Origin of the sequence: Pantoea sp. A4, assembly GCF_000295955.2 — a bacterium.
Taxonomy (GTDB): Bacteria; Pseudomonadota; Gammaproteobacteria; order Enterobacterales; family Enterobacteriaceae; genus Pantoea; species Pantoea multigeneris.
In genome coordinates this window covers 57,672-102,923 of sequence record NZ_ALXE01000053.1, presented here as the reverse complement: position 1 = coordinate 102,923, position 45,252 = coordinate 57,672, and the positions used below count along the sequence as shown (strand labels likewise).

The window sequence follows — 45,252 nt, the reverse complement described above, 5'->3', positions numbered from 1 at the left end:
AAAACCCGCCGAAGCGGGTTTTTCACATTAAAAAGTCGAAACTGACCGGTAAGCCGCTTTCCTGTCATGGAGAACGGAGTGGACAGTCATTCATCTTGCCGCTGTACGTCAGATAGCAAAAAACCCGCCGAAGCGGGTTTTTCACATTAAAAAGTCGAAACTGACCGATAAGCCGGGTTCTGTCGTGGACAGTCATTCATCTAGGCCAGCAATCGCTCACTGGCTCAAGCAGCCTACCCGGGTTCAGTACGGGCCGTACCTTGTGAACCCCTATTTGGCCTTGCTCCGGGTGGAGTTTACCGTGCCACGAACTGTTGCCAGCCGCGCGGTGCGCTCTTACCGCACCCTTTCACCCTTACCTGATCCCATTACTGGGCCATCGGCGGTTTGCTCTCTGTTGCACTGGTCGTAGGCTTGCGCCCCCCAGGCGTTACCTGGCACCCTGCCCTATGGAGCCCGGACTTTCCTCCCCTCTGCCTGTCTCCCCCGAAAGGGACGACGACAAAGCGGCGACTGTCTGGTCAGCTTCGGCGCGGGATAATAGGGCATTCAGCGCGATTTGTCACGCCTCTTGCTGCTCCAGAGCGAACTTATACAGCGCATTCTTCTTAACGCCATGAATCTCCGCAGTTAACGCAGCTGCTTTTTTCAGCGGCAGCTCCTTTTGCAGCAGCGCTAGCGTACGCAGTGCCTCCGCCGGGAGGGCTTCTTCATCGGCATGGAAGCCTTCAACAATCAGCACCATTTCGCCTTTGCGGCGGTTTTCATCTTCACGCACCCACGCCAGCAGTTCGCCAACCGGAGCACCGTGAATCGTCTCCCAGGTTTTGGTGATTTCGCGTGCCAGCACCACATAGCGCTCGGCCCCCAGCTCTTTCACCATATCTTCCAGGCTATCAAGCAGGCGGTGCGTAGATTCATAGAAAATCAGCGTGCGCGGCTCCTGCAATAACGCGCGTAGCGCATCGCAGCGACCTTTACTTTTCGCGGGCAGAAACCCTTCGTAACAGAAACGATCTGACGGTAATCCCGCTGCGCTTAATGCTGTGATCGCGGCGCAGGCTCCCGGCAACGGCACCACGCGCATCCCGGCTTCACGGCACAGGCGCACCAGATGGTAGCCAGGATCGTTGATTAACGGCGTGCCGGCATCGGAGACTAATGCGATACTCTGGCCTTCCTGGAGCTTCTTCAGCAACAGTTCTGCCTTCTGCTGTTCGTTGTGATCGTGAAGTGCGAACAGTCGCGCATTGATGGCGAAATGTTGTAGCAACAGTCCGGTATGACGTGTATCTTCCGCAGCGACCAGATCGACGCTCGCAAGCACCGTCAGCGCCCGCTGGGTGATATCACCCAAATTACCAATCGGGGTTGGAACGATGTAGAGCGTGCTGGCAGAAATGTCTGCCCGATCGAGTTGTTTCATTGTTTCATCCGAATTGCCGATTTAATATTGAGCATCTTGAAAAAAACATCACTGGATACAGTATGCTTCCTTCAAAAATGGTACGTCGTAAAGCTGGACGTCTTCTGCCCGCACTCCTTGCCGGGCTCATCTTAGCTGCCTGTAGCAGCCAGGGACCGCAAACCTCTAACGTCAACATTCAAGGCCCGGCCACCGCCCGCTCTGATTACTACCTGCAACAGGTGCAGCAAAGCGATGATAATAGCAAGACCGACTGGCAATTACTCGCAATCCGCGCCCTGTTGAATGAAGGAAAGTATCCACAAGCCGCACAGCAGATGAGTCAACTGCCTCAGCAGCTTTCGGACGTTCAGCAGCAGGAAAGCCTGCTGCTCAGCGCCCAGCTCCAGACCGGGCAGCAAAATACGGCTGGCGCACAGCAGGCATTGAGCCAGATTAAGCTGGAAAATCTGTCGCAAGATCAACAAGCCCGCTTCTATACGCTGCAAATTGCCGCCGCACAAGGAAAGCCTTCCCTGCCGCTGCTTCGCGCCTATATCGCGCAGGAGCCACTGCTACGCGGGGCAGATCACCAGAAGAATATTGATGCAACCTGGCAGACACTGACACAGATGTCACCGCAGGATGCTGGCAATATCGTGATCAATGCCAATGAAAATGTGCTGCAAGGCTGGCTGGATCTGCTTAACGTCTGGCGCGCTAACAACCAGGATGCCCAGATGCTGAAAGCGGCAGTCAAAGACTGGCAGACGCGCTATCCGTACAATCCTGGTGCGAAAACCCTGCCTTCTGCGCTGAACCAGGCGCAGAACATGACGAAAGCCTCGACCAGCACCATTGCTCTGCTGCTGCCACTGAATGGTCAGGCGCAACTGTTCGCCAATGCCATCCAGAAGGGCTTCAACGATGCGAAAAACGGCGCACTAATATCAGCTCCACAACCGCAGTCGGTAGCCGCCGCACAGCCTGCCGCAGCCCCTTCTGATGCGGGCACTGCTGCGCAGCCAATCAGTTACTCAGGCAACAGCGATAGCCCGGTTGTCAGCCCTTCTGCCGCACCGGTTGATGCTACCGCACCAGCAGCAGCGCCGGCATCTCAGCCGGTTGCCGCACAGTCTGCTGCTCCACAGGTGGCTCCGGCTGGCAACGCACAAATTAAAGTGTATGACACCAGCAGCCAGCCTATCGCACAGGTGATGCAACAGGCGCAGCAGGATGGCGCGACCATTGTGGTTGGCCCACTGCTGAAATCAGATGTCTCAACGGTGGTTAACAGCCAAACCCCGCTGAACATCCTGGCCCTTAACGAGCCGGAGCAGATCCAGAACCATCCGAATGTTTGCTACTTTGCCCTTTCTCCTGAAGACGAAGCGCGCGATGCCGCTCATCATATGTGGGATCAGGGTAAACGCTCACCGCTGCTGTTGGTGCCGCGTAGCAACTTTGGCGATCGCGTCGTCAACGCCTTCGCTCAGGAGTGGCAAAGCCTGGGCGGTGGCAGCGTGCTGCAACAGCGCTTTGGTTCCGCAGCCGAGCTGAAACAGGGCATTAACAGCGGTGCAGGTATTAGCTTAAGCGGCACGCCAGTTAACATCGCGCCTGCCCAACCGCAGGGGATCAGCATTGCGGGTATGAATATTCCGGCTCCGCAGGTTGAACCAGTAGCGGCAGCCGCCAGCAGCGGTAACGTAGATGGCGTCTATATCGTTTCGACTCAGGCCGAACTGGAGCTGATCAAACCGATGATCGCGATGCGCACCAGCAGCCGCAACAATATCGCGTTGTACGCGAGCTCACGTAGCTTCCAGGCAGGTGCGGGCCCCGATTTCCGTCTGGAAATGGACGGGTTGCAGTTCAGTGACATCCCACTGCTTTCGGGTGCTAATCCGGCACTGATGCAGCAGGCCGTGAAGTCATTTAATAATGATTATTCACTGGTCCGTCTCTATGCAATGGGCGTGGATGCCTGGACACTGGCGAACCACTTTAACCAGATGCGCCAGACGCCGGGTTACAGCCTTAACGGCAACACTGGCACGCTGACCGCAACATCGGATTGCGTGATCAACAGGAAGTTGTCATGGAACCAGTATCGTCAGGGCGAAATCGTTCCGGCCTCCTGAGTCCGCAGAGCAGCGGCGCGCACTATGAACAACTGGCGCGCCGTTATCTGGAACAGGCCGGATTACGCTGGGTAGCCAGCAACGTACGTTGCCGCGCCGGTGAAATTGACCTCATCATGCGCGCTGGGCGCTGTTGGGTGTTTGTTGAAGTGCGCTATCGGCGCAATGATGGCTTCGGCGGCGCGCTAGCCAGCATCACCCGACAGAAACAGCAAAAATTGCTGCGCGCCGCCGCCTTCTGGCTGGCGGGTCGCGGGTGCAGTTTTGACACAGTAGACTGCCGCTTTGACGTGGTAGCCATTACCGGTGATACACTGGAATGGCTACCAAACGCGTTTCAGACCGATAACTAAAACCAGGTGAATCAGTGCAGGAAAGAATAAAAGCGTGCTTTACCGAGAGCATCCAGACACAAATCGCCGCAGCCGAAGCGCTGCCCGATGCCATCTCCCGAGGGGCAATGACGCTGGTGCAGTCACTGCTTAACGGCAATAAAATTCTCAGCTGCGGTAACGGTGCTTCGGCAGCCAACGCGCAACACTTTGCCGCCAGCATGATCAACCGTTTCGAAACCGAACGTCCGAGTCTGCCTGCGCTGGCACTCAGCGCGGACAACGTGATGCTGACGGCCATCGGTAACGATCGTCAGCACGATGAGATCTACGCCAAACAGGTACGCGCGCTGGGTCAAACCGGTGATGTGTTACTGGCGATCTCAACCCGTGGTAATACCCGCGATATCGTTAAAGCAGTAGAAGCCGCTGTCACCCGTGATATGACAATTGTCGCATTGACTGGCTATGATGGCGGTGAACTGGCAGGCCTGCTTGGGCCAAATGATGTGGAAATTCGCATCCCTTCGCACCGCAGTGCACGTATCCAGGAGATGCATATGCTCACCCTGAACTGCCTGTGCGATCTTATCGACAACACCTTGTTTCCACACCAGGAATGACTGAAGGAGCTCCTATGAAAGCATTGAATGCTGTAGCCATCCTCCTCTGCGCCATGATGCTGCAAGGCTGTATTGCCGTTGTAGCGGGTGGTGCCGCTGTTGCCACGAAAACCGCCACCGATCCTCGCACCGTTGGCACCCAGGTCGATGACGGCACGCTGGAACTGCGCGTTTCCAATGCCCTCGGCAAAGATCAGCAACTGAAACAGCAGGCCAATATCAGCGTAACCGCCTATCAGGGTAAAGTGCTGTTAACCGGCCAGGCACCAGACAGCAGCCTCTCTGGCCGTGCGAAACAGATCGCAATGGGCGTAGATGGCGCGACTGAGGTGTATAACGAAGTGCGCATCGGGCCAAAAGCCAGCCTCGGCACCGCCTCTTCAGATACCTGGATCACCACCAAAGTCCGTTCCCAGCTACTGGGCAGCGATCAGGTGAAATCTTCCAATGTGAAGGTCACCACGCAAAATGGCGAAGTGTTCCTGATGGGCTTAGTCACCAATGAAGAAGCCCGTGCAGCAGCGGACATTGCCAGCCGTGTCAGTGGTGTTAAGCACGTCACCACCGCGTTCACCACACTGAAGTAAGCGCAGCCTCATCAGATACGATGCCAGTCAGCAATGACTGGCATTTTTTTATGCCCCAGCTCACACCGGGATATCAATCACCAGTGCCCGCAGCGGCGTTTTGGCCGTGATGCGAAGCTGATGTTCATCCTGTAGAAACGCCCCATCACCACACTGTAACTGCTCAGCAGCACCGCTCGCCGTCACCTCAATCTGCCCGTGTATGGATTGCAGGTAAGCGCGCGCCCCACGAATGGTTATCTGTTGAGATTCGCCCGCCGCCAGATGGAGTTGATGGATCCATACCTGCTGGCGAAGTTGCAGACTTTGTTGATCCCCATCGGGTGAAGCCAGCAACTGCGTCACTGCCTGCGGTGCAATAGCGATTTTTTGCTGCAACGGATTTTCACGCTCCGGGCAGGCCGTGAGCCAGAGCTGCATTCGGGTCAGCGGGACATCTTTACTCAGGTTATGCTCGCTGTAGCTGACACCAGGTTGCGTCGCTAACAACAGCGCTTCACCTGCACGCGCGACCCAGTGATTGCCTTCGCTGTCGCGGTATTCCGCCTCACCTTGCAGCACCAGGTTCAATACATCTACGTTGGGGTACGTGCGTGGCTGAAACGCAGCGCCCGGCGCTAACACTTCCTGGTTCAGGACGCGTAGCGAAGCGTAACCCATTAATTTAGGGTCAAAATAGTGGCCAAAAGAGAAGCTGTAGCGCGCCTGTAGCCAGCCGAAATCGGCCTGCCCGCAAGCGGACGCGCTGCGTGTCGTTATCATGATTTACCTCCAGGCGGTTGCCTGCATCAGCAACCTTCGACTTGCACCTCATTATGGTAAAAGGCTGGACGCCGTAATGTTAGCCAGTTAATCTGCCGGGAATGTTCAAATTTCCTGACAGAGAATCCGCATGGCCAGAGAGCGTGCCCTTACCCTTGAAGCATTACGTGTGATGGATGCGATTGATCGACGCGGCAGTTTTGCTGCCGCTGCCGATGAGCTAGGCCGCGTCCCTTCCGCCCTGAGCTACACCATGCAGAAGCTCGAAGAGGAGCTGGATGTGGTGCTGTTTGACCGCTCTGGTCATCGTACTAAGTTTACCAACGTCGGGCGTATGCTGCTGGAACGAGGCCGCGTATTGCTGGAAGCGGCTGATAAACTCACCACCGATGCCGAAGCGCTAGCGCGCGGCTGGGAAACCCATCTGACCATTGCCGTAGAAGCGCTGGTGCCCGCTGAACGCTTGTTCCCTCTGGTGGAGAAACTGGCGGAAAAAGCCAATACCCAAATTTCACTGATTACCGAAGTGCTGGCAGGCTCCTGGGAGCGACTGGAACAGGGTCGGGCCGATATTGTTATTGCTCCGGACATGCACTTCCGCGCCTCAACCGAGATTAATACCCGCAAGCTCTACACCATGATGAGCGTCTATGTTGCGGCGGCAGATCACCCCATTCACGCCGAGCCAGAGCCGCTGTCTGAAGTGACCCGCGTGAAATATCGTGGAATTGCGGTAGCAGATACGGCACGTGAGCGTCCGGTGTTGACGGTACAGCTGCTGGATAAACAGCAACGTCTTACGGTGAGCAGCATGGAAGATAAGCGCAGAGCATTGCTGGCAGGGTTAGGGGTTGCGACCATGCCGTACGCTATGGTGGAGCAGGATATCGCTGAAGGCCGCTTACGCGTGGTCAGCCCGGAATACACCCGCGACGTTGATATTATTATGGCGTGGCGTCGTGACAGCATGGGCGAAGCGAAAGCCTGGTGTCTGCGAGAAATTCCGCGTCTGTTGAAAAACAGCCATTAAAAAAAAGCGCATCGCGTTTAGCGATGCGCTGTATTTCATCTCTGCGGGCAGGATTAACGGAACTTCTTGTGTCCTTCGTTGCGAATCGTTTCCAGCTTCTTCGACTCTTCTTTCACACCCGCCAGATCGTTTGCTTTTGCTTTCGCATCCACCACATCAATCTGCGCAATCAGCTTGTCCAGTTCGGCATGGTAGTCTTTCACCTCTGCGCTATCTGCTGATTTTCCTTCCAGCGTCTCTGGGGTGGATTTTTTTGCATCTTCCGCTGCGGTACGCATCTCAGCCAACGCTTTCTGGATAGCCTGCGCATCACTGCTCTTTTGGACCACGCCAAGTCCGTCTTTCAGGGTGTGCATATCCGCTTTTAAATCAGCGGCATACAGATTAGCGCTGGAGAATAACAGGGTAATCGACAACATTGCTAACAAGGGCTTACGCATCTTACTTTCCTTTTTATTGTGGTAAAAAAAAGCAGCCTCTGTGGGCTGCTTTCTGGAAATTGATGGTTTTATTGTCCGGCTATCTTCATTTCAGGTAGCAGTACCGAGCCGCACTGAATATTGCTGCGGGTTTCGATGTCGTCGCCGACGGTGACAATATTGCTCCACATCTCTTTCAGATTGCCCGCGATGGTGATTTCGCTTACTGGGTACTGGATTTCGCCATTTTCTACCCAGAAACCAGCGGCACCACGTGAATAATCGCCGGTGGTTGCACTCACTGCCTGCCCCATCAGTTCAGTGACCACCAGGCCGGTGCCAAGCTGTTTCAGCAGGTCATTAAAGCTGTGGCCCTGACCGGCAATACGCCAGTTATGAATGCCACCCGCATGACCGGTGCTGATTAACCCCAGTTTACGTGCGGAATAGCCCGTCATCAACCAGGTTTGCAGCACACCACGGTCAACAATAAGACGGTTCTGGGTGCGAACCCCTTCGCTGTCAAACGGGGTGGAGGCCAGGCCCTTCAGCAGATGCGGCTTTTCTTCGATTGTCAGCCATTCAGGCAGAATCTGCTTACCGAGTGAATCCAACAGGAAGGTGGATTTACGATAGACGCTGCTGCCGCTGATCGCTCCCACCAGATGCCCAAACAGGCCCGTTGCCACTTCCGGAGCGAAAATCACTGGCGCTTTGCGCGTTGAGAGTTTGCGTGGAGAAAGGCGCGACAATGTACGTTGCGCAGCTTCAATTCCCACCCACTCCGGGCTTTTTAAATCGTCAATGGAACGGCCAATGGTGTAAGCGTAATCACGCTCCATATCACCATTCACTTCAGCGATAACGCAGCTTGAAAGGGAGTGACGGCTAGAGCAGTAGCTCTGCAACATGCCGTGGCTGTTACCGAAGACCTTGATACCGACGTGGCTGTTAAAACTGCCGCCTTCGGTATTGGTTATGCGCTTATCGGCTTGCAGGGAAGCTTGTTCTGCCTGCGCAGCCAGTTCAATCGCGCGATCGGCATCAATCTCCCACGGATGGTAAAGATCGAGATCCGGTGCTTCAAACGCCAGCAGCTCCGGGTCTGCAGGGCCAGCAAAAGGATCGGCGGAGGTGTAGCGTGCGATATCAATCGCGGCTTGCACGGTGCGTTTAATCGCTTCCGGGCTGAGATCGGTTGAGGAGGCACTGCCTTTGCGATTCTGATGATAAACCGTGATGCCCAGTGCGCCGTCGCTGTTGAATTCGACGTTCTCCACTTCACCATACCGGGTGCTGACGCCAATCCCGGTGGTTTTACTCACGGCGACTTCAGCGCCATCTGCATTGGCCTTCGCCAGCTCCAGGGCTTGTGCGACTGCCTGTTCCAACACTTTACGCTGTTCTGCAACCTGAGTAGATACGTTCATCGACCTGCCGTCTAATCTTAGGAGTGAATATGTTGAGTCTAACAGAGTCGGAGAACAATTTCGCAGTCGCCCGATAAACTGGTAGCATTAGCCTCTTTTTTTTAGGGAGCCCCAAAATGGCCAAACAACCTGAAGAGTGGCTCGACGATGTGCCCGATAATCACGAAGAAGAAGATGACGAGATTATCTGGGTCAGCAAGAGCGAAATTAAACGTGATGCAGAAGAGCTGAAGCGCCTGGGCGCTGAGCTGGTTGAACTGGGCAAAAACGCCCTCGACAAAATCCCACTGGATGAAGAGCTGCGCAATGCTATTGAGCTGGCACAGCGCATCAAGAAAGAGGGACGCCGTCGCCAGTTACAGCTGATTGGTAAAATGCTGCGCTCACGCGATGAAGATCCGATTCGTCAGGCGCTGGATAAGCTGAAAAACCGCCATAACCAGCAGGTAGCGCTGTTCCATAAACTGGAAGCCCTGCGCGATCGTCTGATTGAAAAAGGTGATGATGCACTGGCCGAAGTGATGGGTCTGTACCCGGATGCCGATCGCCAGCAGCTACGTAGCCTGGTGCGTAACGCACAGAAAGAGAAAGCGGCGAATAAGCCACCAAAGTCTTCCCGTCTGATTTTCCAGTACCTGCGCGAACTGGCAGAGGCGTAATCCTCTGCCCTTCAGGGGGAAGCGCGGATTAAAACGCAGGAACCCCACTGTGAAAACGCAGTTCGCTATCTGGCTCGCTGATCAAGCGTGCCTCTGCTGCGCCAATCGCTTGCACGCGTGGGGCGATATCTCGCGGTGAGATGTGCTCCGCCAACTCCAGGTAATCCTGATAGTGGCGCGCTTCGGAGCGCAGCAGTGAGACATAAAATTTTGCCAGCTCTGCATCCAGGTACGGGGCGATACTGGCAAAACGTTCACAAGAGCGCGCTTCAATGTAGGCGCTGCAAATCAGCTTATCCACCAACATGTCTGGCTCATGGTTGGTCACTTCACGCATCATCCCTTTGCCATAACGGCTGGCGGTGATTTTACGGTAAGGTAAACCGCGTGCCTGCATGATCTCCCACACCTGGTAAAAGTGGTGCAGTTCCTCTTTGATCAGCAGAACCATTTTCTCTAACAGTTCGTCGGCCCACGGCAGCTCATTGCGCACAATAATGCTTTTACTCAGGCTTCGGTGTGCGTTGATAAAGTCGCTGTCGTTACTTTCACGAAAGATAAAATCTTCGTAGGGCTTTAACCAGTTACGCATCAGATCGCCACTGGGTTTATCGGCAACATACTTACGAATAAACCAAATCGCGGTTTGCGCCGCTTTGAGTTCACACACCAGATGATCGGTCAGAAGCAGTGTCAGGTTTTCTGGCTTGCTGGCTTCATCGATCCACGCCTGTGGCGTAGGGCAATGCAGGAACTGGTTGATGGGTTCAAGCAGGGAAGCGTAATTTTCAGTCATATTCTTCACAAAACAGAGGGCGGTGCATACACACCGCCCTGGTTACTCAGTGGCGAACGCCGTTGTCTTCTTCGTCATCAATGAAGTCGCCGTCTTCGTCTTCATCTTCTGCGTCCGGATCTTCGAAGTAGGTACCCCATCCGTCGTAATCGACGTTGTATTTACCTGCCAGGTTCACCAGTTGTTCAACCTGCGCATCAATCAGTTCAGGATTCAGGGCACCTTCGCTGAGGATATCCACACAGACAACCTTCTCTCCATCTTCCAGCTCCAGCTCTTCTGGCTCAGAAACCTCATAGCCCAGCTTAAAGGCATCCACGGCCACTTTTTCCAGCGAGTCGAAGTTAACGCTGGAGAGGTGGTGTTCGATGGTGTAAAGCGCATCAGGATCGCTGCCATCTTCTAAAAGCTCTTCAATGATCAGGCGGGTCTCTTCGCGCTGTTCTTCCAGCAATTCTTCGTATGCCATGGCGGTGTCCTCAATATTTGGCAGGGAACTTCTCTTTGACAAGTATTTTCCCACACTGCCCGACGCGCCACTACTCAAAAGAGAAAGTTTCTTTTCCCTGGGGTTGAAAATGAATATTCATACGGTTAAATTGAATTTTAATTCAATTAAGCGTTACACGGAGTGCACCATGAGTCAGCTGTACAAACGTGATTTCCTGAGGTTGATGGACTTCACCCCGGCCGAGACCGGTTATTTTCTTGAACTGGCCGCTGAATTAAAACACGCGAAAAAAGCCGGCAATGAAACCCAGTACCTGAAAGGCAAAAATATCGCGCTCATCTTCGAAAAAGACTCGACCCGCACCCGATGCTCTTTCGAAGTTGCCGCATACGATCAGGGCGCTAATGTGACGTATCTCGGCCCAAGCGGCAGCCAGATCGGCCATAAAGAGTCGATGAAAGACACCGCTCGGGTATTAGGCCGGATGTACGACGGCATTCAGTACCGTGGCTACGGCCAGGAGCTGGTGGAAACGCTGGCTGAGTTTGCCGACGTGCCGGTATGGAATGGCCTGACAACCGAGTTCCACCCGACACAGTTGCTGGCTGACCTGCTGACCATGCAGGAACACCTGCCGGGCAAAGCCCTGAATGAAATGACGCTGGTTTACGTTGGCGATGCGCGTAACAACATGGGCAACACCATGCTGGAAGCGGCTGCGCTGACGGGCCTGGACTTGCGTCTGGTCGCGCCTGAAGCGTGCTGGCCTGAAGCGGAGTTGGTCGCTGAGTGCCGTCAGTTGGCAGAACAAACCGGCGGTAAAATTACCCTGACGGAAGATATTGCCGCGGGCGTACAGGGCGCAGACTTTATCTATACTGATGTCTGGGTCTCAATGGGTGAGGCGAAGTCGGTGTGGGCTGAGCGTATCGCGCTGCTGCGTGCTTATCAGGTCAACCGCGCTATGCTCGATTTAACCGGCAATCCGCAGGTTAAGTTCCTGCACTGCCTGCCCGCCTTCCATGACGATCAGACCACCCTCGGCAAACAGATGGCTGAGCAGTACGGTTTGCAGGACGGCATGGAAGTGAGTGACGAAGTGTTTGAGTCCAGCAACAGTGTGGTGTTCGACCAGGCGGAGAACCGGATGCACACCATTAAAGCGGTGATGGTTGCCACGCTAGGGCAGCGCTAAGCCCCCTTGCCCGTGACGCACCGCAAACGTTTTCCCCGCGCCGCGATTTTCACTTGCCGCGTCCCGGTGAATGCGTATAATGCGCCACAATTTGCCGGGAGGAAGCATGCAACAGCGTAGCTTACAATTTGTCGTTCACACTCGCTATTGTGCGTGCGGTGCGGCTGTTGCTTCTTTCCGTCAACGAACCGATCGTCAAAAAAGCCCCTTTTAGCAGGGGCTTTTTTTTGTCTGTAATCCGGCAGCGCAGAGGAGAAAGCTATGGCCAACCCGCTTTATCGTAAGCATATTATTTCTATTAATGACCTTAGCCGTAATGAGCTGGAGCTGGTACTTGAGACCGCTGCAAAGCTCAAGGCCAACCCGCAACCGGAGCTGTTAAAGCATACCGTCATCGCCAGCTGTTTCTTTGAGGCTTCAACCCGCACGCGCCTGTCATTCGAAAGCGCTATGCACCGTCTGGGTGCCGCTGTGGTTGGATTTGCCGATGGCGGCAACACGTCGTTGGGTAAGAAAGGTGAAACCCTCGCCGATACCATTTCCGTCATCAGCACCTATGTTGATGCGATTGTCATGCGCCATCCTCAGGAAGGGGCTGCGCGTCTTGCTACGGAGTTTTCTGGCGGTATTCCGGTATTGAATGCCGGTGATGGTGCCAACCAGCATCCAACCCAAACGCTGCTGGACCTGTTCACCATTCAGGAGACGCAAAATCGTCTTGATAACCTGAATGTGGCGATGGTCGGCGATTTGAAATATGGCCGTACCGTACACTCGCTGACCCAGGCGCTGGCGAAATTCGACGGCAACCGCTTCTTCTTTATCGCTCCGGATGCGCTGGCCATGCCCGCTTACATCACCGATATGCTGGATGAGAAAGGCATTGTCTGGTCTCGCCACGACAGCATTGAAGAAGTGCTGCCACAACTGGATATTCTCTACATGACGCGGGTGCAGAAAGAGCGCCTTGATCCTTCTGAATATGCCAATGTAAAAGCGCAGTTTATCCTGCGTGCCGCCGATCTGGTTGGCGCTCGTGAACAGATGAAAGTGCTGCATCCTCTGCCACGTATTGACGAGATCACCACCGATGTCGATAAAACGCCGTATGCCTGGTATTTCCAGCAGGCCGGTAACGGCATCTATGCGCGCCAGGCACTGCTGGCGCTGGTCCTCAATAGCGAAGTGGTAGCGTAAGGAGAAGATGATGACAGATAACAAATTGCAGGTTGAAGCGATTAAACGTGGCACGGTTATCGACCACATCCCCGCTCAGGTTGGTTTTAAGCTGCTGTCGCTGTTTCGCCTGACCGAGACCGATCAGCGCATTACCATCGGCCTGAACCTGCCTTCTGGCGAAATGGGGCGTAAAGACCTGATCAAGATCGAGAACACCTTCCTCACCGACGATCAAATCAACCAGCTCGCCGTGTATGCACCGCACGCGACGGTGAACCGCATCGATGAGTATGAAGTGGTGGCGAAGATCGCCCCGACACTGCCGAATCGGATCGATCGTATCCTGACCTGCCCGAACAGCAACTGCATCAGCCGCAGTGAGCCGGTTGCCTCTAGCTTTGCCGTAAAACAGCGTGAGGAAGAGGTGCACTTGAAGTGCAAATACTGTGAGAAAGAGTTCGCACGTCATGTGGTGCTTGGCCACTGGTAATCCGACTGTTGCCCCCTATAATGGGGCAACATCTGCTAAAAACTCAGGAGAAACAATGTCTCGCGAAATCAGTACTACCCAGGCTCCCGCTGCTATTGGTCCCTATGTTCAGGGCGTTGATCTCGGCAGTATGATCATCACCTCCGGTCAGATCCCCGTTAACCCTCAGACTGGCGCAGTTGCAGAAGATATCTCTGCGCAGGCACGTCAGTCGCTGGAAAACGTGCAGGCTATTGTTGAAGCGGCCGGTCTGAAAGTTGCAGATATCGTCAAAACCACCGTTTTTGTGAAAGATCTGAACGATTTCGCGACCGTAAACGCCACTTACGAAGCGTTCTTCACCGAACATAATGCGCCGTTCCCGGCTCGCTCCTGTGTTGAAGTTGCGCGTCTGCCAAAAGATGTGAAGATCGAAATCGAAGCTATCGCAGTTCGTCGCTAATCGCGTCACTTTCCCGCTTTTTGTCGAGTCATAGTGCAACAAGCGGGATTATCTTGTCATACCCTTTTACTGTTTTCTGGTCCCCACTTTTGCTTCTCACGCCATCACGGCCGCTTTAACAACGCCTTCCTTGTTCCAAATCAATTGCTGCGCAATTTTACCCGACGCAGACACAACATATAGCCACTACACTCCTGCGAATGCACAACATCTCGTTAATGGAGAGACTCATGAGCGCCAGCACTCATCCCTTGACGGCCGCAATTCGCGACCTTCTGGAACAAAATAATCCGGCACTGCTGTATGAAAATGCCAACAAAGACAGCAACGTCATTCCAACCCAGCGTGACCTGCTGGCGGGCATTGCGGCACGTTACTACGCCTGCGAATATCTGCTGCCAGAGAATGTGGTGCAGGCGCATCAGCGCGGTGAGATCCACTATCACGATTTGGATTATGCCCCCTACTTTCCCATGTTTAACTGCATGCTGGTTGACCTGCAACAGATGCTCAGCCAGGGCTTTCGCATGGGGAATGCCGGGATCGAACCACCCAAGTCGATTGCTACCGCCACCGCAGTGACCGCCCAAATCATCGCTCAGGTGGCAAGCCACATTTATGGCGGCACCACCATCAATCGTATTGATGAGATCCTCGCGCCCTATGTCAGCATGAGCCGGGAGAAGCATCGTGCTGTAGCGGTGCAGTGGCATGTCAGCGATGTCGAGGGTTATGCTCGCTCACGGACGGAAAAGGAGTGCCATGATGCTTTCCAGGCGCTGGAGTATGAAGTGAATACCCTGCATACCGCCAACGGACAGACGCCGTTCGTGACCTTTGGTTTTGGGCTTGGCACCAGCGAAGATGCGCGAATGATCCAGAAGGCGATCCTTGGCAATCGCCTGAATGGGTTGGGCAAACATCATAAAACCGCGATTTTCCCCAAACTGGTGTTTGCTATTCGCGCCGGAGTCAATCGTAAACCTGGCGATATAAATTACGATATCAAGCAGTTAGCGCTAAAATGTGCCAGCCAGCGCATCTACCCTGACATTCTCAATTACGACAAGGTGGTTGAAGTCACGGGAAGCTTTAAAACGCCAATGGGCTGCCGCAGCTTTTTGAACCGTTATGAAGAACAGGGAAAAGAGATTCATGATGGGCGCTGTAATCTCGGCGTGGTCACCCTCAATCTTCCCCAGATTGCACTGGAGGCGGCTGGCAAAGAGTCGCGTTTCTGGTCACTGCTGGAACGCAGGCTCCTGGTGGCACGTCAGGCGCTGATGACCCGCATTGCCAGGCTGGAAAAAATACCGGCACGTGTCGCGCCCATTCTCTACATGGAAGGTGCCTGTGGCATACGCCTGAAAGCAGATGACCCTATCGGCCAACTGTTCCGTCATGGTCGCGCATCGATCTCACTGGGCTTCATCGGCCTGCATGAAACCCTGCTGGCACTCAGCGATGGCTCCACGCACCCCTACGATTCACCAGAGATGCGTGCCAGAGGCCTTGCTATCATCGCACGCTTGCGCGAAGCGACGCAGGCATGGAAACGCGAAACCGGTTATGCCTTTAGCCTGTACAGCACGCCCAGTGAGAATCTGTGCGATCGCTTCTGCCGCCTCGATCGCGCTGAATTTGGCGAAGTTGCGGGCATCACCGATAAGGGCTACTACACCAACAGCTTCCATCTTGATGTGGAAAAGAAAGTCGATCCCTATGCAAAAATCGACTTCGAAGCGCCTTATACTGCCCTCAGCAGCGGCGGGTTCATCTGCTATGGCGAATATCCCAACTTACGCCATAACCTACAGGCGCTGGAGGATGTCTGGGACTACAGCTATGACCGCGTGCCCTACTACGGCACCAACACGCCGATTGATGAGTGCTATGAATGCGGTTTTACTGGCGAGTTCACCTGTAGCGATAACGGCTTTAGCTGCCCACAATGTGGCAACCACAATCCTGCCAGTGTCTCTGTGACGCGCCGGGTGTGTGGTTATCTCGGTAGCCCGGATGCGCGTCCTTTCAATAGCGGCAAGCAGCAGGAAGTGGCTCGACGCGTTAAACATCTGCCTGAACTATGAATATTCACGCCTACTACCCGATAGATGTGGTCAACGGGCCGGGAACACGTTGTACGTTGTTTGTTTCCGGCTGTGAGCATCGCTGCCGTGGCTGTTATAACCCACGCACCTGGCGGCTAGACTCAGGCCAGCCATTTACGCTGGCGCTTGAAGAACAGCTTATTGCGGACCTGAATGATACAAGAGTTCCCCGGCGTGGGCTGTCGATTAGCGGCGGCGATCCGCTGCATCCCGACAATGTCCCCCATGTGCGACGCCTGCTACACCGTGTACGTCGCTGCTGTCCGGGAAAAGACATTTGGCTGTGGACTGGCTATCAGTGGGAAACCCTGAGTGAAGCGCAGCAAACCGTGGTCGCACTGGTGGATGTGCTGATAGATGGGCCGTTTATCCGGGCAGAATACGATCCGCAGCTGCGCTGGCGTGGCAGTAAAAACCAGCGCATCCTGAAAACCGCAGAGTTAGGTCAGCGTAAGGATTCGTTTACCACTATACCCGCTGCCAGCTGATCTTCTTACCAAAGCCCAGGGCGTTATCCGTCATCTTTAACTCATCCACCCGGAGCGCCCAGAGCGGGGCGGTCACTTTGCGGGCTACCGGGAACCGTTTTTGATAACGGAGACGCGCACGCTCTTCTGCATCACCTTCCAGCCGGGTGATCACACCACGGTACTGCACACCTTTAATCAGTAGTACCGTCTTAGGCTGGCCATTCACCGTGCCAGCCACTTCAGGGTTGGCCATCATCAGTGTGCCGTGGCGCGTCTCTGGTTCCGTCATCAAAAAGAAGGTCATTTCGCCCTCATCAAAAATGTAGAAACAGTTGGCGCACCAGAGCTCACCTTGGTGCGTCGCACAGAGCGAGAGGACATGCTGTTTTTTCAGATAGCGAATCAGATGGGCATGATCGGACATGTTTCAACTCCGTGCAGGCTCAAAGAGCCACAAATAGCGAATAGCAGTAACAGAGACAGCGCGTTACACTGCCGAAAAGAGTAAACCGAAAGAGCCTAAAGATGAGCCAAGGCTGGCAGCTTTACATTGTGCGCACCGCCAGTGGTGCACTCTATACCGGCATCACTACCGATGTAGAACGCCGGGTGGGACAACATCAACGCGGCACAGGGGCACGCGCGTTACGCGGTAAAGGCCCGATTACGCTGGTGTTTCACTGCGCAGCAGGCGATCGCGCCAGCGCTTCTCGTCTGGAGTATCAGGTCAAACAGCTCAAGCGACAACAGAAATTGCAGCTGGTAGAGCACCAGCCGCACTCACTGACACAGTGGCTTACTCAAAACGATCAAACGGCGCAGAGTACTCAACCTTGATTGCTGGCGATTCAGCCTGAGCGGCCAAATCCTCTGTCTGGATGAAAGCCTCTTCTGCCAGTTTATAAACCTGGAATGCAGACTCACTGCCCGGCCATTTACAGTGCAAGGCATGGGTTAAGGCAGGTTCAAACCCAAAGCGGCTGTAATATTGAGGATCGCCCAATACCACCACGGCGCTGTAGCTGAATTCGTTTAAAGTATCTAATCCTTCAAACACCAGCTTACGGCCGAGGTCCTGCCCTCTAATAGATTCATCCACTGCCAGTGGAGCAAGGGCCACCCAGTTAAGATCTTCCCCCTGCAGGGTCACCGGGCTAAATGCAGCATAGCCAAGTACCTGACCTTCATCATCAGTGGCGACGACACCCAACGTTAGCAACCCATCTTCACGTAATTGCTGAACCAGCTCAGCTTCGTCCGAAGTCGGGAACGTGCGTCTTAATAGTGCGTCGATGCCCGCAGCATCTACGCCAATCTCTGTACGAATTAACATTTTACACCTGTGCATGACGGTGGAGTGTGTAGATGACTCGCTTCCATTACCCTTAATCCTCCAGTGCATGATGGCCAAAAAGGCATACGCTTATCGGCAGGCTTTCGTAAAGTTTAACCTATCTGCGTCAAGAGCAGGACTAAATTGCTGAGTTTATCATGACAGCAAATGCACCCGTTCACCGGGCCAGCTTCGCCGGATTATCTTAGCTTTACCCCGATCTGCTTCACAGACATTACCGCCAGTAAGGCAATTAGCCCAGAGGTTATTACTTAAATAATTCTTATAAATAGTGACAACACTGGTTTACAACCTGGCTAATATACTGCGTTAGCAGGTTAAACCAGTTAGACAAAGGCACATTCCGGCTACATTGCTGCCGATATTAGCAGTTTTAATATGGGTAACGATGCGTAATACTGCTGTATGCAGGCCCAATCAACGCCCGCGCCATTTTAATCTGGAGTACCCATGTCTGAAAAAAAATCGGTTCGACTCTCTGTACTCGACCTTGCCCCAGTACCACAAGGTTCACGCCCTCGCGATGCCTTCAACACCTCTCTGGCTTTGGCACGACAGTCCGAGCAATTAGGTTATCACCGCTACTGGTTGGCAGAACATCATAATATGACCGGTATCGCCAGCGCTGCTACTTCTGTGCTGATTGGCTATCTCGCCGCTAATACCAAACATCTACGCCTGGGTTCAGGCGGGATTATGTTGCCGAACCACGCACCGCTGGTGATTGCCGAGCAGTTCGGTACGTTAGCCACACTCTATCCTGACCGTATCGATCTTGGCGTTGGCCGAGCGCCAGGCTCTGACCAGCGCACCATGATGGCACTGCGTCGCCATCTTTCCAGCGCCCAGGCAGATACCTTCCCGGATGATGTTGCTGAGTTGATCCGCTGGTTTGATCATAAAGAGAGTGAAGCACCGCTGGTGCAACCGGTGCCAGGCCTCGGTATCAATATTCCTCTCTGGCTGCTGGGTTCCAGCCTGTACAGCGCCCAGCTGGCAGCAAAAATGGGCCTGCCTTTTGCTTTTGCCTCACACTTTGCCCCAGAGCAGCTGATGCATGCCCTGCACCTCTATCGTGAAGAGTTCCAGCCTTCGGCACGCCTGGATAAGCCTTACGCGATGGCGTGCGTCAATGTGATAGCCGCAGACACGGTGCAAGAAGCCCGCTATCTGTTTACCTCCCAGCAGCAGCAGTTCATCAACCTGCGCCGGGGTAAACCAGGCCCACTGCCGGCACCGGTCGAAAACATGGATAATATCTGGTCGCCATCAGAGCAGTATGGCGTTCAGCAAGCATTGAGTATGTCGTTGGTGGGTGATGTGGAGAAAGTCCGTCAGGGACTTGCTACCTTACGTCGTGAAACGTTGGTAGATGAGATCATGGTGAATGGACAAATCTACTCGCCTGAAGCACGGCTACATTCTTATGCTCTGGCGATGGAAGCCGCCGACGGCTTATAAGTCTGGAAACAAAAAAAGAGGCCCGAGGGCCTCTTTTTTATTTACGCTAACTGCGTATTAGCTGTCACGACGCTGTGGGCGTGGTGCATCGCCATCTTCACGACGTGGGCCACGACCGCCTTCACGGCTGAAGCGTCCGCCTTCACGACCACCTTCACGGCGATCAGAGAAACGACGCGGTGCGCCTTCGCCACGTGGTGCGCCACGACGCTCACCATCACGACCGCCTGGACGACGTTCGCTACGCTCATGAACCGGAGCATCACCCATCAACTGCATATTCATCGGCTTGTTCAGAATACGAGTACGCGTGAAGTGCTGCAGAACTTCGCCCGGCATGCCTTTCGGCAGCTCGATGGTAGAGTGAGTACCGAACAGCTTGATGTTACCGATGTAACGGCTGCTGATGTCGCCTTCGTTAGCGATAGCACCAACGATGTGACGAACTTCAACACCATCATCACGGCCAACTTCAATGCGGTACAACTGCATTTCGCCAACGTCACGACGTTCGCGACGTGGAGCGCCATCACGATCGCCACGGTTTTCGCGTGGGCCACGTGAATCACGTGAGTCGCGTGAATCACGACGGTCATCACGATCGCGGAACTCACGGCGTGCTGGACGTGGTGCTTCTGGTGGCAGAATCAGTGGACGTTCGCCCTGAGCCATTTTCAGCAGTGCTGCGGCCAGAGTTTCGATATCCAGATCTTCACCCGGCTGCATTTTGCTCAGCAGTGCGCGGTACAGGTCCAGATCGCTGCTTTCCAGCTGCTGCTGTACTTTTGCTGCGAACTTAGCCAGACGACGCTCACCCAGCAGTTCTGCGTTAGGCAGTTCAACTTCTGGAATGGTCAGCTTCATGGTGCGTTCGATGTTGCGCAGCAGACGACGCTCGCGGTTCTCAACGAACAGCAGTGCGCGACCTGCACGGCCAGCACGACCGGTACGACCGATACGGTGAACGTAAGATTCTGCGTCCATCGGGATGTCGTAGTTAACAACCAGGCTGATACGCTCAACGTCCAGACCACGTGCCGCAACGTCAGTTGCGATCAGGATATCAAGACGACCATCTTTCAGGCGCTCCAGGGTCTGCTCACGCAGTGCCTGGTTCATATCACCGTTCAGTGCTGCGCTGTTATAGCCGCTGCGCTCCAGTGCTTCAGCCACTTCCAGCGTTGCGTTTTTGGTACGCACGAAGATGATAGCAGCATCAAAATCTTCAGCTTCCAGGAAACGAACCAGTGCATCAGTTTTACGGCCGTAAGCGGTCCAGTAAGACTGAGAGATGTCAGGGCGAGTAGTCAGGCTAGACTGAATACGCACTTCCTGTGGATCTTTCATGAAGCGTTTGGTGATGCGACGAATCGCTTCTGGCATGGTTGCTGAGAACAGTGCGGTCTGGTGACCGTCTGGGATCTGCGCCATGATGGTTTCAACATCTTCGATGAAGCCCATACGCAGCATTTCATCAGCTTCGTCCAGCACCAGGCCACGCAGGTTAGACAGGTCTAACGTGCCACGCTTCAGGTGGTCGAGCAGACGGCCAGGTGTACCCACAACAACTTGTGGTCCCTGACGCAGAGCGCGCAGCTGAACGTCATAACGCTGGCCGCCGTACAGGGCCACTACGTTTACGCCACGCATGTGTTTAGAGAATTCATTCATGGCTTCAGCAACCTGAACAGCCAGTTCGCGGGTTGGAGCCAGCACCAAAATTTGCGGTGCTTTAACAGTTGGATCAACATTGTTCAGCAGCGGCAAAGAGAACGCTGCAGTTTTACCACTACCGGTCTGCGCCATACCCAGCACGTCACGGCCCGCCAGCAGGTGTGGGATACACTCAGCCTGGATTGGGGAAGGCTTCACGTAGCCCATACCGTTCAGTGATTCAAGGATATCAGCGTTCAGGCCAAGATCGGAAAAAGTGGTTTGAATATCAGTCATGTAGTACACGTGCCTCTTAGATTGCGGCGGCCAGTCTACATAACTCGTCGTGAAAATTTTCAGTCATTTTCATCAAAAAGTGTGAACCGGCTCAAATTAGAAGTTTTGACGAACAGCAAAGCCGCCACCTTGGAGGTGATGGCTTTACAGGTATTCAGACAATAAAAGTTCGTCAGCTATTGCTGGTCGGATTCTGATAAATCGTCTTGTGCCTGGCCGAGTTGTGCCAGTTCCAACAATGCGTAACGGTGCTCAACAAAGTTGTTAACGTTGTTAGCAACCGCCAGTTTGAACAACGCTTTCGCGTCGTCCTTCTCCCCCAGACTTAGGTAGTACTTACCTAAATAGAAGTTGGTTTCACTGAGATGTTCAGCGAGCGAGGTGTTATCCGTTGCGTCTGCCTGGAGGCTTTCCATCAGTGCTTTTTCGCTGATATCGCCCAGGTAGAACTCGACAATGTTCCATCCCCATTGATCTTTCTTCGCCTTGTCATAACGCTGTTTCAGCGCTGCTTTGGCAGAGTCTACATCCATCTCGCGTTCCACGAGATAGAGCCACAGACTACGGAAAGGATCATTAGGATCGTCTTGATAAAACGCCAGCAGATCATCTTGCGCTAACTTGTATCGTCCGCCGTAATAGAGGGCGATACCACGGTTCAAATGCGCGTAGTTGTAAGTTGGATCAAGCTCAAGTACAGAATCAAACGCTTCATAGGCAGCATCAAAATTGCCTGCCTGCGTTAAATATATGCCTAAATAGTTAAACACTTCAGGCATATCCGGTCTTATAGACAGCGCTTGCGAAAAATCGTTCCGCGCCAATGCCCGCAGACCTAAACTATCATACAACACTCCGCGCTCATATAACAACTGTGCGCGTTCATCATCGGTCAGTGCACGACTGGCAAGAATTTGTTCCATGCGTGCCAGAATCACTTCCTGTTGCAGTGTCGGTTGTAGCGGTACTGCAAGAACTTCGTTCTTACGCCAATTGGAGTTGCTGCATCCTGCCAGCGTCAGAGCTGTTGCAACAAAACACCAGCGCAAAAAAGGCTTCATTTCCCACTCCCGAATACAAACATTAGGATGAACATCCTGTCATCCGGCTGCTCTGCACAAGGATTCCTGCCCTCGCGATGACACAAAAGCCCCTTCCCGCCTGGCAGGAAGGGGCCAATTAAGTGCTTATTCGGCGTCAGGTGCCTGTACAGCCGCGGCTTCTTCAGCTGGCTTAGACTCTGTCGCTTCTTTGATGCTCAAACGAACGCGGCCCTGACGGTCCACTTCCAGAACCTTCACAGGAACTTCCTGGCCCATTTGCAGGTAGTCAGCCACTTTCTCAACGCGCTTATCTGCGATTTGAGAAATGTGTACCAGACCTTCTTTACCGCCGCCGATAGCAACGAAGGCACCGAAATCAACGATGCGCGTCACTTTACCTTCGTAGATACGGCCCACTTCGATTTCAGCCGTGATCTGCTCGATGCGACGGATCGCCTCTTTAGCTTTGTTACCATCAGTTGCTGCGATCTTCACGGTGCCATCATCTTCGATTTCGATGGTGGTGCCGGTCTCTTCGGTCAGAGCACGGATAACAGAACCACCTTTACCGATGACATCTTTGATCTTGTCAGCGTTGATTTTGATGGTGTAGATGCGTGGTGCGAACTCAGAGATTTCCTGACGTGGAGTGCTGATTGCCTGCTCCATAACGCTCAGGATGTGCAGACGAGCACCTTTAGCCTGGTTCAGAGCAACCTGCATGATTTCGCGGGTGATACCTTCAATTTTGATATCCATCTGCAGTGCAGTGATACCGTCGCGGCTACCCGCAACTTTGAAGTCCATATCACCCAGGTGGTCTTCGTCACCCAGGATATCAGACAGAACCACGAAGTTTTCGTCTTCTTTAACCAGACCCATAGCAATACCAGCAACGGCAGCTTTGATCGGTACACCTGCGTCCATCAGTGCCAGAGAAGCACCACACACGGAAGCCATAGAAGAAGAACCGTTAGATTCAGTGATTTCTGACACTACACGTACGGTGTACGGGAAGGCTTCTTGCTTAGGCATTACTGCCAGCACGCCACGCTTCGCCAGACGGCCGTGACCGATTTCACGACGCTTCGGTGAGCCAACCATACCGGTTTCGCCCACAGAGTACGGAGGGAAGTTGTAGTGGAACAGGAAGCTGTCAGTACGCTCGCCCATCAGTTCGTCCAGGTTCTGTGCATCACGGGCAGTACCCAGAGTTGCAGTTACCAGCGCCTGAGTTTCACCACGGGTGAACAGAGAAGAACCGTGAGTACGTGGCAGTACGCCAGTGCGCACGTCCAGACCACGAATCATATCTTTTTCGCGGCCATCGATACGTGGTTCACCACGGATGATACGGCTACGCACAACGCTCTTCTCGAGATCGTGAACGATGTCAGCGATTTCGCCAGCATCCAGCGTTTCGTCTTCAGCCTGCAGCGCAGCGATAGTTGCGTCTTTAACTGCGCCAACTTGCGTGTAACGCTCTTGCTTATCAGTGATGCGGTAAGCATCAGCAATACCGGCTTCTGCCAGTGCAGCAACACGTGCAATCAGTGCATCGTTAGCTGGCTCTGGCTGCCAGTCCCAACGTGGTTTGCCCGCTTCAGCAACCAGTGCGTTGATGTTTTCGATAACAACCTGCTGCTGATCGTGGCCGAACACCACCGCACCAAGCATCTGATCTTCAGTCAGGATGTCAGCTTCTGATTCAACCATCAGAACTGCGTTCTGCGTACCGGCAACAACCAGATCCAGACGAGATTGTTTGATCTCATCAGCAGTTGGGTTCAGTACGTATTGATCGTTGATGTAACCTACGCGCGCAGCACCGATTGGGCCGTTGAATGGCAGACCAGACAGCGCCAATGCAGCAGAAGCACCGATCATCGCAACGATGTCCGGGTTAACCTGTGGGTTTACAGAAACAACGGTCGCAATAACCTGCACTTCGTTGATGAAACCTTCCGGGAACAGTGGACGAACCGGGCGGTCGATCAGACGAGAAATCAGGGTTTCGCCTTCGCTTGGACGGCCTTCACGACGGAAGAAGCTGCCAGGGATGCGGCCAGCAGCGTAAGTACGCTCCTGGTAGTTAACAGTCAGTGGGAAGAAGTCCTGACCTGGTTTAGTTTTTTTCTGGCCGACAACAGTAACAAATACTGCGGTGTCATCCATGCTGGCCATTACTGCCGCGGTGGCCTGACGAGCCATCATGCCGGTTTCCAGCGTGACGGTGTGCTGACCATATTGGAATTTACGTACGATCGGGTTCAGCAAAATTCACTTCCTTAAACTTCGGGGCAGGCGATTTCTACCTGCCATAGGGTTTCCGATCTTTAGATGCATCCTCGCGACTAATGACAACCTTCAACCGCTTATGCGGTAAAGCTTCTCATTAGCCGCGCGAACCTCTGCACGCTAAGATCACTCAAAGCAACAATACATGAGTTTGGACCGGATTGCTTCGGCCTGCTCAAAAAAAGGGGCCATAAAGGCCCCCTTTTCGCGAAACTCGCATTAATCCGATCGTCAGATCCGTTTTTCTGCACATTACTGCGCTTACGCCTTTGATCGGATTATTCAGACTTAGCGACGCAGACCCAGGCTTTCGATCAGGCTTGAGTAACGAGCAACGTCTTTACGCTTCAGGTAGTCCAGCAGCTTACGACGCTGTGAAACCATGCGCAGCAGACCGCGACGGCTGTGGTGGTCTTTTTTGTGCTCAGAGAAGTGACCCTGCAGGTGGTTAATCTGAGCAGTCAACAGAGCAACCTGAACTTCGGTTGAACCGCTGTCGTTAGTACCACGACCGTATTTAGCAACGATCTCTGCTTTCGCTTGTACGCTTAGAGACATAATGAACTCCGGTAAAAAATGAATGTATGGGTGGCCGATCTCTAATTCAGCTGCCCGCTTTAAAGCCGCGCTATTCTACTCTTCGCCTGTTAGCAACGCAATTGCGCCATTAGGCTGGAGCGTAAAGTTTACGCAGGATACTCTACGACCAGGCGACGTGGAGCCACCCGACCATCGGTGGCGATTTCCGCCATACCAATAAATTTCCGCTCATCACCTTCCGTCACGCGGACTAATCCTTGTTTCGGTGCCTGCTCCACCTGAACCGGTTGGCCCAGTTTGAAGTAGGTTGCGACAGCGGTGGGCAAATTGACTGCCGGGAACTCGGCGGCTGGACTATCCATGGGCATCAGCAGCGCATCCAACGACGCCAGCGCACTGGTGCCATTTTCTTCCGCTTCGGCCACCAGCGACTGTAACTGCTCCAGCGTGACCATTTTTTCGATCGGATAAGTCGCTACCTGCAAGCGGCGCAACATAATGACGTGCGCACCACAGCCTAGCTTTTCGCCCAGATCATCAATAATGGTGCGGATGTAGGTGCCTTTGGAAACGTGAATTTCCAGCTCCAGCTCATCCCCTTCCCAGCGAATAAATTGCAGCTCAAATACCTTGATTGGACGCGCTTCACGCGGCACGGTAATGCCTTCACGCGCGTACTCATACAGCTTGCGGCCCTGGTATTTAAGTGCTGAGAACATGGTCGGCACCTGCATGGTGTCGCCACGAAAACTTTCCAGCGCGACGTCCAGCTCATTCTGATTGAACGTCACCGGACGTGTTTCGACCACGTTACCATCCGCATCAGAGGTATCAGTGCGTTCGCCAAGGCGAGCAATCACCCGATAACGCTTATCCGAGTCCAGCAGGTACTGAGAAAACTTCGTCGCTTCGCCAAGGCAAATCGGCAACATGCCCGTTGCCAACGGGTCAAGTGCGCCCGTGTGGCCAGCGCGATTGGCATTGAACAGCCGTTTTACTTTTTGCAGCACGTCATTGGAGGAGTGCCCTTGATGCTTATCCAGCAGCAGCACGCCGTGAATGTCGCGGCCGCGACGACGAGGACGACTCATTACGCTTCCTCGTCGCCTTCTTCTGGCTGATCGCCACGACGTTCAACGTCGTTTCTCACCACGTTGGTGACGAGGTTCGACATGCGCATCCCTTCAATCAGGGAGTTGTCGTAGAAGAAGGTCAGGTCCGGCACGATACGCAGGCGCATGGCTTTACCCAACAGAATACGAATGTATCCGGTCGCTTCTTTCAACGCTTTCAGACCGAGTTTTACCTGTTCTTCGTCTTTGTCGTTGAGGAAGGTAACGAACACTTTGGCGTATGCCAGGTCGCGTGACACTTCTACACCAGAGACGGTGACCATCATGCCCAGACGTGGATCTTTGATCTCACGTTGCAGGATCATGGCGATCTCTTTTTGCAGCTCCTGGGAAACACGCTGCGGGCGGCCAAATTCTTTTGCCATTTTTCTTTCTCCCAAATAATTCGGGAGGCCAGCGGCCTCCCAAATTGCAACACATCAGATGATGATCAATCGATGGTGCGTTTAATTTCAATCACTTCAAACACTTCGATCATATCGCCAACGCGAACGTCGTTGTAGTTCTTCACGCCGATACCACATTCCATGCCGTTACGCACTTCGTTGACATCGTCTTTAAAGCGACGCAGAGATTCCAGCTCGCCTTCGTAAATCACCACGTTGTCGCGCAGAACGCGAATCGGGTTGTGACGTTTGATGTTGCCTTCGGTGACCATACAGCCGGCGATTGCGCCGAACTTCGGTGACTTAAACACGTCACGTACTGCTGCCAGACCGATGATCTGCTGTTTGTACTCAGGGGCCAGCATACCGCTCATTGCTGCTTTCACTTCGTCGATCAGATTATAGATCACGGAGTAGTAACGCAGGTCGACACTTTCAGCATCAATTACGCGGCGAGCAGAAGCGTCAGCACGTACGTTGAAGCCAAGAATGATAGCGTTGGATGCAGCCGCCAGGGTTGCGTCGGTTTCGGTGATACCACCTACGCCTGAACCGATAATCTTCACCTTCACTTCGTCGGTGGAGAGTTTCAGCAGCGAGTCAGAGATCGCTTCCACAGAACCTTGTACGTCAGATTTCAGTACGATGTTCAGCTCAGACACTTCGCCTTCAGTCATGTTGGCGAACATGTTCTCCAGCTTAGACTTCTGCTGACGAGCCAGCTTAACTTCACGGAATTTGCCCTGACGATACAGTGCAACTTCACGTGCTTTCTTCTCGTCACGTACCACAGTGGCTTCATCACCCGCTGCTGGCACGCCAGACAGACCCAGGATTTCCACAGGGATAGATGGACCAGCAGACAGCACTTCGCGGCCCAGCTCGTCACGCATCGCACGTACGCGGCCGTATTCGAAGCCACACAGAACGATATCGCCTTTGTTCAGCGTACCTTCACGCACCAGTACGGTAGCAACCGGACCACGACCTTTATCCAGGAAGGATTCGATAACCACACCGCTTGCCATGCCGATACGTACTGCGCTCAGTTCCAGAACTTCAGCCTGCAGCAGGATGGCGTTCAGCAGTTCGTCAATACCGGTACCCGCTTTAGCAGATACGTTGACGAACATGTTCTCGCCGCCCCACTCTTCCGGGATGATACCGTACTGAGTCAGTTCGTTTTTAACGCGATCTGGATCTGCATCTGGCTTATCACACTTGTTCACAGCAACGACCACTGGCACGCCAGCGGCTTTCGCGTGCTGGATAGCTTCGATAGTCTGTGGCATCACGCCATCGTCTGCTGCAACAACCAGGATAACGATATCCGTTGCCTGAGCACCACGAGCACGCATTGCGGTAAACGCGGCGTGACCTGGGGTATCCAGGAAGGTAACCATGCCGTTATCGGTTTCAACGTGGTATGCACCGATGTGCTGGGTAATACCACCTGCTTCACCAGAGGCAACTTTGGTTGAGCGGATGTAGTCAAGCAGAGAGGTTTTACCGTGGTCAACGTGACCCATGATGGTGACCACTGGAGCACGTGATTCAGCAGCTTCACTACCGGTGTCACGATCGCTCATTACCGCTTCTTCCAGCTCGTTCTCACGGCGCAGGATCACTTTGTGACCCATTTCTTCCGCTACCAGCTGAGCAGTTTCCTGATCGACAACCTGGTTAATGGTGGCCATAGCGCCCATTTTCATCATCGCTTTGATGACCTGGGAGCCTTTTACCGCCATTTTATTTGCCAGTTCAGCAACAGTAATGGTTTCGCCGATCACAACGTCACGGTTAACAGCCTGCGCTGGCTTGTTGAAGCCCTGCTGCAGGGTGCTGCCTTTACGGTGTTTACCACCTTTACCGCCACGAATTGCCGCACGGGCTTCTTCACGGTCAGTTTTGGCTTCAGCGTGCTTGTTGCCTTTCTTAGGACGAGGCGCTTTAGGCGCAGTACGAGCACGGCCACGGCCGCCTTCTACTTCGCGATCGTTCTCGTCTTCAGCCTGGCGAGCGTGCTGAGAGGTGGTCACATGGTAATCACTGGTGTCTTCTTCAACCGGTGCTTGCCAGGTTTCGCCTTTTTCTTCTGCCAGACGGCGTGCTTCTTCAGTCGCCAGGCGCGCTTTTTCTTCCGCTTTACGGCGGGCTTCTTCGTCTGCTTTACGCTTAAGTTCAGCCTCTTCAGCTTCGCGTCGGGCTTTGTCAGACTGTGCCGCTTTGGTTACTTCGTCGGTTTGTTGATTTGTCACTTTCACATTTTCCGCTGCTTCACGCTTGGCCTTTTCAGCGGCTTCGCGCTTGGCTTTATCTTCGGCTTCACGTTGCGCTTTTTCTTCAGCTTCACGGCGGGCATTCTCTTCAGCTTCCCGACGCGCCTTTTCTTCCGCTTCACGCTGCGCCTGAGCTTCTGCTTCTGCCTGAGCTTGCTGCTCGGCTTCGCTTTCACCCTTCACATATGTGCGCTTTTTGCGGACTTCGATCTGCACCGATTTACTTTTACCGCCAGTACCTGGAATATTCAAGGTACTGCGAGTTTTTCGCTGCAACGTCAACTTGCTTGATTCACCCTGACCGCTTTCGCGGTTCAGGTGCGACAGTAAGGTTTCTTTCTCGTGCTGGGTCACCGCATCATTTTCAGATTTACGGATACCCGCATCAGCAAACTGCTGTACCAGACGATCGACCGAGGTCTGAATTTCGGCGGCCAGCGATTTTACGGTTACATCTGTCATGCTGTTCCTTCCTGTTATTATGCGTCATCGCCGAACCAACAGATATTACGCGCAGCCATGATAAGTGCGCCGGCTCGCTCATCGCTGAGCCCTTCGATATCCGACAGGTCGTCGACGCCCTGCTCAGCGAGGTCTTCCAGCGTGCAAACGCCTTTCGCTGCCAGGCGGTAGGCCAGGTCACGTTCCAGACCTTCAAGATTCAGAAGATCTTCCGCGGGTTCCTGCCCACTACGGCTCTCTTCTTTCGCCAGAGCAAGGGTGGTTAACGCATTTTTAGCTCGTTCACGCAGGGCTTCGACAGTCTCTTCGTCCAGTCCATCGATTTCCAGCAGCTCGTCGATCGGCACATAGGCCAGCTCTTCCAGTGAAGAGAAACCTTCCTGCACCAGCACAGTGGCGAAATCTTCGTCAATATCGAGATGCTTGGTGAACACATCAATTGCTGCGTGAGCTTCAGCCTGGTGTTTCGCTTGCAGGTCATCCACAGTCATCACGTTCAGCTCCCAGCCACTCAGCTGAGATGCAAGACGGACGTTCTGGCCATTACGACCGATAGCCTGCGCCAGATTACTGGCTTCAACAGCAATATCCATGGTGTGATTGTCTTCATCCACCACAATTGACGCCACATCGGCCGGAGCCATGGCGTTAATGACAAACTGCGCCGGATTATCGTCCCACAGAACGATATCAATACGTTCGCCGCCCAGTTCACTGGAAACAGCCTGAACGCGAGCACCGCGCATACCTACGCATGCACCGACCGGGTCAATACGTTTGTCATTGGTTTTTACCGCGATTTTTGCACGAGAACCTGGGTCACGCGCAGCGGCTTTAATTTCAAGAACCTCTTCACCAATTTCCGGCACTTCAATGCGGAACAGTTCGATCAGCATTTCCGGCTTGGAGCGGGTTACAAACAGCTGAGCACCGCGCGCTTCAGGGCGAACAGCGTACAGCACGCCACGGATACGGTCACCCGGGCGGAAGTTTTCACGCGGCAGCATGTCTTCACGAATGATGACTGCTTCTGCATTACTGCCCAAATCGAGCGTAATGTTGTCACGGTTTACTTTCTTCACCACACCGGTGATGATTTCGCCTTCCTGCTCGCGGAACTGATCAACCACCATCGCACGCTCAGCTTCGCGCACTTTCTGCACGATAACCTGTTTCGCGGTCTGCGTAGTGATACGGTCGAAGGTGACAGATTCGATCTGATCTTCAACATATTCGCCCAGATTGAACGCTTCATCTTCGTAGCGTGCTGCATCCAGCGTGATCTCGCGCGTCGGCTGGGTCACCTCTTCTACAATTTCCCAACGACGGAAAGTGTCGAAATCGCCGCTTCTACGGTCGATGCTGACGCGCACATCAATCTCTTGCTCGTATTTCTTCTTGGTCGCAGTGGCCAGCGCGCTCTCCAGCGCTTCGAAGATTTTCTCACGCGGCAGGGCTTTTTCGTTAGAAACGGCTTCTACGACAGCTAAGATCTCTTTATTCATCCTGGTTAGCCTCAATCCGGACTTTTAAAAGTGGGGGACCAGGTTCGCTTTCTGAATGTTACTCAGCGCGAACACTTCATCTTTCCCCTCTACGGTTACCGTAATCATTTCGCCTTCGACAGCTTTAATTATACCCTGCCATTTGCGACGATTCTGTACGGCCATACGCAGTACCAGACTCACTTCATCGCCTGTAAAACGCACATAGTGTTCAGTGGTAAACAGAGGACGGTCGAGACCCGGTGAGGAGACTTCGAGGTTGTAAACCACAGTAATTGGATCTTCCACATCCATTACAGCGCTTACCTGGTGGCTGACATCAGCGCAATCATCAACATTGATGCCATTTTCACTATCAATATAGATGCGCAAGGTGGAAGTACGGCCACGGACGAACTCAATTCCGACTAATTCGTAGCCAAGTGCTTCTACCGGAGCGGAGATCAATTCAGTTAACTTTTGCTCTAATGTGGACAAGCCCACCCCCAAGACATAAAAAAAGGGCCTAATAGCCCAGTATTGCGATTTCCTGATAACAAAAAAACCCCGAACATGCGGGGCTTTTTGCGACTGGACCCTGTATGCCGCAATGCGGCTCGGAGCACAATCCAGAAGAAATTTTTTCAAAATCTGCTGTAAGAGCATCCGTCGATACATACAGTATATTTGAAAAAGAACTCTAAGGGAAAGTGGTTGCGGGGGCCGGATTTGAACCGACGACCTTCGGGTTATGAGCCCGACGAGCTACCAGGCTGCTCCACCCCGCGTCCGAAAACGTGGCGAATGTTACGCCGAACGAACTTGCATTGCAAGTACTACTAAGATTTGGTACCGAGGACGGGACTTGAACCCGTAAGCCCTTTCGAGCACTACCACCTCAAGGTAGCGTGTCTACCAATTTCACCACCTCGGTACATCATGACATGGCTTTTCTGACAGCCTTGTCGCGAGCTTAACGCTATTACTGCGGGATATCGTTACCCGGTGTTGCCGGTTTAGCTGGCTGAGTCTGTTGAGACTGTGCCGGAGCTGTAAGATTTTCCCACTCGCTTCCTTTTGAAGGCTTGTTCGTGTTCAGGTTACCCAGAAGCAAGCTGATGATGAAGAACAGTGCCGCTAAGATGCCGGTCATACGTGTCAGGAAGTTACCTGAACCGTTAGAACCAAACAATGTCGCGGATGCGCCTGCACCGAATGAGGCTCCCATATCAGCGCCTTTACCTTGCTGCAGCATGATCAAAGCCACGAGGGCGATGGCTACAATAAGGAAAACAACTAAAAGAGCTTCGTACATAATCAACCTGTTTCCTTGCACGATAACCGTACAGTTAAAGCTTCAACCAGTATTGATGGGAGATCTCGTTGTCACCCATCGGAAGCGGGTCTGAATACTAACCAATGGCGCATACCTCTGCAAGTGCAATTTTCACTTCAATCATTGATTGGAGAAAAAAACGCCATCATGGTGATTTTACAGGCGGTTTGCATTTCTGCACCCCGCCAGAACAGGGCTTAAACTGCCTTCACCGCATCGGCAATTTTGTGCGCCAGTGCGGTCACCTGGGCTTCATCTTCGCCTTCGACCATCACGCGGATCAGCGGCTCAGTACCCGATTTACGCAGTAAGACACGACCGCGTCCCGCCAGCGTTTTTTCTACTTCGGCGGTCACCGTCTTCACGGATTCCTCTTCCAGCGGATCGTTATCACCGCTGAAACGTACGTTAACCAACACTTGCGGCAATAACTTCATACCGCTGCACAGATCGTGCAGGCTCATATGGTTACGTACAATTGCGGTGAGCACTTGCAGACCCGCAACAATACCGTCGCCTGAGGTGGTTTTGTCTAACAGAATCACATGCCCGGAGTTCTCAGCCCCGAGACGCCACCCCTTCTCTTGCATCTTCTCCAGCACGTAACGGTCACCCACTTTGGCGCGCGTAAACGGAATACCGAGCTGCTTCAACGCCAGCTCCAGACCCATATTACTCATTAACGTACCGACGACGCCGCCACGCAGCTGGCCCTGACGCAATGCCTCACGCGCGATGATGTAGAGAATTTGGTCGCCATCCACTTTATGGCCAAGATGGTCAACCATCATGATGCGGTCGCCGTCGCCGTCATAGGCAAGGCCAAGGTCGGCTTTTTCTTCCAGAACGCGCTGCTGCAGCAGGCGCAGGTCGGTGGCACCACACTCTTTATTAATGTTCATGCCATCAGGCTGTATCGCAATAGCAATCACCTGAGCACCCAATTCGCGCAGTACGTTTGGTGCGATGTGATAAGTCGCGCCATTGGCGCAGTCCACCACAATTTTCAGGCCATTCAGGCTGAGTTCGCTAGGGAAAGTACCTTTACAGAATTCAATGTAACGCCCGGCGGCATCAACGATGCGGCTGGCACGCCCAAGTTCAGCGGACTCAACGCAGGTAATCGGTTTTTCCAACTCCAGTTCGATCGCCTCTTCGACATCATCTGGCAGCTTGGTGCCTTCAGCCGAGAAGAACTTGATACCGTTGTCATCGAAAGGATTGTGCGAAGCAGAGATGACAATGCCCGCCTCGGCACGGAAAGTCCGCGTCAGATAAGCAATAGCAGGAGTTGGCATTGGGCCAGTAAACGCCGCAGATAAACCTGCCGCCGCCAGGCCAGCTTCCAGGGCAGACTCCAGCATATACCCTGAGATGCGCGTATCTTTGCCAATCAGGACTTTTTTGGAACCGTGGCGTGCCAGAACTTTACCTGCCGCCCAACCCAGTTTCAGTACAAAATCAGGTGTGATAGGTGCCTGGCCCACGGTGCCGCGAATGCCATCTGTTCCGAAATATTTACGATTACTCATCTCTGTTCTTATCCTTTGGCTCTGCGCGTCGCTTCGACGATGCGCATCGCTTCGACCGTTTCTTTAACATCATGCACGCGAATAATCTGCGCACCCTGCATAGCGGCAATCACGGCACAGGTCAGGCTGCCCGTCAGGCGCTGCGAAGGACCGACATTTAACAACTGACCAATCATTGATTTACGCGACATTCCCACCAGCAGCGGAAGGCCGAAATGGTGAAAATCACTGAGATGGGCCAGCAGTTCGTAGTTGTGGTTGAGATTCTTACCGAAACCAAAGCCGGGGTCGAGTAACAGGTTCGATTTTTTGATCCCAGCGGCTTCACAGCGAGCAATCTGAGCAGCGAAGTAAGTATCCACTTCTGTGAGAACGTTTTGGTAATCAGGGGCCTGCTGCATAGTTCGCGGTTCACCTTGCATATGCATCAAGCAGACAGGAAGCTGTACTTCAGCCGCCGCCTCCAGCGCCCCCGGTTCGGAAAGTGAGCGAATATCATTAATGATATGCGCACCCACGCGAGCCGCTTCACGAATGACTTCGGCTTTTGAGGTATCCACTGAAATCCAGACTTCAAAACGCTGTGCGATCGCTTCCACCACCGGAATGACGCGCGCCAGTTCCTCTTCCACGCTGACTTCATCCGCGCCTGGTCGCGTCGACTCGCCGCCCACATCAATGATTGTTGCGCCCGCATTGACCATCTCGTTGGTGTGCGTCAACGCATCAACCAATGAGTTGTGCGTCCCACCATCCGAAAATGAATCTGGCGTGACGTTCAAAATCCCCATCACGTGTGGGAAAGAGAGATCGAGATGGCTATCGCGAGCGAACAACTGCATTGCGGGTTACTCCTGGAGAATTACGGGTATGGCGGATATAAAAAACCCCGGACCAGCCGGGGTTTGTGTTTGAACAGACAGATTATTTATCGAGCTGCTCAGACATAGTGTTACCTGGGTTAGGCGTACGCGGCTCATCAACTGGACGTGGCGCTTTTGGCGTGCCGTTGTTGTCCGAAGAGTTGCTGCTGCCGGAGTCGTCCCAACCTGCTGGTGGACGCACTTCACGACGGGCCATCAGGTCATCGATCTGTGGTGCGTCAATGGTTTCATACTTCATCAGCGCATCTTTCATCGCATGAAGAATGTCCATGTTTTCACCCAACAGAACGCGAGCACGTTGGTAGTTGCTGTCGATCAGGTGTTTAACTTCCTGGTCGATAATACGTGCTGTTTCATCAGACATGTGTTTCGCCTTCGCCACAGAGCGACCAAGGAACACTTCGCCTTCTTCTTCAGCGTACAGCAACGGACCTAACTTCTCGTTGAAGCCCCACTGAGTCACCATGTTGCGCGCCAGGTTAGTGGCCACTTTGATGTCGTTAGAAGCACCAGTAGAAACGTGTTCTGCACCGTAGATAATCTCTTCCGCCAGACGACCGCCGTACAGCGTTGAGATCTGGCTTTCAAGTTTCTGGCGGCTGGCGCTGATAGCATCACCTTCCGGCAGGAAGAACGTCACACCCAGAGCACGTCCACGCGGGATAATCGTCACTTTGTGCACCGGATCGTGTTCCGGTACCAGACGACCAATGATCGCATGGCCTGCTTCGTGGTAAGCGGTAGACTCTTTCTGCGCTTCGGTCATCACCATGGAGCGACGTTCCGCACCCATCATGATCTTATCTTTGGCTTTTTCAAACTCAACCATCGAGACCACACGCTTGTTGCCACGGGCAGCAAACAGAGCAGCTTCGTTGACGAGGTTTGCCAGATCAGCACCGGAGAAACCAGGCGTACCACGGGCAATGATCGCAGCATCAATGTCAGTTGCCAGCGGCACACGGCGCATATGCACTTTCAGGATTTGCTCACGGCCACGCACATCTGGCAGACCTACGACAACCTGACGGTCAAAGCGACCTGGGCGCAACAGCGCTGGGTCAAGCACGTCTGGACGGTTAGTCGCAGCGATAACGATAATGCCTTCATTACCTTCGAAACCATCCATCTCTACCAGCATCTGGTTCAACGTCTGCTCACGTTCATCGTGACCACCGCCTAAACCAGCACCACGCTGACGGCCTACCGCATCGATTTCATCGATAAAGATGATGCACGGCGCGGCTTTTTTCGCCTGCTCGAACATGTCACGCACACGAGATGCGCCCACACCAACGAACATTTCAACGAAGTCAGAACCGGAGATAGTGAAGAATGGGACTTTTGCTTCACCGGCAATCGCTTTTGCCAGCAGCGTTTTACCCGTACCCGGAGGGCCGACCATCAGGACGCCTTTCGGGATCTTACCGCCCAGTTTCTGGAAGCGGCTCGGTTCACGCAGATATTCAACCAGCTCACCTACCTCTTCTTTAGCCTCATCACAACCGGCTACGTCCGCAAAGGTGGTTTTGATCTGGTCTTCGGTCAACATGCGGGCTTTACTCTTGCCGAAGGACATCGCGCCCTTTCCGCCGCCGCCCTGCATCTGACGCATAAAGAAGATCCACACGCCAATCAGCAGCAGCATTGGGAACCATGAGATGAAGATAGAAGCCAGCAGGCTTGGTTCTTCCGGTGGTTCGCCAACTACTTTGACGTTTTTGGTCAACAGGTTATCGAGTAACTTGGGATCGTTGACAGGAATGTAGGTCGTGTATTTATTACTGTCTTTTTTGATAACGTTAATTTCACGCCCGTTAATACGTGCCTCGCGGACCTGATCCTGGTTCACTTCCGACAGGAAGGTTGAATAATCAACCCTACGGCCATTCGACTCGCTGGGCCCAAAGCTCTGGAATACTGACATCAGCACGACCGCGATGACTAGCCAGAGAATCAGGTTTTTCGCCATGTCACTCAAGGGATTAACCTCATATTACAACGGTGTTAACAGACAGCGTAGGGTACTATATATCCTTGTTACATGGAATCGCTGCGGTACTGACAGCAATGCCAGGGAAGTTGGTTATAGTTTGCGCCCTGTCGCTACAATGTACACTTCACGCGAACGAGAGCGCGAAGCGTCCGGCTTACGAATTTTTACTTTCGTAAACAGGGAGCGAATTTCCCGTAGGTATTCATCGAAGCCATCTCCCTGAAACACTTTCACTAAAAAGCTGCCGCCAGGTGCGAGAACGTCTTTACACATCCCTAACGCCAACTCTACCAGATACATCGATCTGGGAATATCAACAGCGGGTGTACCGCTCATATTCGGTGCCATGTCAGACATGACCACCTGAACTTTCTTGTCGCCCACTCGTTCCAGCAGCGCGGCTAACACCGCTTCCTCACGGAAATCGCCCTGCAAAAAGTCAACACCAACAATAGGGTCCATCGGCAGGATATCACAAGCGATAATGCGACCGTTTGCGCCTATTTGCTCTACGACATACTGCGACCAGCCTCCAGGTGCAGCACCCAGATCTACCACGGTCATGCCGGGTTTGAAAAGCTTGTCACCCTGCTGTATTTCCTCAAGTTTAAACCAGGCGCGCGAACGCAACCCCTTTTTCTGTGCTTGCTGCACATATTTATCGCTAAAGTGTTCCTGTAACCAGCGACTGGAACTGGCTGAACGCTTCTTACCGGTCATAATTTTTCCAACTAATTGCTCATCGTAGCGATAAATCCGCGCGCAATGGGTTGCGTTAATTTGGCTATAACCCGGAGATGGCGGTAGAATGAACCGTTTTCAATCCCTGAGTAAGCAAAAAATACGATGAATCTGAGTAACAAACAAAAACAGCACCTGAAAGGCCTTGCCCATCACCTTAACCCGGTGGTGATGTTAGGCGGTAATGGCCTGACTGAAGGCGTGCTGGCCGAAATCGAGCTAGCGTTAAATCATCATGAATTGATCAAGGTGAAAATCGCTGCTGAAGAGCGTGAGACTAAACAGCTGATTGTTGAAGCGATCGTCCGCGAAACCAGCGCTTGCAACGTGCAAGTTATCGGTAAAACGCTGGTACTGTATCGTCCAACACAAGAAAAAAAGATCTCACTGCCACGCTAATTCTGCGCTGCCGGCAATTGAAATTGCCATGTGCTCGCAGAGGATAAAAGGCCGCAGTGCGGCCTTTTACCCGTCTTTACAATTGTGTCCAGCATGGCTGCGACACTTTGCCCCTGTTACAGGTATTCCACATGCAGGACTTCGTATTCCACATCCCCACCCGGCGTTTTAATAATAGCTACATCATCGGCTTCTTTGCCAATCAGGCCACGCGCCATCGGTGAGTTAACCGAAATCAGATTTTGCTTAAAGTCAGCTTCATCATCACCCACAATGCGATACGTGAACTCTTCGTCGGTATCCACGTTAACCACTTTCACGGTGGCACCAAAAATGACGCGACCTGACTTTGGCATTTTGGTGATATCAATCACCTGGGCATTGGAGAGCTTAGCTTCAATTTCCTGAATGCGCCCTTCACAAAAACCCTGTTCTTCACGCGCAGCATGATACTCCGCGTTCTCTTTCAAATCGCCGTGCTCACGGGCCTCAGCGATAGATGCAATGATGCGCGGGCGCTTGACAGTTTTCAGCTCTTCCAGTTCTTCGCGCAGCTTGTCAGCGCCCTGTAACGTCATCGGAATCTGATTCAGACTCATGTTATCTCCTCGTCATCTATTTAACAGTGTCATCCTGACCGGTGACTGCAGAAAATGGCGTTCTGCGGCGCATTACCACGTTTTGCAAGCAAAAAGAACCTGACCCGGAGACTGTGTCCAGGTCAAGTAATGGTTTTGCAATTTGATACGTATTTTACCCCAGAGTTCCCTGTGGGTCATCGTTTACTTTCTACCACCCGGCAACGTAGTATTGTCGCCTTCACCCGCTAGTTAACGCGAGATTATGCGATTTTCACGACTTGTTACCGGATTAACCTGTGCATTTATGCTGCAGGCGCAGGCCGCGCCTGTTGAGGAATACATGCAGTATCTGCCTGATGGTACCAACCTGGCGTTGCTGGTGCAGAAAATTGGCGCACCCACACCCGTGGTGGATTATCACGGCTCGCAGATGGCCCTTCCTGCCAGTACCATGAAAGTCTTTACCGCGCTCGCCGCCCTGCTGGAATTAGGGGCAGATTTTCGTTTTCAAACCACGTTTGAAACCCACGGCGCAGTCAGCGATGGCACCCTGAATGGGGATTTGGTCGCACGCTTTGCTGGCGATCCCACCCTGAGCCGCCAGGATCTGCGCAATATGGTTGCCGCGCTGAAAAAACAGGGCATCAACCATATCAAGGGCAATCTGGTCATTGATACCTCCGTCTTCGCTTCCCATGATGAAGCGCCAGGCTGGCCGTGGAATGACCTGACGGAGTGCTTCAGCGCCCCGCCAGGCGCCGCAATTGTCGACAAAAACTGTTTCTCCGTTTCGCTCTACAGCGCCAAACAGGCAGGACAGAACGCCTTTGTGCGCATCGCCTCTTACTATCCGGCGCACATGTACAGCCAGGTCCGCACGCTGGCTCCGAATAGCGGAGAAGGACAATATTGCGAGCTGGATGTCGTCCCCGGCGAGCTAAACCGCTACACCCTGACTGGCTGTATGCGCCAGCGCTCGGAGCCTCTGCCGCTGGCCTTCGCCGTACAGGATGGGGCCGCATGGGCAGGAGAGATTCTGCGTGATGAGCTAAAGCAAGCCGGGATTGATTACAGTGGCCATCTGCTGCGTCAGCCGCTGGTCACGGAACCTGGCACTGTCCTGGCTTCAACGCAATCGGCTCCGTTGCACGACCTGCTGCATACCATGCTGAAAAAGTCGGACAATATGATTGCCGATACGGTGTTCCGTACGATTGGCCATCACTACTTCAACGTTCCGGGTACTTTCCGTGCGGGTTCAGATGCGGTACGCCGAATTCTGAAAGAGAAAGCAGGTGTTGATATGGGCAACTCGATCCAGGTGGATGGCTCCGGCCTGTCACGCCATGATTTGGTCTCCCCTACCACCATGATGCAAGCGTTGCAGTTTATTGCGAAGAATGACCAGACGCTGGACTTTATTTCCATGCTGCCGCGCGCGGGCTATGACGGTACATTGCAATATCGTGGTGGTCTGCACGAAGCAGGCGTGGATGGCAAAGTCTCGGCGAAAACCGGTTCATTGCAGGGCGTTTATAACCTCGCAGGCTTTATCACCACCGCCAGCGGCGCACGCCTGGCCTTTGTTCAGTATCTCTCTGGCTATGCTGTTCCGCCACAAGATCAAAAAACACGCCGTATCCCGCTGGTGCGCTTCGAAAGCCGCCTGTACCGCGATATCTACCAAAACAACTGATCGACCTCACACAAAAAGCCCGCTATCACAGCGGGCTGGTTTCATCAGAAGTGCGTATTCAGGCTCATGTAGTAGGTCCGGCCTGACTCGTTGTAGGTATTCGCCCCCGCGCCATACATATAGGCACCGGTCTGAGCATTGCCGGTGGTTTGCGCATTGCCTTCGCGGAAGTGACGTTTGTCGAACAGGTTATCGATACCCAGCGTGACGCTCGCGTATTTATTCACCTCATAAGTCCCGCTCATGCCCACTATTGTATACGGGCTGACCTGATCGGTCTCACTGCCGGTTACTGGCTGGCCTTTATAGTTGTACTTCTTCGGCACCTGCTTGCCGTACCAGGTCAGCGTGGTTTGCAGTGAAAGATCCTGCGTTGCCTGCCAGCTCAAGCTGGAGTTCAGCGTGTAGTCAGGAATGATCGACAGACGATCGCCCGTCTCCTTATTCTTACTCTGCAGCATGTAGGTCAGGTTATTGGTCCACATGACCGTATCAGAGAATGGCATATTAAAGGTGCCTTCCAGCCCCTCGACCACCGCCTTTGGTACGTTTTCCCACTTATACACGTCTGTTAAGCCAGTACTCGACACGCCGGTTGGCAGATAACCCGCTTCAATCTTGTTGCGATAATCATTACGGAACCAGGTGATACCCGCCTGATAATCGTCATGCTTCCACTCAATGCCGACTTCTTTGTTGATACTGTGTTCAGCGCTTAAGTCCGGGTTCCCCACCAGATAGCACCCGCCGGAACTCGCAGCACAGCCCTGACCACGGCTATACAGCACATAGTTCGGGTTGGTTTGATAGAGGTTTGGCGCTTTGTAAGCACGGGCGATGCCCAGCTTCAGCGTAAAGTCATCTCCCAGGCCCTGCGACAAATTCAGTGACGGGCTCCAGTTATTGCCGACGATCGAGTGATGATCAAAGCGTAACGCCGGGGTCAGCATGGTGGAGTCCGTCAACTCCATATTGTCTTCAGCAAACAGCGAGAAAATCTCAGCCTGGGTATAAGGGCTGCGGTTGGTGCTGTCGATGCCAGGGATTGCGCCGCCCAACATGGATTGCGTATTGGAAGCGAGATCTTTCATGCGCTGCTGGTTCCATTCGGTACCCAGCGTCGCGGTTTGATTGACCAGCCACTCAAACGGCACGCTGACTTCACTGTGCAGCAGGATGTTTTCCAGTTGGATATTCGAGAAGCCGTCATCAGAGAAGATCCCTTCCGTCCCACCGGCCAACCCTTCATTCATTCGCGTGTTACGTGTTTTTTCGTACTGCGCATAGGTGCGTGAGCTGATGCCACTGTCCCACGCACCGGTCCACGTCAGCGCAAAGTTGTTGCGATACAGACGGTTGGTTTCCTTGCCATACATGCTCTGCACCAGCGCGCTGGTGTTGGTATTCTGCGTATCGCCAGCGTAGAGGTTATTCTGACGGCTATAGCCCGCCTCAAACTCTAAAGCCTGACGTGGCGCGAATGCCCAGCGCAGTAACGCATTGATATCTTTATTTTCAGAACCTTCGCGTCCCGCTGGGATGGCGGTAGCATAAGTCCCGGTACGCAATGACTGATGGCCTTCATTAATAAACTGTGCGTCAGCCTGCGTCTTGGCTAAACCACCATATAAACGGAAGCTAAAGTCATCGCCCAATGGGCCTGACAAGCTGAAGTTGGTGCGCTTGGTGGCACCCTCTTGTTTATGTTCCGGGATGTTGTAGTAGCTATCCCATGAGCCGTGCCACTGCCCGGTCTCTTTTTTGGTGATGATATTCACCACCCCACCCGCAGCACCGTTGCCGTAACGCGCGGCGGCAGGCCCACGAATAACTTCAATACGTTCGATCATCTCCGGCGGTACCCAACTGGTATCACCACGGGTATCGCGCTCACCGCGCCAGCCAAATCGCACAGAGTTACGGCTTGAGACCGGCAAGCCATCAATCAGAATCAGGGTATTTTCTGGTCCCATACCGCGAATATCGATTTGGCGATTATTGCCGCGCTGACCGCTGGTGGAGTTCCCGGTGAGGTTAACTCCCGGCATGGTGCGAATGATCTCCGAGACATCGCGCGCAGGCGGATGTTTCTTAATTTCATCGGCTGTAATGGTGGAAACGCCAGGAGCCTGAAGCGTCTGCTGCGCCGCAGTGACGACCAGAGTATTGTCTTCGCTGTTGGTTTTATCCGCTGGTGTTTCTGCTGCGCTGGCTGCGCAAGGAATGGCTGTTGCCATAAAAATGGCGCAGGCCAAAGGTGATAACGTTTTCATTATTCTCGTCCCTGGTTTGCCAGCAGATGTAAAAAAGCGTTAACTGCTGTCGCACCGGTGTTGAAAGATATTGTACATACTTTCATGCACACAGCGGGCCGTGGCGGCCATTCCCAGCGGTAACATCGCCCTCTGGGGGCAATGTGACGGAAGGCGCATGCGTGCATCCCCATCAAGCGGAAACACCCTATTGCAAACGAAAATAATTATCAATAGTATTACTTCTAACATTCATGGAACTTCTCATGGCATGTAATCAGACCGATGGCACAATGACGTTGTTTAATAAAGAAACGGGCTCTGACGCCTGGTGGAAAAATCAGCAGGCACTTGGTATCCCCTATATTGAAGCGGGTGTTGATGGCCATTGTCAGGTTACCTTCTTCTGGCGCGACCCCGAGGGCGATGAACGCACCTCTTCCACTCGCCATGTCTGGATCAATATCACGGGCGTCACCGATCACCACCAGCGAGCCGCACCCGTTTCTCTGTCGCATCTGCCACAGACGGATGTCTGGTACTGGCAAACTCAGCTTCCTTCGACGTGGCGCGGCAGTTACTGCCTGATGCCCGATCACGAAACGCCACTGTTTCAGGGACAGCCCGACATGCACAGCCTGCGGGACTGGTGGCGCAATAAATTCCCGACCGCGCAGAGCGATGCCCTGAATCCACTGCGCGCCTGGTCTGGTGGACGTGGGATGGGCGTTTCCCCACTGCATCTGCCGCAAGCCCCGGATCAGCAAGTCTGGCAAGCCGTTGACGAAGGCCGCGCGCCGCACATAGCGTTGCAACACGTCTATTGGGAGAGTGAACGTCTCAATAACCGCCGTTCGGTGTGGATTCATACTACCGGTGATGCCAGCCATGACCGCCCTCTGGCGATCCTGCTTGATGGGCAATTCTGGGCTAACAGCATGCCCATCGCCTGGCCGCTACAGCAGCTGACCGATAACGGCGAACTGCCTCCTGCGGTGTACGTGATGATCGATATCATCGACCGTGAGCACCGCAGCCGCGAACTGCCGTGCAACCCTGAATTTTGGCAAGCCGTGCAGGAAGAGTTACTGCCACAGGTGGCGCAGATTGCCCCCTATCGGCAAAGTGCGGATTCCACCGTGGTGTCCGGTCAAAGCTTCGGTGGGCTGGCTTCGGTCTATGCCGCACTGCACTGGCCGCACACTTTTGGTGCCGCAATCAGTTTATCCGGGTCCTTCTGGTGGCCCGCACGCGGTAATGCCCACGGCTGGCTGTTAGATCAGCTTGATCAGGGGCTACTTCAGCCGGAACCGTTGCGTTTCTGGCTGGAAGCAGGCCGACGCGAACACCTGATTATTCAGGCTAATGAATTGCTAGAACATTATTTGACGGCTGCCGGGCATTCGGTTAGCTATCAACCCGTAGAAGGCGGCCACGATGCGCTCTGTTGGCGCGGTGGCTTGCTCAATGGACTGAAAGCAATGTGGCAAACACGCTAACTCAGTAATCTCACCCGTTTTTGGTGGGCAGGAGTCTTGCAATGCAACAACTTAATCCTTTCGACAATCCTGAGCAGGATTGTTACGTGGTGCAAAACCCGCAGCACCAATTTAGCCTGTGGCCGAGCTTTAATGCCGTGCCCTCAGGATGGCAAGCGGTGTTTGGCCCGCAGCCGCAGTCCGCATGTATTGCGTGGCTGAATGACAACTGGCGCGATATTCGCCCAACCGTAGCCGCAACTGAGCGGGGCGAACATGTCTGAGACACTTATGGCAGAAACATCCGTTATGACCACTGAGGCTATGCCACTGGTGGCCGCGCAGCCAGGTATCTGGATCGCCGATCAACTCTCAAAACACCCTAATGCCTATGCCGTAGCGCACTTTATTGAGCTGCAAGGTGAACTGGATAGCGAAGCGCTGAAACAGGCAATCATTGCGGGGATGCAGGAAGCAGACACCCTGAATATGGCGTTTGGTGAAGAAGAAGGCGATCCGATCCAATGGCCACAACTGCAGACGTTTAGCCCAGCGCAAGTCGTCGATTTACGCCATGAAAGTGACCCTGTTGCCGCAGCGCGGCAGCAGATGCAGCAGGATATGGCGGGCGATCTCCGTGTATTGAGCGGTGCCTCACTGTGGCAACACATTCTGTTCCGGCTGGATGAACAGCACTGGTTCTGGTATCAGCGCTACCATCATCTGGTGGTGGACGGCTTTAGTTTTACCGCCCTCACGCGCCGTATCGCTAACCTTTACACCGCGCTCTGCCGTCAGGAACTTCCTGAACCCACTCCCTTCATTCCTTTCCGGGAAGTGGTAGAAGAGTACCAGCGTTATCAGGATTCCCCTTCCTTCAGCCGCGATCGTGATTTCTGGCGGGAGAAAGGCGCTGCGTTGCCAACGCCAGCCTCGCTCTCCCCCCTGCCGCTGGCAGGCCAGAGCGCATCTACTGACCTGTTGCGCCATACCTTGACGCTGGACAGCCACAACTTCCACGCGCTGAGTCGCCATATGCAGCAACATCAGCTCAGTGCCGCTGACAGCGCCTTTGCCCTGGTGGCACTCTGGCTGGCACGCCTGAGCGGGCAAAATGACTTCGCCGCGGGCTTTATCTTTATGCGCCGTATTGGCTCTGCCGCACTCTGCGCGACGGGCCCGGTGATTAATGTGCTGCCGATGGCAGTTCATTACGACCCGGCTCAGCCACTGAACGTGCTGGCCGCGCAGTTGGCCGCTGAAGTGAAAAAGATGCGCCGCCATCAACGCTATGATGCAGAGCTGGTGCAGCGCGATCTTGGCCGCCTGGGGGATAACGATCCGCTGTATGGCCCGGTGATCAACCTGAAGATGTTTGACTACCAGCTGGATTTCAACGGCGTGCCGGGTATCACCCACCAACTGGCTTCCGGACCGGTGCG

The 45,252-nt window shown here is 53.6% G+C and carries 44 protein-coding genes, 2 tRNA genes and 1 other RNA gene (1 of these 47 cut by a window edge); 19 read left to right on the top strand and 28 right to left on the bottom strand.

Going from position 1 to position 45,252, the window contains the following annotated elements:
* Positions 1-152: 152 nt before the first annotated feature.
* Positions 153-529, bottom strand: an RNA gene (rnpB, locus tag B880_RS25755) — RNase P RNA component class A.
* Positions 530-562: 33 nt separating this feature from the next.
* Positions 563-1,426 (bottom strand): 16S rRNA (cytidine(1402)-2'-O)-methyltransferase, encoded by an 864-nt coding sequence (gene rsmI, locus B880_RS0122155; protein WP_017349659.1) that lies wholly within the window; start codon positions 1,424-1,426, stop codon positions 563-565.
* A gap of 62 nt (positions 1,427-1,488) precedes the next feature.
* Here rsmI and B880_RS0122150 point away from each other — a divergent pair, with 62 nt between their 5' ends.
* Genes B880_RS0122150 through dolP form a run of 4 tightly spaced genes read left to right on the top strand, consistent with a single transcriptional unit; the run spans position 1,489 to position 5,091 of the window.
* The gene (locus B880_RS0122150) at positions 1,489-3,549 is read left to right on the top strand and encodes a penicillin-binding protein activator (RefSeq protein ID WP_017349658.1); all 2,061 of its coding nucleotides are present in this window, start codon (positions 1,489-1,491) and stop codon (positions 3,547-3,549) included.
* Positions 3,507-3,902 (top strand): YraN family protein, encoded by a 396-nt coding sequence (locus B880_RS0122145; RefSeq protein ID WP_017349657.1) that lies wholly within the window; start codon positions 3,507-3,509, stop codon positions 3,900-3,902. The genes B880_RS0122150 and B880_RS0122145 overlap by 43 nt, the downstream gene beginning before the upstream one ends.
* A 14-nt stretch (positions 3,903-3,916) precedes the next feature.
* Complete coding sequence (gene diaA, locus B880_RS0122140) at positions 3,917-4,504, top strand: DnaA initiator-associating protein DiaA (protein WP_017349656.1); 588 nt, start codon at positions 3,917-3,919, stop codon at positions 4,502-4,504.
* A gap of 14 nt (positions 4,505-4,518) precedes the next feature.
* Entirely contained in the window at positions 4,519-5,091 is a 573-nt protein-coding gene (dolP, locus tag B880_RS0122135; protein ID WP_017349655.1) for a division/outer membrane stress-associated lipid-binding lipoprotein, read from the top strand.
* Between the two features lie 60 nt (positions 5,092-5,151).
* On the opposite strand, the gene B880_RS0122130 is transcribed toward dolP, so the two are convergent.
* Positions 5,152-5,853, bottom strand: a complete 702-nt coding sequence (locus B880_RS0122130) for a pirin family protein (RefSeq protein WP_017349654.1) — start codon at positions 5,851-5,853, stop codon at positions 5,152-5,154.
* A gap of 130 nt (positions 5,854-5,983) precedes the next feature.
* On the opposite strand from B880_RS0122130, the gene B880_RS0122125 reads away from it, so the two are divergent.
* On the top strand, positions 5,984-6,883 hold the full coding sequence (locus B880_RS0122125; protein ID WP_017349653.1) for a LysR family transcriptional regulator: 900 nt from the start codon (positions 5,984-5,986) through the stop codon (positions 6,881-6,883).
* Between the two features lie 53 nt (positions 6,884-6,936).
* On the opposite strand, the gene cybC is transcribed toward B880_RS0122125, so the two are convergent.
* Positions 6,937-7,323: a cytochrome b562 gene (cybC, locus tag B880_RS0122120; RefSeq protein ID WP_017349652.1), complete on the bottom strand. Its 387-nt coding sequence runs from the start codon at positions 7,321-7,323 to the stop codon at positions 6,937-6,939.
* Positions 7,324-7,391: 68 nt separating this feature from the next.
* Positions 7,392-8,732: a metalloprotease PmbA gene (gene pmbA, locus B880_RS0122115; protein ID WP_017349651.1), complete on the bottom strand. Its 1,341-nt coding sequence runs from the start codon at positions 8,730-8,732 to the stop codon at positions 7,392-7,394.
* A 116-nt stretch (positions 8,733-8,848) separates the two neighbouring features.
* On the opposite strand from pmbA, the gene yjgA reads away from it, so the two are divergent.
* Positions 8,849-9,391, top strand: a complete 543-nt coding sequence (yjgA, locus tag B880_RS0122110; RefSeq protein WP_017349650.1) for a ribosome biogenesis factor YjgA — start codon at positions 8,849-8,851, stop codon at positions 9,389-9,391.
* Between the two features lie 28 nt (positions 9,392-9,419).
* On the opposite strand, the gene miaE is transcribed toward yjgA, so the two are convergent.
* Together miaE and rraB are read right to left on the bottom strand one after the other, a co-directional pair.
* A complete protein-coding gene (miaE, locus tag B880_RS0122105) occupies positions 9,420-10,187 on the bottom strand; it encodes a tRNA isopentenyl-2-thiomethyl-A-37 hydroxylase MiaE (RefSeq protein ID WP_017349649.1) in 768 nt (255 codons plus the stop codon).
* A gap of 46 nt (positions 10,188-10,233) precedes the next feature.
* A complete protein-coding gene (gene rraB / locus B880_RS0122100; RefSeq protein ID WP_017349648.1) occupies positions 10,234-10,656 on the bottom strand; it encodes a ribonuclease E inhibitor RraB in 423 nt (140 codons plus the stop codon).
* A 169-nt stretch (positions 10,657-10,825) separates the two neighbouring features.
* Between rraB and argF the strand changes: the two genes are divergently transcribed.
* From argF to nrdG, 6 genes are all read left to right on the top strand, one after another.
* Positions 10,826-11,833 (top strand): ornithine carbamoyltransferase, encoded by a 1,008-nt coding sequence (gene argF, locus B880_RS0122095; protein ID WP_026042846.1) that lies wholly within the window; start codon positions 10,826-10,828, stop codon positions 11,831-11,833.
* A gap of 261 nt (positions 11,834-12,094) precedes the next feature.
* Positions 12,095-13,030, top strand: a complete 936-nt coding sequence (pyrB, locus tag B880_RS0122090; protein ID WP_017349646.1) for an aspartate carbamoyltransferase — start codon at positions 12,095-12,097, stop codon at positions 13,028-13,030.
* A gap of 7 nt (positions 13,031-13,037) precedes the next feature.
* On the top strand, positions 13,038-13,502 hold the full coding sequence (pyrI, locus tag B880_RS0122085; protein WP_026042845.1) for an aspartate carbamoyltransferase regulatory subunit: 465 nt from the start codon (positions 13,038-13,040) through the stop codon (positions 13,500-13,502).
* Positions 13,503-13,557: 55 nt separating this feature from the next.
* Positions 13,558-13,944, top strand: coding sequence for a 2-iminobutanoate/2-iminopropanoate deaminase (gene ridA, locus B880_RS0122080; protein ID WP_017349644.1), 387 nt, complete (start codon positions 13,558-13,560; stop codon positions 13,942-13,944).
* A gap of 200 nt (positions 13,945-14,144) precedes the next feature.
* A complete protein-coding gene (nrdD, locus tag B880_RS0122075) occupies positions 14,145-16,034 on the top strand; it encodes an anaerobic ribonucleoside-triphosphate reductase (protein WP_157060604.1) in 1,890 nt (629 codons plus the stop codon).
* A complete protein-coding gene (gene nrdG, locus B880_RS0122070; RefSeq protein ID WP_017349642.1) occupies positions 16,031-16,543 on the top strand; it encodes an anaerobic ribonucleoside-triphosphate reductase-activating protein in 513 nt (170 codons plus the stop codon). Before nrdD ends, nrdG begins: the two co-directional genes overlap by 4 nt.
* On the opposite strand, the gene B880_RS0122065 is transcribed toward nrdG, so the two are convergent.
* On the bottom strand, positions 16,524-16,949 hold the full coding sequence (locus B880_RS0122065; RefSeq protein WP_017349641.1) for a YhbP family protein: 426 nt from the start codon (positions 16,947-16,949) through the stop codon (positions 16,524-16,526). The two genes, nrdG and B880_RS0122065, sit on opposite strands and share 20 nt — an antisense overlap.
* A 101-nt stretch (positions 16,950-17,050) precedes the next feature.
* On the opposite strand from B880_RS0122065, the gene B880_RS0122060 reads away from it, so the two are divergent.
* Positions 17,051-17,362 carry a GIY-YIG nuclease family protein gene (locus B880_RS0122060; protein WP_017349640.1) on the top strand — a complete coding sequence of 104 codons (312 nt, stop codon included), beginning with the start codon at positions 17,051-17,053 and terminating at the stop codon, positions 17,360-17,362.
* On the opposite strand, the gene B880_RS0122055 is transcribed toward B880_RS0122060, so the two are convergent.
* Positions 17,322-17,858: a GNAT family N-acetyltransferase gene (locus tag B880_RS0122055; protein ID WP_017349639.1), complete on the bottom strand. Its 537-nt coding sequence runs from the start codon at positions 17,856-17,858 to the stop codon at positions 17,322-17,324. The genes B880_RS0122060 and B880_RS0122055 overlap by 41 nt on opposite strands.
* A 471-nt stretch (positions 17,859-18,329) precedes the next feature.
* On the opposite strand from B880_RS0122055, the gene B880_RS0122050 reads away from it, so the two are divergent.
* The gene (locus B880_RS0122050) at positions 18,330-19,340 is read left to right on the top strand and encodes a luciferase-like monooxygenase (RefSeq protein WP_017349638.1); all 1,011 of its coding nucleotides are present in this window, start codon (positions 18,330-18,332) and stop codon (positions 19,338-19,340) included.
* A gap of 57 nt (positions 19,341-19,397) precedes the next feature.
* Here B880_RS0122050 and B880_RS0122045 read toward each other — a convergent pair whose 3' ends face one another.
* From B880_RS0122045 to rlmE, 17 genes are all read right to left on the bottom strand, one after another.
* Complete coding sequence (locus tag B880_RS0122045; protein ID WP_017349637.1) at positions 19,398-21,290, bottom strand: DEAD/DEAH family ATP-dependent RNA helicase; 1,893 nt, start codon at positions 21,288-21,290, stop codon at positions 19,398-19,400.
* Between the two features lie 16 nt (positions 21,291-21,306).
* Positions 21,307-21,363, bottom strand: coding sequence for a protein YrbN (gene yrbN, locus B880_RS27400; protein ID WP_100229640.1), 57 nt, complete (start codon positions 21,361-21,363; stop codon positions 21,307-21,309).
* Positions 21,364-21,466: 103 nt separating this feature from the next.
* Positions 21,467-22,351 carry a lipoprotein NlpI gene (nlpI, locus tag B880_RS0122040; RefSeq protein WP_017349636.1) on the bottom strand — a complete coding sequence of 295 codons (885 nt, stop codon included), beginning with the start codon at positions 22,349-22,351 and terminating at the stop codon, positions 21,467-21,469.
* 126 nt (positions 22,352-22,477) lie between these two features.
* On the bottom strand, positions 22,478-24,610 hold the full coding sequence (gene pnp / locus B880_RS0122035) for a polyribonucleotide nucleotidyltransferase (protein WP_017349635.1): 2,133 nt from the start codon (positions 24,608-24,610) through the stop codon (positions 22,478-22,480).
* A gap of 309 nt (positions 24,611-24,919) precedes the next feature.
* Positions 24,920-25,189 carry a 30S ribosomal protein S15 gene (rpsO, locus tag B880_RS0122030; RefSeq protein ID WP_017349634.1) on the bottom strand — a complete coding sequence of 90 codons (270 nt, stop codon included), beginning with the start codon at positions 25,187-25,189 and terminating at the stop codon, positions 24,920-24,922.
* A gap of 128 nt (positions 25,190-25,317) precedes the next feature.
* Positions 25,318-26,262 (bottom strand): tRNA pseudouridine(55) synthase TruB, encoded by a 945-nt coding sequence (truB, locus tag B880_RS0122025; protein WP_017349633.1) that lies wholly within the window; start codon positions 26,260-26,262, stop codon positions 25,318-25,320.
* On the bottom strand, positions 26,262-26,669 hold the full coding sequence (gene rbfA / locus B880_RS0122020) for a 30S ribosome-binding factor RbfA (RefSeq protein ID WP_017349632.1): 408 nt from the start codon (positions 26,667-26,669) through the stop codon (positions 26,262-26,264). Before rbfA ends, truB begins: the two co-directional genes overlap by 1 nt.
* 65 nt (positions 26,670-26,734) lie before the next feature.
* Positions 26,735-29,431 (bottom strand): translation initiation factor IF-2, encoded by a 2,697-nt coding sequence (infB, locus tag B880_RS0122015; RefSeq protein WP_017349631.1) that lies wholly within the window; start codon positions 29,429-29,431, stop codon positions 26,735-26,737.
* Between the two features lie 17 nt (positions 29,432-29,448).
* A complete protein-coding gene (gene nusA, locus B880_RS0122010) occupies positions 29,449-30,936 on the bottom strand; it encodes a transcription termination factor NusA (protein WP_017349630.1) in 1,488 nt (495 codons plus the stop codon).
* A 24-nt stretch (positions 30,937-30,960) separates the two neighbouring features.
* Positions 30,961-31,413, bottom strand: a complete 453-nt coding sequence (rimP, locus tag B880_RS0122005) for a ribosome maturation factor RimP (RefSeq protein ID WP_026042844.1) — start codon at positions 31,411-31,413, stop codon at positions 30,961-30,963.
* A gap of 213 nt (positions 31,414-31,626) precedes the next feature.
* Positions 31,627-31,703 (bottom strand) — tRNA-Met (locus tag B880_RS0122000).
* Between the two features lie 59 nt (positions 31,704-31,762).
* Positions 31,763-31,849, bottom strand: a tRNA-Leu gene (locus B880_RS0121995).
* Between the two features lie 48 nt (positions 31,850-31,897).
* The gene (secG, locus tag B880_RS0121990) at positions 31,898-32,230 is read right to left on the bottom strand and encodes a preprotein translocase subunit SecG (protein ID WP_017349628.1); all 333 of its coding nucleotides are present in this window, start codon (positions 32,228-32,230) and stop codon (positions 31,898-31,900) included.
* Between the two features lie 218 nt (positions 32,231-32,448).
* Positions 32,449-33,783, bottom strand: coding sequence for a phosphoglucosamine mutase (glmM, locus tag B880_RS0121985; RefSeq protein WP_017349627.1), 1,335 nt, complete (start codon positions 33,781-33,783; stop codon positions 32,449-32,451).
* 8 nt (positions 33,784-33,791) lie between these two features.
* Positions 33,792-34,625, bottom strand: coding sequence for a dihydropteroate synthase (folP, locus tag B880_RS0121980; protein WP_017349626.1), 834 nt, complete (start codon positions 34,623-34,625; stop codon positions 33,792-33,794).
* A gap of 82 nt (positions 34,626-34,707) precedes the next feature.
* Entirely contained in the window at positions 34,708-36,639 is a 1,932-nt protein-coding gene (ftsH, locus tag B880_RS0121975; RefSeq protein WP_017349625.1) for an ATP-dependent zinc metalloprotease FtsH, read from the bottom strand.
* A gap of 114 nt (positions 36,640-36,753) precedes the next feature.
* Positions 36,754-37,383, bottom strand: coding sequence for a 23S rRNA (uridine(2552)-2'-O)-methyltransferase RlmE (gene rlmE, locus B880_RS0121970; RefSeq protein WP_017349624.1), 630 nt, complete (start codon positions 37,381-37,383; stop codon positions 36,754-36,756).
* Positions 37,384-37,509: 126 nt separating this feature from the next.
* Here rlmE and yhbY point away from each other — a divergent pair, with 126 nt between their 5' ends.
* Positions 37,510-37,803 carry a ribosome assembly RNA-binding protein YhbY gene (gene yhbY, locus B880_RS0121965; RefSeq protein ID WP_017349623.1) on the top strand — a complete coding sequence of 98 codons (294 nt, stop codon included), beginning with the start codon at positions 37,510-37,512 and terminating at the stop codon, positions 37,801-37,803.
* Between the two features lie 116 nt (positions 37,804-37,919).
* Here yhbY and greA read toward each other — a convergent pair whose 3' ends face one another.
* The gene (gene greA / locus B880_RS0121960; protein WP_026042843.1) at positions 37,920-38,396 is read right to left on the bottom strand and encodes a transcription elongation factor GreA; all 477 of its coding nucleotides are present in this window, start codon (positions 38,394-38,396) and stop codon (positions 37,920-37,922) included.
* A 250-nt stretch (positions 38,397-38,646) separates the two neighbouring features.
* Here greA and dacB point away from each other — a divergent pair, with 250 nt between their 5' ends.
* Entirely contained in the window at positions 38,647-40,080 is a 1,434-nt protein-coding gene (gene dacB, locus B880_RS0121955) for a serine-type D-Ala-D-Ala carboxypeptidase (protein ID WP_026042842.1), read from the top strand.
* A gap of 44 nt (positions 40,081-40,124) precedes the next feature.
* Here dacB and B880_RS0121950 read toward each other — a convergent pair whose 3' ends face one another.
* The gene (locus B880_RS0121950; RefSeq protein ID WP_017349620.1) at positions 40,125-42,353 is read right to left on the bottom strand and encodes a TonB-dependent siderophore receptor; all 2,229 of its coding nucleotides are present in this window, start codon (positions 42,351-42,353) and stop codon (positions 40,125-40,127) included.
* A 245-nt stretch (positions 42,354-42,598) separates the two neighbouring features.
* On the opposite strand from B880_RS0121950, the gene fes reads away from it, so the two are divergent.
* The 3 genes in view from fes to B880_RS0121935 are tightly spaced (at most 41 nt apart) and all read left to right on the top strand, a layout consistent with a single transcriptional unit that may run on beyond the window.
* Entirely contained in the window at positions 42,599-43,831 is a 1,233-nt protein-coding gene (fes, locus tag B880_RS0121945) for an enterochelin esterase (RefSeq protein WP_017349619.1), read from the top strand.
* Between the two features lie 41 nt (positions 43,832-43,872).
* Positions 43,873-44,094, top strand: a complete 222-nt coding sequence (locus B880_RS0121940) for an MbtH family protein (protein WP_017349618.1) — start codon at positions 43,873-43,875, stop codon at positions 44,092-44,094.
* A protein-coding gene (locus B880_RS0121935; protein WP_026042840.1) for an enterobactin synthase subunit F crosses the window boundary here: on the top strand, positions 44,087-45,252 show its beginning. 2,758 nt of this gene lie beyond the right edge of the window; the window shows 1,166 of its 3,924 coding nt (coding positions 1-1,166); its start codon is at positions 44,087-44,089; the stop codon falls past the right edge of the window. Before B880_RS0121940 ends, B880_RS0121935 begins: the two co-directional genes overlap by 8 nt.

Bases quoted from the DNA above. Each gene is read 5' to 3' on its own strand.
- B880_RS0122055 (WP_017349639.1), bottom strand. From the start codon at position 17,858: ATGTTAATTCGTACAGAGATTGGCGTAGATGCTGCGGGCATCGACGCA.
- ftsH (WP_017349625.1), bottom strand. From the start codon at position 36,639: ATGGCGAAAAACCTGATTCTCTGGCTAGTCATCGCGGTCGTGCTGATG.
- argF (WP_026042846.1), top strand. From the start codon at position 10,826: ATGAGTCAGCTGTACAAACGTGATTTCCTGAGGTTGATGGACTTCACC.
- glmM (WP_017349627.1), bottom strand. From the start codon at position 33,783: ATGAGTAATCGTAAATATTTCGGAACAGATGGCATTCGCGGCACCGTG.
- fes (WP_017349619.1), top strand. From the start codon at position 42,599: ATGGCATGTAATCAGACCGATGGCACAATGACGTTGTTTAATAAAGAA.
- B880_RS0121940 (WP_017349618.1), top strand. From the start codon at position 43,873: ATGCAACAACTTAATCCTTTCGACAATCCTGAGCAGGATTGTTACGTG.
- infB (WP_017349631.1), bottom strand. From the start codon at position 29,431: ATGACAGATGTAACCGTAAAATCGCTGGCCGCCGAAATTCAGACCTCG.
- pmbA (WP_017349651.1), bottom strand. From the start codon at position 8,732: ATGAACGTATCTACTCAGGTTGCAGAACAGCGTAAAGTGTTGGAACAG.
- rlmE (WP_017349624.1), bottom strand. From the start codon at position 37,383: ATGACCGGTAAGAAGCGTTCAGCCAGTTCCAGTCGCTGGTTACAGGAA.
- rbfA (WP_017349632.1), bottom strand. From the start codon at position 26,669: ATGGCAAAAGAATTTGGCCGCCCGCAGCGTGTTTCCCAGGAGCTGCAA.
- B880_RS0122150 (WP_017349658.1), top strand. From the start codon at position 1,489: ATGCTTCCTTCAAAAATGGTACGTCGTAAAGCTGGACGTCTTCTGCCC.
- folP (WP_017349626.1), bottom strand. From the start codon at position 34,625: ATGCAGTTGTTCGCTCGCGATAGCCATCTCGATCTCTCTTTCCCACAC.
- B880_RS0122065 (WP_017349641.1), bottom strand. From the start codon at position 16,949: ATGTCCGATCATGCCCATCTGATTCGCTATCTGAAAAAACAGCATGTC.
- B880_RS0122125 (WP_017349653.1), top strand. From the start codon at position 5,984: ATGGCCAGAGAGCGTGCCCTTACCCTTGAAGCATTACGTGTGATGGAT.
- nrdD (WP_157060604.1), top strand. From the start codon at position 14,145: ATGCACAACATCTCGTTAATGGAGAGACTCATGAGCGCCAGCACTCAT.
- yjgA (WP_017349650.1), top strand. From the start codon at position 8,849: ATGGCCAAACAACCTGAAGAGTGGCTCGACGATGTGCCCGATAATCAC.
- dacB (WP_026042842.1), top strand. From the start codon at position 38,647: ATGCGATTTTCACGACTTGTTACCGGATTAACCTGTGCATTTATGCTG.
- nrdG (WP_017349642.1), top strand. From the start codon at position 16,031: ATGAATATTCACGCCTACTACCCGATAGATGTGGTCAACGGGCCGGGA.
- miaE (WP_017349649.1), bottom strand. From the start codon at position 10,187: ATGACTGAAAATTACGCTTCCCTGCTTGAACCCATCAACCAGTTCCTG.
- yhbY (WP_017349623.1), top strand. From the start codon at position 37,510: ATGAATCTGAGTAACAAACAAAAACAGCACCTGAAAGGCCTTGCCCAT.
- dolP (WP_017349655.1), top strand. From the start codon at position 4,519: ATGAAAGCATTGAATGCTGTAGCCATCCTCCTCTGCGCCATGATGCTG.
- rpsO (WP_017349634.1), bottom strand. From the start codon at position 25,189: ATGTCTCTAAGCGTACAAGCGAAAGCAGAGATCGTTGCTAAATACGGT.
- pyrB (WP_017349646.1), top strand. From the start codon at position 12,095: ATGGCCAACCCGCTTTATCGTAAGCATATTATTTCTATTAATGACCTT.
- B880_RS0121950 (WP_017349620.1), bottom strand. From the start codon at position 42,353: ATGAAAACGTTATCACCTTTGGCCTGCGCCATTTTTATGGCAACAGCC.
- B880_RS0122145 (WP_017349657.1), top strand. From the start codon at position 3,507: ATGGAACCAGTATCGTCAGGGCGAAATCGTTCCGGCCTCCTGAGTCCG.
- truB (WP_017349633.1), bottom strand. From the start codon at position 26,262: ATGAGTCGTCCTCGTCGTCGCGGCCGCGACATTCACGGCGTGCTGCTG.
- nusA (WP_017349630.1), bottom strand. From the start codon at position 30,936: ATGAATAAAGAGATCTTAGCTGTCGTAGAAGCCGTTTCTAACGAAAAA.
- nlpI (WP_017349636.1), bottom strand. From the start codon at position 22,351: ATGAAGCCTTTTTTGCGCTGGTGTTTTGTTGCAACAGCTCTGACGCTG.
- pyrI (WP_026042845.1), top strand. From the start codon at position 13,038: ATGATGACAGATAACAAATTGCAGGTTGAAGCGATTAAACGTGGCACG.
- rsmI (WP_017349659.1), bottom strand. From the start codon at position 1,426: ATGAAACAACTCGATCGGGCAGACATTTCTGCCAGCACGCTCTACATC.
- B880_RS0122130 (WP_017349654.1), bottom strand. From the start codon at position 5,853: ATGATAACGACACGCAGCGCGTCCGCTTGCGGGCAGGCCGATTTCGGC.
- ridA (WP_017349644.1), top strand. From the start codon at position 13,558: ATGTCTCGCGAAATCAGTACTACCCAGGCTCCCGCTGCTATTGGTCCC.
- B880_RS0122060 (WP_017349640.1), top strand. From the start codon at position 17,051: ATGAGCCAAGGCTGGCAGCTTTACATTGTGCGCACCGCCAGTGGTGCA.
- rraB (WP_017349648.1), bottom strand. From the start codon at position 10,656: ATGGCATACGAAGAATTGCTGGAAGAACAGCGCGAAGAGACCCGCCTG.
- B880_RS0122045 (WP_017349637.1), bottom strand. From the start codon at position 21,290: ATGACTGATATTCAAACCACTTTTTCCGATCTTGGCCTGAACGCTGAT.
- cybC (WP_017349652.1), bottom strand. From the start codon at position 7,323: ATGCGTAAGCCCTTGTTAGCAATGTTGTCGATTACCCTGTTATTCTCC.
- B880_RS0122050 (WP_017349638.1), top strand. From the start codon at position 18,330: ATGTCTGAAAAAAAATCGGTTCGACTCTCTGTACTCGACCTTGCCCCA.
- secG (WP_017349628.1), bottom strand. From the start codon at position 32,230: ATGTACGAAGCTCTTTTAGTTGTTTTCCTTATTGTAGCCATCGCCCTC.